Origin of the sequence: Paraburkholderia sp. Ac-20342, from assembly GCF_017104985.1 — a bacterium.
Lineage (GTDB): Bacteria > Pseudomonadota > Gammaproteobacteria > Burkholderiales > Burkholderiaceae > Paraburkholderia.
The window spans coordinates 1-46085 of record NZ_JAAGPQ010000070.1; the positions used below are offsets into that span (position 1 = coordinate 1).

General features: G+C 62.3%; 41 protein-coding genes and 2 pseudogenes. 30 read left to right on the forward strand and 13 right to left on the reverse strand.

Translation table 11 applies throughout. The features are described from left to right. Together G3N58_RS24380 and G3N58_RS24385 are read right to left on the reverse strand one after the other, a co-directional pair. Positions 1-396 (reverse strand): annotated as a pseudogene (locus tag G3N58_RS24380) (beta-ribofuranosylaminobenzene 5'-phosphate synthase); the annotation flags it as partial. A gap of 414 nt (positions 397-810) precedes the next feature. Then, entirely contained in the window at positions 811-1200 is a 390-nt protein-coding gene (locus tag G3N58_RS24385) for a 4a-hydroxytetrahydrobiopterin dehydratase (RefSeq protein WP_167039460.1), read from the reverse strand. Positions 1201-1626: 426 nt separating this feature from the next. Between G3N58_RS24385 and G3N58_RS24390 the strand changes: the two genes are divergently transcribed. From G3N58_RS24390 to G3N58_RS24445, 12 genes are all read left to right on the forward strand, one after another. After that, positions 1627-3444, forward strand: a complete 1818-nt coding sequence (locus G3N58_RS24390) for a methanol/ethanol family PQQ-dependent dehydrogenase (RefSeq protein ID WP_206000414.1) — start codon at positions 1627-1629, stop codon at positions 3442-3444. 174 nt (positions 3445-3618) lie between these two features. After that, on the forward strand, positions 3619-4041 hold the full coding sequence (locus G3N58_RS24395) for a c-type cytochrome (protein WP_167039464.1): 423 nt from the start codon (positions 3619-3621) through the stop codon (positions 4039-4041). 33 nt (positions 4042-4074) lie between these two features. After that, complete coding sequence (locus tag G3N58_RS24400) at positions 4075-4986, forward strand: substrate-binding domain-containing protein (RefSeq protein ID WP_206000415.1); 912 nt, start codon at positions 4075-4077, stop codon at positions 4984-4986. 50 nt (positions 4987-5036) lie between these two features. Further along, complete coding sequence (locus G3N58_RS24405) at positions 5037-5732, forward strand: hypothetical protein (RefSeq protein WP_205192682.1); 696 nt, start codon at positions 5037-5039, stop codon at positions 5730-5732. A 221-nt stretch (positions 5733-5953) separates the two neighbouring features. Beyond that, complete coding sequence (locus tag G3N58_RS24410) at positions 5954-6259, forward strand: carboxymuconolactone decarboxylase family protein (RefSeq protein WP_240158832.1); 306 nt, start codon at positions 5954-5956, stop codon at positions 6257-6259. Positions 6260-6300: 41 nt separating this feature from the next. Beyond that, positions 6301-7272, forward strand: a complete 972-nt coding sequence (locus tag G3N58_RS24415; protein ID WP_205192684.1) for a LysR family transcriptional regulator — start codon at positions 6301-6303, stop codon at positions 7270-7272. A gap of 300 nt (positions 7273-7572) precedes the next feature. Next, positions 7573-8595 (forward strand): MoxR family ATPase, encoded by a 1023-nt coding sequence (locus G3N58_RS24420; RefSeq protein ID WP_206000416.1) that lies wholly within the window; start codon positions 7573-7575, stop codon positions 8593-8595. Between the two features lie 29 nt (positions 8596-8624). Continuing rightward, entirely contained in the window at positions 8625-9488 is an 864-nt protein-coding gene (locus tag G3N58_RS24425) for a VWA domain-containing protein (protein WP_167284360.1), read from the forward strand. Positions 9489-9703: 215 nt separating this feature from the next. Then, a complete protein-coding gene (locus G3N58_RS24430) occupies positions 9704-10507 on the forward strand; it encodes a calcium incorporation protein MxaA (protein WP_346778293.1) in 804 nt (267 codons plus the stop codon). After that, a complete protein-coding gene (locus tag G3N58_RS24435) occupies positions 10504-11490 on the forward strand; it encodes a vWA domain-containing protein (RefSeq protein ID WP_206000418.1) in 987 nt (328 codons plus the stop codon). Before G3N58_RS24430 ends, G3N58_RS24435 begins: the two co-directional genes overlap by 4 nt. After that, positions 11487-12065, forward strand: a complete 579-nt coding sequence (locus G3N58_RS24440; RefSeq protein ID WP_206000419.1) for a tetratricopeptide repeat protein — start codon at positions 11487-11489, stop codon at positions 12063-12065. The genes G3N58_RS24435 and G3N58_RS24440 overlap by 4 nt, the downstream gene beginning before the upstream one ends. After that, positions 12062-13057 (forward strand): MxaL protein, encoded by a 996-nt coding sequence (locus tag G3N58_RS24445; RefSeq protein WP_167039481.1) that lies wholly within the window; start codon positions 12062-12064, stop codon positions 13055-13057. Before G3N58_RS24440 ends, G3N58_RS24445 begins: the two co-directional genes overlap by 4 nt. An 86-nt stretch (positions 13058-13143) precedes the next feature. On the opposite strand, the gene sfnG is transcribed toward G3N58_RS24445, so the two are convergent. Continuing rightward, positions 13144-14250: a dimethylsulfone monooxygenase SfnG gene (sfnG, locus tag G3N58_RS24450; protein WP_206000420.1), complete on the reverse strand. Its 1107-nt coding sequence runs from the start codon at positions 14248-14250 to the stop codon at positions 13144-13146. Positions 14251-14803: 553 nt separating this feature from the next. Here sfnG and G3N58_RS24455 point away from each other — a divergent pair. The 4 genes from G3N58_RS24455 to G3N58_RS24470 all read left to right on the forward strand — a co-directional run bounded on the left by G3N58_RS24455 (position 14804) and on the right by G3N58_RS24470 (position 18573). Next, on the forward strand, positions 14804-15649 hold the full coding sequence (locus G3N58_RS24455; RefSeq protein ID WP_206000434.1) for a TauD/TfdA family dioxygenase: 846 nt from the start codon (positions 14804-14806) through the stop codon (positions 15647-15649). A 57-nt stretch (positions 15650-15706) separates the two neighbouring features. Continuing rightward, complete coding sequence (locus G3N58_RS24460) at positions 15707-16771, forward strand: ABC transporter substrate-binding protein (RefSeq protein ID WP_206000421.1); 1065 nt, start codon at positions 15707-15709, stop codon at positions 16769-16771. A 69-nt stretch (positions 16772-16840) separates the two neighbouring features. Beyond that, entirely contained in the window at positions 16841-17689 is an 849-nt protein-coding gene (locus G3N58_RS24465) for an ABC transporter ATP-binding protein (RefSeq protein ID WP_167039487.1), read from the forward strand. Beyond that, complete coding sequence (locus tag G3N58_RS24470; protein ID WP_167039489.1) at positions 17686-18573, forward strand: ABC transporter permease; 888 nt, start codon at positions 17686-17688, stop codon at positions 18571-18573. Before G3N58_RS24465 ends, G3N58_RS24470 begins: the two co-directional genes overlap by 4 nt. Positions 18574-18681: 108 nt before the next feature. Here G3N58_RS24470 and G3N58_RS24475 read toward each other — a convergent pair whose 3' ends face one another. Further along, entirely contained in the window at positions 18682-19479 is a 798-nt protein-coding gene (locus G3N58_RS24475; protein ID WP_206000422.1) for a sulfotransferase, read from the reverse strand. A gap of 244 nt (positions 19480-19723) precedes the next feature. Between G3N58_RS24475 and G3N58_RS24480 the strand changes: the two genes are divergently transcribed. Continuing rightward, the gene (locus G3N58_RS24480) at positions 19724-21130 is read left to right on the forward strand and encodes a selenium-binding protein SBP56-related protein (protein ID WP_206000423.1); all 1407 of its coding nucleotides are present in this window, start codon (positions 19724-19726) and stop codon (positions 21128-21130) included. Beyond that, positions 21127-21837 (forward strand): hypothetical protein, encoded by a 711-nt coding sequence (locus tag G3N58_RS24485; RefSeq protein ID WP_206000424.1) that lies wholly within the window; start codon positions 21127-21129, stop codon positions 21835-21837. The genes G3N58_RS24480 and G3N58_RS24485 overlap by 4 nt, the downstream gene beginning before the upstream one ends. An 11-nt stretch (positions 21838-21848) precedes the next feature. Here G3N58_RS24485 and G3N58_RS24490 read toward each other — a convergent pair whose 3' ends face one another. Further along, complete coding sequence (locus tag G3N58_RS24490) at positions 21849-23093, reverse strand: DUF1479 domain-containing protein (RefSeq protein WP_167284349.1); 1245 nt, start codon at positions 23091-23093, stop codon at positions 21849-21851. A gap of 102 nt (positions 23094-23195) precedes the next feature. Between G3N58_RS24490 and G3N58_RS24495 the strand changes: the two genes are divergently transcribed. Beyond that, a complete protein-coding gene (locus tag G3N58_RS24495; RefSeq protein ID WP_206000425.1) occupies positions 23196-24152 on the forward strand; it encodes an AraC family transcriptional regulator in 957 nt (318 codons plus the stop codon). 125 nt (positions 24153-24277) lie between these two features. Continuing rightward, positions 24278-25033: a 4'-phosphopantetheinyl transferase superfamily protein gene (locus tag G3N58_RS24500; RefSeq protein WP_206000426.1), complete on the forward strand. Its 756-nt coding sequence runs from the start codon at positions 24278-24280 to the stop codon at positions 25031-25033. A 68-nt stretch (positions 25034-25101) separates the two neighbouring features. Here the strand turns inward: G3N58_RS24500 and G3N58_RS24505 are convergent, their stop codons facing one another. Then, positions 25102-25506: a Fis family transcriptional regulator gene (locus tag G3N58_RS24505; protein ID WP_167039503.1), complete on the reverse strand. Its 405-nt coding sequence runs from the start codon at positions 25504-25506 to the stop codon at positions 25102-25104. Between the two features lie 178 nt (positions 25507-25684). Next, positions 25685-26425, reverse strand: coding sequence for a 3-ketoacyl-ACP reductase (locus G3N58_RS24510; RefSeq protein ID WP_167039505.1), 741 nt, complete (start codon positions 26423-26425; stop codon positions 25685-25687). 352 nt (positions 26426-26777) lie between these two features. Here G3N58_RS24510 and G3N58_RS24515 point away from each other — a divergent pair, with 352 nt between their 5' ends. Both G3N58_RS24515 and G3N58_RS24520 read left to right on the forward strand, forming a co-directional pair. Beyond that, positions 26778-28469, forward strand: coding sequence for a Na/Pi cotransporter family protein (locus tag G3N58_RS24515; protein WP_206000427.1), 1692 nt, complete (start codon positions 26778-26780; stop codon positions 28467-28469). Positions 28470-28879: 410 nt separating this feature from the next. Then, positions 28880-29152 (forward strand): hypothetical protein, encoded by a 273-nt coding sequence (locus G3N58_RS24520; RefSeq protein ID WP_205988698.1) that lies wholly within the window; start codon positions 28880-28882, stop codon positions 29150-29152. A 202-nt stretch (positions 29153-29354) separates the two neighbouring features. On the opposite strand, the gene G3N58_RS24525 is transcribed toward G3N58_RS24520, so the two are convergent. The 4 genes from G3N58_RS24525 to G3N58_RS24540 all read right to left on the reverse strand — a co-directional run bounded on the left by G3N58_RS24525 (position 29355) and on the right by G3N58_RS24540 (position 33013). Continuing rightward, on the reverse strand, positions 29355-29747 hold the full coding sequence (locus tag G3N58_RS24525; protein WP_167039510.1) for a DUF3597 domain-containing protein: 393 nt from the start codon (positions 29745-29747) through the stop codon (positions 29355-29357). Positions 29748-29922: 175 nt separating this feature from the next. Next, positions 29923-30795: an isocitrate lyase/PEP mutase family protein gene (locus tag G3N58_RS24530; protein ID WP_205988697.1), complete on the reverse strand. Its 873-nt coding sequence runs from the start codon at positions 30793-30795 to the stop codon at positions 29923-29925. A gap of 55 nt (positions 30796-30850) precedes the next feature. Further along, complete coding sequence (locus G3N58_RS24535; RefSeq protein ID WP_167284345.1) at positions 30851-32257, reverse strand: MFS transporter; 1407 nt, start codon at positions 32255-32257, stop codon at positions 30851-30853. 51 nt (positions 32258-32308) lie between these two features. Next, positions 32309-33013: a GntR family transcriptional regulator gene (locus tag G3N58_RS24540; protein ID WP_206000435.1), complete on the reverse strand. Its 705-nt coding sequence runs from the start codon at positions 33011-33013 to the stop codon at positions 32309-32311. 539 nt (positions 33014-33552) lie between these two features. On the opposite strand from G3N58_RS24540, the gene G3N58_RS24545 reads away from it, so the two are divergent. Together G3N58_RS24545 and G3N58_RS34265 are read left to right on the forward strand one after the other, a co-directional pair. After that, positions 33553-34620 carry a hypothetical protein gene (locus G3N58_RS24545; RefSeq protein ID WP_206000428.1) on the forward strand — a complete coding sequence of 356 codons (1068 nt, stop codon included), beginning with the start codon at positions 33553-33555 and terminating at the stop codon, positions 34618-34620. 111 nt (positions 34621-34731) lie between these two features. Further along, positions 34732-34907: pseudogene (locus G3N58_RS34265) on the forward strand (transposase); the annotation flags it as partial. A gap of 71 nt (positions 34908-34978) precedes the next feature. Here the strand turns inward: G3N58_RS34265 and G3N58_RS24555 are convergent. Next, positions 34979-35548 carry a hypothetical protein gene (locus G3N58_RS24555; protein ID WP_167039520.1) on the reverse strand — a complete coding sequence of 190 codons (570 nt, stop codon included), beginning with the start codon at positions 35546-35548 and terminating at the stop codon, positions 34979-34981. A 519-nt stretch (positions 35549-36067) separates the two neighbouring features. Here G3N58_RS24555 and G3N58_RS24560 point away from each other — a divergent pair. The 3 genes from G3N58_RS24560 (at position 36068) to G3N58_RS24570 (ending at position 39618) form a co-directional block, all read left to right on the forward strand. Next, on the forward strand, positions 36068-36559 hold the full coding sequence (locus tag G3N58_RS24560) for a hypothetical protein (RefSeq protein WP_167039522.1): 492 nt from the start codon (positions 36068-36070) through the stop codon (positions 36557-36559). Positions 36560-37050: 491 nt separating this feature from the next. Next, the gene (locus G3N58_RS24565) at positions 37051-38382 is read left to right on the forward strand and encodes a hypothetical protein (RefSeq protein WP_206000429.1); all 1332 of its coding nucleotides are present in this window, start codon (positions 37051-37053) and stop codon (positions 38380-38382) included. A 60-nt stretch (positions 38383-38442) separates the two neighbouring features. After that, positions 38443-39618: a trypsin-like serine protease gene (locus G3N58_RS24570; RefSeq protein WP_167039526.1), complete on the forward strand. Its 1176-nt coding sequence runs from the start codon at positions 38443-38445 to the stop codon at positions 39616-39618. 127 nt (positions 39619-39745) lie between these two features. Here the strand turns inward: G3N58_RS24570 and G3N58_RS24575 are convergent, their stop codons facing one another. Then, on the reverse strand, positions 39746-40840 hold the full coding sequence (locus tag G3N58_RS24575; protein ID WP_206000430.1) for a porin: 1095 nt from the start codon (positions 40838-40840) through the stop codon (positions 39746-39748). Positions 40841-41749: 909 nt separating this feature from the next. On the opposite strand from G3N58_RS24575, the gene G3N58_RS24580 reads away from it, so the two are divergent. The 3 genes from G3N58_RS24580 to G3N58_RS24590 all read left to right on the forward strand — a co-directional run. Continuing rightward, positions 41750-43522 (forward strand): tannase/feruloyl esterase family alpha/beta hydrolase, encoded by a 1773-nt coding sequence (locus G3N58_RS24580; RefSeq protein WP_206000431.1) that lies wholly within the window; start codon positions 41750-41752, stop codon positions 43520-43522. Between the two features lie 539 nt (positions 43523-44061). Further along, entirely contained in the window at positions 44062-45420 is a 1359-nt protein-coding gene (locus G3N58_RS24585) for an aromatic acid/H+ symport family MFS transporter (protein ID WP_206000432.1), read from the forward strand. A 70-nt stretch (positions 45421-45490) separates the two neighbouring features. Continuing rightward, positions 45491-46085, forward strand: a 595-nt coding sequence (locus G3N58_RS24590; RefSeq protein ID WP_206000433.1) for an amidohydrolase family protein, incomplete at its 3' end; no start/stop codon positions are given.

Genomic DNA, 46085 nt, shown 5'->3' on the forward strand with positions numbered 1-46085 from the left:
TTTTGTGTTTTTCTGCAGCAGATGGCGGCATACGAGTTACACGAGTGTGACTGGCGTGCAGACGTGTGCGATTGCGGTCACGCGCGCGCTTCGCACTGTGTCTGGCGGCGCCCGCACGCCGTCGATCGCGAGCGTCGCCGGGCCGTAGGCCGCTTGCAGCCGCGCGAGACCCCGCGCGGTGCGCTCGCGCTCGGCCGCGCCGATCGCGCCGTCGATGCGCTCGCGCTCCGCGAGCCGTGCTTCGAGCCGCGTGCCCTCGGCGTCGATGACGAGGCCGAGGCTGCCGAACGCGCGTCCGAGCGACGCGTTCGGATCGAGAAAACCCAGATGCAGGCGCGCGGGCGCGTCGATCGTGATGGCCGTGCAGGGCTGGAGTCGGCGAAGCTGGAGCGGCATCTCGAGTGTCCTTAGGTATCCCTGGCAGGTAGGCGTGGTGTGCGCCTCGGCAGATGCTTGAGCAGATGCCGGCGCAAGGGCGTCCGTGAATGCGGCGTGGGCCGTCGCGGCGGCGCGCCGAGGACTTCAAGCAGAAGCCGTACCAGGCGCGCGCGAAGCGCGGCCTGGCTGGATGTGCCGAGAATTTGCCGCGGATGTGCGGGGACCGTGCCGGGAAAACCGGCGGCCGGGGGACCCGGCGTGCGGCGCGTTGCGCGCCGCGCTGTCCCGCGCGGGAATGGACGCTATGTGACGCCGAAGGTGCACTGTGTCACCCGCTGTTTCATCGGACGATGCAGCGCAGTGCGATGCGGTGCGGGGTTGCGTGAGGTGTCAAGCGTGAGGCATGAGGCGGGCCCCGCCGCCTCAACCGCCTTACCCCGCCTTCGGCGCGTCGTACTTGATATAGCGGAAGCGCTGGTCGTCGGCCGGCGTGCCTTCGAGCGCTCCGCCTTCGAGGCCCGGCTGCCAGTGGATCACCGACTCGATTTTCGTGGCGAGCGCGAAGTCCTTGTCGGTGATGCCCTTCGCGCTGTGCGTCATCAGCTTCACGATCACGAATGCATAGGAGACCGTCAGATCGGGGTGATGCCACGCGGCTTCCGCGAGATGGCCGACCGTATTGACCACCATCAGCGTGCCTTTCCAGCCTTCGGTCCGGTACTTGCGCCGCAGCCAGCCGTCCTCGTAATACCAGTGTTCGAGCGGGCCGGCGAGGCGTTGTTTGATCTCGTCGTCGGAATAGACCTTCTCTGTGTGTGCCATGACTGTTTGCTCCTCGGTCGCCCGTTGCCGGGCAAAGGACACGTTGCGCATCCCGGAAGTGACACAGTATGTGCCGCTTTCCGTGACGCAACCACCCCAGGGTTGCTCCGCGGCGCGCGCAAACGGGTGGCGCGCGAGCGGCGCAAGTGCCATGACACACGCCGTGACAAGCGCCACGACACCTGCCGTGAGACCCGCCGTGACGCGACCCGCACGCCGCGCATTCGTGCTCGCGGCCGGCATGCCGCGCCACCCCGGCGCATTCCCGGCATGGAATATGCGTTGGCCGTTCATGCGCCGCGAAGCCCGACATCGAATCGGGATAGGGCGTTCCGATCGTTACCTGTACTCGAGAAGGCGCGCACGATGCGACGAGGTAGCGTGGGTCATTCGTGAGTTGAACAGCAGGACAATTCTGGAGGAGACATGAACTTACGCACTGTGGTTCTTGGGCTCGCGATCCTCGCATCGGCAGCCTTTAGCTCGCTGGCTGCACAGGCCGATTCGCAGCTCGACGGACTGATGAAAAACCCCGCCAACTGGGCGGCCCAGGCGGGCGACTATGCGAATCACCGCTATAGTCCGCTCAAGCAGATCAACGAGAGCAACGTCGGTAAGCTGCAGGTCGCATGGACCATGTCGACCGGCGTGCTGCGCGGCCACGAAGGCGCGCCGCTCGTGATCGGCGACACGATGTACATCCACTCGCCGTTCCCCAACAAGGTGATCGCGATCAACCTGAAGGATCAGACCTTCCTCTGGCAGTATCAACCGAAACAGGACGACCAGGTCATCTCCGTGATGTGCTGCGATACCGTGAATCGCGGCCTCGCCTACGGTGACGGCAAGATCTTCCTGCAACAGGCCGACACCAAGCTCGTCGCGCTCAACGCGAAGACCGGCGAGGTGGTGTGGACCGCGCAGAACGGCAACCCGAAAGCGGGCGAAACCAACACCAACGCGCCGCACGTATTCGGCGACAAGGTGCTGACCGGCATCTCGGGCGGCGAGTTCGGCGTGCGCGGGCGTCTGATCGCTTACGACATCAAGACCGGCAAGCCGGTCTGGACCGCGTACAGCGCCGGCCCCGACAACGAAATGCTGCTCGACCCGCAAAAGACGATGACGTATGCCGAGGGCAAGATGGTGCCGGTGGGCGCGGATTCGTCGCTGAAGTCGTGGAAGGGCGACCAGTGGAAGCTCGGCGGCGGCACCACGTGGGGCTGGTATGCGTGGGACCCGAAGCTGAACCTTGTCTACTACGGCACCGGCAATCCGGGCACGTGGAACCCGACGCAACGCCCGGGCGACAACAAGTGGTCGATGTCGATCTTCGCGCGCGACCTGAATACCGGCATGGCCCGCTGGGTCTACCAGATGACCCCGCACGACGAATGGGACTATGACGGCGTCAACGAGATGATCCTGTCGGACCTCACCATCGACGGCAAGAAGGTGCCCGCGATCGTTCACTTCGACCGCAACGGCTTCAGCTATACGCTCAATCGCGAAACCGGACAGCTGCTGGTCGCGCAGAAGTACGACCCGGCGGTGAACTGGGCCGATCGCGTCGATCTGCATAGCGGCCTGCCGATTCGCAACGCGGCCTACTCGACCCAGGCGGCCGGTTCCGACCACAACGTGAAGGGCATCTGTCCGGCCGCGCTCGGCTCGAAAGACCAGCAGCCGGCCGCGTTCGATCCGAACACGAACATGTTCCTCGTGCCGACCAACCATGTCTGCATGGACTACGAACCGTTCGATGTCGATTACGTGTCGGGCCAGCCGTATGTCGGCGCGACGCTGTCGATGTATCCGGGCCCGAACGAGAACAATGCGATGGGCAACTTCATCGCGTGGGACGCGAGCAAGGGCAAGATCCTCTACTCGAAGCCGGAGAAGTTCTCGGTATGGTCGGGCGTGCTCGCCACCGGCGGCGGCATCGCCTTCTACGGCACGCTCGAAGGCTACCTGAAGGCGGTCCGCATCAAGGACGGCAAGGAACTGTGGCGCTTCAAGACGCCGTCGGGAATCATCGGCAACGTCTTCACCTACGAGTACCAGGGCAAGCAGTATGTCGGCGTGTACTCGGGCATCGGCGGCTGGGCCGGCATCGGCATGGCAGCCGGTCTGGAAAAGTCGAACGAAGGTCTCGGCGCGGTCGGCGGCTATCGTGAGCTGGCGAAGTACACGGCGCTCGGCGGCACGCTGTTCGTGTTCGCGATTCCTAACGAAAAGAGCTGAATGAGGCGTTGAACGAGCGGGGCCATCTGCACGGGCACGGCCGGCGCATGGGTTGTATTCGATACAGTGCACCGGCCGTTTCGTCAGCCTTGCTGGACCCACGCATTACCCCGCGCGCCCCGTTTGCGGATGAGTCGATGAAACCGGGGGCGCGCCCAACCAGGAGACAGATGCATGAAAGGCCGATCAATCCTGTTGCTCGCGGCGTTGCCCGCCGCGTTCGTTCTGCTGCCCGCCGGATACGCCCAGAACAATGCCCCGAGTGCGCAGCAGGTTGCGTACAAGGTGGTCGACGGCAACAAGGTCGACAGCGCGACGCTGCTGGGATGGAAAACCTGGCGCGCGCTCGCTTGCGAACGCTGCCACGGCGCGCAGCAACAGGGCATGGTCGGGCCGTCGCTGATCGACGCGTTCAAGACGCTCGACAAGGACGAGTTTCACCGCACGGTGTTCGGCGGACGGGTGGCCAAGGGCATGCCCGATTTCAGTTCGAGCCAGATGATGCAGAAGAACTGGGAAAACCTGTATGCGTATCTGAAGGGTCGCTCCGATGGGCAGATCAAGCCGGGCGATCTGCAGGCCATCGACGCCAAATAACGCGTGGCGCTGTCATTCCTCCGGAGGCTCACGATGCGTGATAAGAGAAGCATGTCCGTGCATGTCGCCGTTATCGCCGGCGCGCTCTGTTGCGCGGCGCTCGCCAGCACCGCGGTCCGGGCGGACGGCCCGGCGCTGCCGAACAACGACGGCGCGGACGGCGTGCTCAGAGTGTGCGCGGACCCGAACAACATGCCGTTGTCGAACAACAAGGGCGAGGGCTACGAGAACCGCATCGCAAGCCAGATGGCGAGCGATTTCGGCTACAAGCTCGAATACACGTATTTTCCGCAGCGCATGGGCTTCGTGCGCCATACGCTGCGCGAGAAGGAGGAGGGCAGCGAGCGCTTCAAGTGCGACCTGATCATCGGCGTGCCGAAGGGCTACGACATGACCTCGACGACGCAGCCGTATCTGCGCTCGACCTATGCGATGGTGCTGCCGAACCGTCCCGAGTTCGCGAACATCAAGACACCTGACGATCTGCTCAAGCTGCCGCCCGACGTGCTGCACAAGCTGCGCTTCGGCATCTTTACGCAGACGCCGGCCGTGGACTGGCTGCTCGGCCATAACCTGATCGACCAGGCCGTGTCGTACCGCGTGCAAAGCGGCGATCCGGCCGAATACCCGGGGCAGATGATCGAGCAGGACCTGCGCGCGGGCAACGTCGACGTAGTGTTCCTGTGGGGGCCGATTGCCGGCTACTTTGCGAAGCGCGCCGGCGATTCGGTCCGGCTCGTGCCGTTCCCGGCGGGGCCCGGCATCCGCTTCGACTATACGATCTCGATGGGCGTGCGTTACGGCGAGAAGGCATGGAAGGACAAGGTGGATCAATGGATCGGCGCGAATCACGAGAAGATCGACGGCATCCTCGCCACCTACGAGGTGCCGATGCTCAAACCGGTCGACGTGCCGGCGCCGAAGCCGGGCGACGCGACCCAGTGAGGCCGCCGCGGCGCGCGTGGCTGCGCGCGCTCGGCGCCGTGGCGCTGGGGATGGCGGGGGTGCTGGCGGTCATGCCGTCCGCGGCATGGGCGGCGGCCGGCGACGACATCACGCCGGCCGAGCGTCTGATCTTCCTGACCGATCATCTGCATGGCGTCGCCGCGCAGACCGAACTCGATTACGCGCTGATCGATTCCAGGCAGCCGTCGCATAGCGCCGACACCATCAAGGTGCTCGTGGTGAGCGAGGACAACGCGAAGGGCGACGCGCAGGTCTCGGACCATAGCGGCAGCGTCGCGTTGCCGATTGGCGGGCTGCAGTGCAATCCGGCGATCATCTATTTTCTGGAGCACGACATCGCGGAGATGCAGGGCCTGACAGGCGGCCAGCGCCGCTATTTCCAGCAGCGCCTGCGCCTTGCACTCGCGGCGGGGCCGCGCATCGAGACCGTGCCGGGCGAGGTCGGCGGCAAGCAGGTCCGAGCGCGGCGCATCGTCGTGCAGCCTTATCTGAACGATCCGAACGCCGAGCGTTTCGCGCAATACACCGGAAAGCGCTACACATTCCTGCTCGCCGACGACGTGCCCGGCCAGGTCATGCAGATTCGCACCGACGTGCCGGGGCCGAACAACGACTTCGCGCATCCGGCGCACACGGAGACGCTGAGCTTCCAGTCGGTGCTGCGCAAGTTGCCGCCGGGGCAGGCGCCGGTCAAGCCGTCGAACGCGCCGAGGGCGAGCCGTTGAACGGGTGCGGCACGCGCCGCTGCGTTGCCGCGTGATCGTGCTGTACGCGTGCCGGGCGGGTTCGCATGCGCATGTGTGTTCGCACGTGCTCACGCGTTTGCCTGTGCTTACGCATGCATGCGCGGTTCGCGGCGTTTTTCCGCCACCACCCTCACCCCGTTTGATCCTCGCATTGGAGCCTACGCATGCTGATCGACACCAAGGACTACACACCGAAGCTGATGGCGGCCATTGGCCAACTCGGCACCGCCACGCCGGCCACCCTGGCGGGCTACCAGGCGCTCGACGGCGCCGCCGCCAAGGGCGGCAAGCTCGATGCGAAAACGCGCGAGCTGATCTCGCTCGCGGTCGCCGTGACGACCCGTTGCGACGGCTGCATCGCCGTGCATAGCGCGGCGGCCGCGCGCGCCGGGGCGAGCCGCGAAGAGGTGGCCGAAGCGCTCTCGGTGGCGATCGCCATGAATGCGGGCGCGGCGCTCGTCTATTCGGCGCGCGCGCTCGACGCGTTCGGCCAGCAGAGCGGCTAGTTCCGATGCCGGGCGGGCGCTTCGCGACGAACCGGGTCAAGCTGAATTTCATTCGCACGCTGACCCTGCGGCAGTTGCAGATTTTCGTCGTGGCGAGCCGCTACACGAGTTTCGCGCGCGCGGCCGAGGAGCTGCATCTGACGCAGCCGGCCGTGTCGATGCAGATCCGCCAACTTGAGGACGCGGTCGGGCTGCGTCTGTTTGAACGCGTCGCGCGCAAGCTCACGCTCACCGAGGCGGGCGAGGTGCTCACGCATCGAGCGAGCCGCATCCTCGGCGAAATCAAGGACGCCGAAGACGCGATGATGTCGCTCAAGCAGGCCGACAGCGGCTCGATCAACGTCGGCATCGTCAGTTCCGCGACCTACTTCGCGCCGAAACTGCTCGCGCTCTATTCGCATCTGTACCCGAAGGTCGACGTGCACTTTTCGGTCGGCAATCGCGATGCGCTGCTGCGGCTTCTACAGGACAACGCGATCGACCTCGCGATCATGGGCCGCCCGCCGCCCGAACTCGACACGACCACGGAGCCACTCGCGAGCCATCCGCAGGTCGTGATCGCGCCGCTCGATCATCCCTTGTGCGGCGCGCGCCGTTTCGATCTGCAGGAACTGCGCGGCGATACGTTCCTGCTGCGCGAACCGGGCTCGGGCACGCGCATGGCCGCCGAGACGATGTTTCGCCAGCACCTCTTCACGCCCGCGAAGGTCGTTACGCTCGGCAGCAACGAAACGATCAAGCAGGCGGTGATGGCGGGCATGGGCGTGAGCCTGATCTCGCTGCATACGCTGCTGCTCGAACTGCGCACCGGCGAGATCGCGCTGCTCGACGTGAACGGCACACCCATCGAGCGCACCTGGCAGATCGTGCATCTGCGCACGAAGCCGCTTTCGCCGACCACGACGATGTTCCGCCAGTTTCTGCTCGACCATGCGGCGACGCATCTGGAGCGCGAGTACGCGGAATTCGCGAACCGGTTGGCGAAGCCTGCGGCCGGCACGGGGCGGGGATAGGTGCCGGCTTCGTTCAGCGCGTATGAGCTTCACGTGCGCCGCTATCGCCGATGGCACAGTGTGTACCCGCATGCCGTGACAGGCTGACAAGTATTCCTGACAGATATTCGCAAGCGACATACCTCGTGCCGCGCATGGGCGCGATCGGCACAAACCGTGCTTGACCCGATGCCGGCGAGCTGCGAGCGTGGCACGCGGCGAGGCCGGCAGGATCGCGAACGGTTACACGCACAGGCACGCGAGCAAGGCCTGCGCGCAGGCACAGGCAAGCCCACCATCCACCCGGAGGAGATCGCAGCGATGAGTTCCGGCGAGCAGCTTCAGGACTGGCGCTCTCACGCCCAGCAGATCGAAAACGAAGTCGCCAAGGTCGTCATCGGCCAGCAGCAGACCCTGAGGCTCATCAACGTTGCGCTGTTCGCCCGGGGTCACGTGCTGCTCGAAGGCGGGGTCGGGGTCGGCAAGACCACAGTGTTGCGGGCGTTCGCGCACGTGGTCGGCGGCGAATTCGAGCGCGTCGAAGGCACGATCGACCTGATGCCGGGCGACCTCGTCTATCACACCTATGTCGACGCCGACGGCAAGCCGCGCATCGAACCGGGCCCGCTCTTGCGGCACGGCGAGCAGTTGACCACCTTCTTCTTCAACGAGATCAACCGCGCGCGTCCGCAGGTGCAGTCGCTCCTGCTGCGCGCGATGGCCGAGCGTTCGGTGCTCGCGTTCGGCCGCGAGCACCGTTTTCCGCACATGACCGTGTTCGCGGACCGCAACAAGGTCGAGAAGGAAGAAACCTTCGAACTGGCTTCGGCCGCGCGCGACCGCTTCCTGTTCGAGCTGAACATGCCGACGCCCGCCGACGAGGACGCGCGGCGCGCGCTCGTATTCGACACGGCGTTTCATGACGTCGACCGCCTGCTCTCGCAACTGACGGCGTCGGTCGTGCCGTGGCCGCAGTTGAACGCGATCGGCGCGGCGATCCAGCAGGGCGTGCAGGCGAGCGAGGCGATCGAGCGCTACGTGCTCGACATCTGGCAGGCGACGGAAACGCCGCTGCGCTTCGGCATCACGCTCGACGGCGTCGACATGCAGCAACTGATTCTCGCGGGCGCGAGCCCGCGCGGCATGAGCGCGCTATTGCGCGCCGCGCGCGTGGTCGCATGGCTCGCGGGCCGCTCGCATCTGATACCGGAGGACATTCACGAAGTGCTGTTGCCGGCGCTCGGGCATCGCGTGTTCTTCACGCCGATCTACGAGTTGCGCCGCCAGGAACTCGCCGAGGCGCTGATCTTGCAGATCATGGCCAAGGTCGCGGTGCCGCGCTGAACGCACGGGCCCTGGAACCGATCCGGATCATGAACGGCACCGCGGAATTTCACTATCGTTTGCCGATACGCGCGGGCGGCGCGCGACCCGGTTCGCACCAGGGCGCGAGCTTCGGCTCGGGGCAGCAGTTCGCGATGCACGGGCGGCTGTTCGACTATCCCGACCCGCGCCGTCTCGATCTGCGTGCGAGCCTGCGCGCGGCGCGCTCGGAATGGCTCGTGCGGGTCCATCTGCAACGCGTGGCGGTGCAGGTGATCGTGATCGTCGACGTCTCGGCGTCGATGCAGTTCGGCTCGCGTCAGACCAAGCTGCACGTGGCCGCCGATTTCGTCGAGGCGCTCGGCTACAGCGCGTTTCGCGTCGGCGACCGGCTCGGCATGCTCGCGTTCGATGCGAGCGAGCGCGACGATCTCTTCGTGCCCGCGCGCAATGGCCGCGGCATGGGCCATCTGCTCGCGACGATGCTGCGCGGGTGTACGAGCCATGCGGCCGGGCGCGGCGCGCTCGAAGGATTGCACCGCTGCGTGACGCGTCTTGCCGGACGCCAGGCGCTCGTGTTCGTGGTGTCCGACTTTCATTGGCCGCTCGCGCAACTGTCGCCGGTGCTCGACATGCTCGTGCATGCCTGCGTGGTGCCGATGGTCGTGTGGGACGAGGCGGAGATCGCGCCGCCGCGTCATGCGTCGCTGCTGGCCGTCAACGATGCCGAGTCGGGCGAGGAGCGCATGGTGTGGCTGCGCGGCGATATGCGCGAGCGCTGGCGCGATGGGGTCGCGCGCCGCCGAGAGGAACTGGCCGGCGTGTTCGGCGCGCGCGGCATCCGGCCGTTCTATGTCGAAGGCGGGTTCGATCCCGAAGCGATGTCGCGCTACTTTCTGGAGATGACGGCATGAGATCGTGCGGGCTTCGGCGTGCGCTTCGATGCGGCTTCATCCGTGCGTTGAAGGAGCCGGCGCGGCGCGCGTCGCGGCTGGTGGCAGCTGGTGTTGCAAGTGTTGCATGTGCTGTGTTTGCTGCGTTTGCCGTGTATGCCGCGTTTGCGCTGAGCGGCAACGCGGCGACGGCCGCCACAGCCACGACCGCCACAGCCGCCACGACCGCGACCGTCATCGCCACCGTGCAGGAACCCCGCGCATTCGGCTACGTACTCGGCGACGTGCTGACGCAACGCGTGCTATTGCAGGCCAACGGCCAGGACCTCGGCGTGGTCACGCCGCCTTCGGTCGGCCGCACCGGTCTCTGGCTCGAACGCCGGCCCGTGTCGCTCGAAACCGATGCGGACGGCCGCCAGTGGATGGTGATCGCGTATCAGGTCGTCAACGCGCCGCAGACGCTCACGCAAATCGCGCTGCCCGCGTTGACGCTGAGTTCGGCCGCCGGCCCGCAACTGCAGGTGGCCGAATGGTCCGCGAGCATCGGCCCGCTGACGCCCGCGAATCCGTTTGCCGGCGGCGATCTGCTGCCGTTGCGGCCCGATCGCGCGGCACCCTTGCCGACGACGGCCGGCCTGCGCCGCCAGATCGCGTGGGCGCTCGGCCTGTTGCTGGCGACGCTGCTCGCGTGGGCCGGCTGGTGGGGCTGGCGCAATCGGCGCGAGTCGGCGCGGTTGCCGTTCGCGCGCGCATGGCGGCGCATGCAGGGACTCGCGGACCCGCAGGCGGCGGCTTCGAGCGATGCCTGGTTCTGTCTGCATCAGGCGCTCAACGAAACGGCCGGGCAGGTCGTGCATGCGGGCTCGCTACCTGGCCTCTTCGCGCGCGCGCCGCATCTGCAACCGCTGCGCGCACAGCTCGAACGCTTCTATCAGGTGTCGGCGGAGCGCTTTTTCGCGCCCGCGCCGCCTGCCTCCGAGTTTCCGTTGCAGGCGCTGTGCCGCGCGCTGTATCGGGCCGAACGGCGCCATCAGCGATGACCATGGCGCTCGATTTCGACTGGCCGTGGCTGCTGGTTCTGCTGCCGCTCGCCGTGCTGCCGTTGCTGCCGCGGCGCAGCGATACGCTCGTGTTTTCGAGCGTCGCATGGTTGCCGGTCGATCGCGTCGGACGCTGGGCCGGCTGGCTCGCGCGCGCTTGCGGCGTGCTTGCGATCGCGGCGATCGTGGTCGGGCTCGCCGGGCCGGGACGTTCGCAACTGCAGGTGCAGCGCACCGGCAGCGGCGCGCAGATCCTGATCCTGATGGATCGCAGCGCGAGCATGGACGAGCCGATGGGCAGCAAGGGCGTCGAGTCGCCGCGCGGCGAGTCGAAGAACAAGGTGGCGCGCGCCTCGCTGACGAGCTTTATCGGGCAGCGTCCCAACGACCGGCTCGCGTTCATGATGTTCGGCACCAGCCCGATTCTCGCGATGCCGTTCACGTACAACCATCGTGTGATCGAGCAGGCGGTTGCCGCGACCGCGATCGGCCGCGGCATGCCGGATACGCAGCTCGATCGCGGCATGCTCGCGGCGATCGCCCAGTTCGAGGGCCGGCCCACCTCGGGGCGCCGCGCGATCGTGCTCGTTTCCGATGGCGGCGCACGGCTCGACGAAACCGTGCAGCGGCGCATTCGCGAGGGCCTGCAACGCAACCAGCTTGCGCTGTACTTCATCTATCTGCGCAGCAGCGTGTTCAGCCCCGATCTGAATGCGCGGCTGCCCGCCGGCGAGTCGTCGGCGGAAGCGGAGTTGCATCGCTATTTCCTTTCGCTCAAGACGCCTTACCGGCTGTTTCAGGCCGAGGACGCGAAGGGCATGATGGCGGCCATCGCCGAGATCAACCGGCAGCAGAACGCGCCGACGACGTTTATCGAACATTTGCCGAGGCAGGACTGGAGTCCGTATTGCTTCGCGGTCGCGCTGGTGTGCGTGGCGGTTCTGGTCGGGCTGCGTCTCTTTCAGGTCAGGAGCTGGGCATGAAACGCAGATGGATTCACGCCGCGTTCGGCACTGTCGCGATCTGCTGTGCCGCGTGGGCCGCGTATGGCGGCATGCGGCTTCGGCATGCCGGGCAGGTCGAGCGGGCGATCGCGGCCGTGGCGCAGGCGCCGGGCGTCGCGCAGGCCGCGAATGCGGGCGCGGATGGCGGCCGAGGCGGTGATGAGCCGCCGCAGGTGCAGCTCGCGCGTGCGATGGCGCTCTCGAAAGCGGGCGCCTACGACGCGGCGGGACGGCTCTACAACGGCCTGATCCACGAGGGGCGGCTCGACGGGATCGGTCTTGCGGCGCTGTTCGATCTCGGCAATATGTATCTGCGCGAAGGCAGCGGTGGCGACGGCGAGGCGCGCGTGGTCAGATCGCTGGCGATGATCGGCGAGGCGAAGGCGCGCTACCGGATGGCGCTGCGCGCCGCGCCCGACGACTGGGATGTGCGCTACAACCTCGAACGCGCGCTCTGGCTCGCACCGGAGACGCAGTCCGCGCCCACGCTGCCCGATGTGAAAGAGCAGCACAACATCAAGCTGCGCGACCCGCAGAGCCAGGATTTGCCATGAGCGGCGCCATGCGCGAGCGCGGTTTCGCGAGACTGCGCCACGGCCTGACGCCGCTCGCGCTCGTCGCGCTGATCGCGGCGGTGGCGATGCCGGACGTGACGCTGCCGCGCGCCGCGTTCAGCTATATCGTGACGTTCGACATCACGCAGAGCATGAATGTCGAGGACGTCAGCCTGAACGGCGAACCGGTGAGCCGACTGAGGTTCGCGCAGGCCGCGATGCGCGACGCGCTCGGCCGCCTGCCGTGCGGCTCGAAGATCGGCTGGAGCGTGTTCACGGGGCAGCGCAGTTTGCTGTTGCTGCCGCCCGTCGAGGTGTGCGCGAACTATGACGCACTGCTTGTCTCGCTCGACGGTATCGACGGGCGCATGCGCTGGACCAACTGGAGCCGTATTGCCGAAGGCGGCGTTTACTCGGCCGTGCGCGTTGCGCAGGACGTCGGCGAAAACGCGGCGATCGTCTTCGTGACCGACGGGCAGGAAGCGCCGCCCGTGTCGGCATCGCGCGCGTTGATGCCGGGTATCAATCCCGCGCGCATCCGGGGCTGGCTGATCGGCGTGGGCGGCGATCAGCCAGCGGCGATTCCGAAGAGCGACGCCGACGGCAACCGCATCGGCTACTGGCAGGCCGACGACGTGATCCAGGTGCCGGACACGCCGGGGTCTGCCACGAACGCGCAGACGCACGAGGAGTTGTCTGAACTGCGCGGCCAGTACCTGGCGTCGGTGGCCGGGCAAACGGGCCTCGACTATCACCGGCTTTGGACTACGGCTTCGTTGGGCGATGCGCTGCTCGACCCGCGCTTCGCCCGCCGCGAACCGGTGCCGAGCGATTTGCGCTGGATTCCGGCGCTCCTCGCGTTGGTGCTGCTGGTCGTGCGGTTCGTGCCCGATGTGGCCTGGCAACGGCTGCGCGCGGGCCGTCAACGCATCGGGACGACCGTTTGGCGCTTTGGGGCGGCAGCGGGGGCGCGCAAGCCTCGGGTTGAATGAGCACTGTGCTGCGCTGAGCTGAGTGCCGCGCTGAACGTCGCGCGCGACGCCTGTCGTTCGGCATGGGTGGGACCACGCGGCCGTGCTTACGCAGCCTGCTTCACGCGCTGCTTCTCTTCGAGTTCGCGCACGAGCGGCAGCACGCGCTTGCCGAAGTACTCCACTTCCTCGATGAAGTGCAGAAAGCCGGCGAGCACGAGATCGACGCCGACCGACTTCAGTTCGACGATGCGCTCGGCAATCTGCTGCGGGGTACCGATCAGATTCGTGCGGAAGCCGTCGTTGTATTGCACGAGGTCTTCGAAAGTGGATTTGGCCCAGTTGCCTTCGCCTTCGGGCGACGCCTTGCCGGCCTGCCGGACCGCATCGCCGAACGCATCGACCGCCTCGACGTGAGCGTGGCGGATGATGTCGTCGAGCACGGCCCGCGCTTCTTCCTCGGTATCGCGTGCAATCACGAATGCGTTTACGCCGATGCGTACCGTGTGATGGTTTTTCGCCGCCTTCGCCTGAATGTCGTTGATCTGCGCCTTGAGGTTGTCCGGCGTGTTGCCGTTCGTGAAGTACCAGTCCGACACGCTCGCGGCGTTGTCGCGCGCGGCGCGCGAACTGCCGCCCTGGAAAATCTCGGGGTGCGGCTTCTGCACCGGCTTGGGACTCAGCGTGTACTGGTTGAAGCGATAGAAGTCGCCCTTGAACGTGAAGTTGTCCTGTGTCCAGATGCCTTTGAGCGCCTCGATGAATTCGTGCGAGCGGCGATAGCGTTCGTCGTGTTCGAGCCACGGCTCGCCGATCGCGGTGAACTCGCCCTTGAACCAGCCGCTCACGACGTTGATGCCGATGCGGCCGTTCGAGATGTGATCGATCGTGGCGATCTGCTTGGCGACCACGGCCGGATTCCACGGACCGGGCAGGATCGCCGCCAGCACCTTGAGCTTCGTGGTCGCGTGCAGCAAGGCCTGGCTGAACGATACCGACTCGTGCTGATACTCGGCGTTGTAGCCGGCCGTGAAGCGGATCTGGCTTAGCGCGTAGTCGAAGCCGGCCTGCTCGGCGGTTTGCGCGAGCTTCTGGTTGTATTCGAGGCGCCAGTCGGTGCGCTGCTCGATCGTGCTGACGACGAGGCCGCCGCTCACGTTGGGCACCCAGTAGGCGAACTTCACGGCGTCGTCATGCGAGAGGGAATGGCTCATGTGAATTACCTCATGAAGTGATGGAACGGTGCGGGCGGCGCGCGGTGCGTTGTGATGGATGGGATCGGACAGGGGCCTGTAAAGAGCTATATGACCCGCGCCGCCGATTGTTCAATGTAGCGGGCGGGCACGCCGAAGCGAACCAACAAAAGTTCAGAATCAAAGCAGGTTTGGCGCTATGGCGTGGAGTAGGTGCGAGTAACAGGTGTGGCTGGCGCGGCACGAGGCCGCCGCGTTGGGACGCGCGGCGCGGTTGCCGACGCTCCGGGCGGTAAAAAACGAACGCGCGCAAATGGCGCCGACGGCCCGCGACGCGTTGCAGCATCGGGTTTATCACTCCAGCAGATAACCGTATCGGATTTGCTTCGTTGGCTTTGCGTGCGCGGGCCGGTAAATTCGTCTGACTGAACGCGCCTTGGGGGCTTCGCTCCCCTGGTGTCCGCTGAACAGTTTCGACGACGAGCTTCCCGTGACGACTACCGCTTCCGCCGCGCGCGGCACCTTTGCTACCCCGACGGCCAGCGCCGCCGCCCGTTTCCATGCCGGCCAGCACATCGAGATTCGCGCGTTCGACGGCCCGCTCGGCGCCGAAGTGCTCGGTCTCGATCTCGCCCAGCCGCTTGCCGCCGACGACTTCGCGCGCATTCACCGCGCGCATCTCGAACACCACGTCCTCGTGTTTCGCGAGCAACGCATCACGCCCGAGCAGCAGATCGCCTTCAGCCGCCGCTTCGGTCCGCTGCAGATTCATGTGCTGCATCAGTTCGGGTTGCCGGGCCACCCCGAGGTGCTGGTGGTGTCGAACATCGTCGAGAACGGCAAGCCGATCGGCCTCGGCGACGCCGGTCACTACTGGCACTCCGATCTGTCGTACAAGGACAAGCCGAGCCTCGGCTCGCTGCTGCATGCGCAGGAGTTGCCCGCGGAAGGCGGCGACACGCTGTTCGCGAACATGCACCTCGCGTGGGACACGTTGCCGGCGCATCTGCGTGAGGCGGTGGAAGGACGCACGGCCGAACACACCTACCTCGCGAAATACGCGGAATTGCAGCAGCGCAGCCCGTGGCGGCCGAATCTGTCCGCCGAGCAGATCGCCCAGGTGAAGCCGGTCGTGCATCCGATCGTGCGCACGCATCCGGAGACGGGCCGCAAGGCGCTGTTCGTCAGCGAGCACTTCACGACGCGCGTCATCGGCATGCCCGAAGACGAGAGCACGGCTCTGCTCGCGGAACTGTTCGCGCACAGCGTGCGCCCCGAGCATCTGTATCGGCATCGCTGGGCCGAGCACGACATGGTGTTCTGGGACAACCGCTCGCTCATGCATCTCGCGGCCGGCACGCCCGATCATCTGCGCCGCAAGCTGTATCGCACGACGATCGAGGGCGATGCGCCGTTCTGAGCGTCACGTCTTTCATCACCCCAACACCGATCGCACCGCACGCCGACTGGAGTTTCAATGCCGTTCCGTTTTAGACCGACTGCCGCGCGGCCGTCGTTTGCCCGCCGTTGCACGGTGCTATTGCTGAGCCTGTCGATGGGCGCCGCGGGTTTTGCCGCGAGTTTCGCTGTGTCTGCGCCCGCGTATGCCGAAGGCCGGATTCGTGTCGCCGAGCAGTTCGGCATCGTTTATCTGCTGCTCAACGTGGCGCGCGACCAGCAGTTCGTCGAGAAGGAAGGGCGCAAGGAAGGGCTCGACATCAAGGTCGACTGGGTCCAGCTCTCGGGCGGCTCGGCGATCAACGACGCGCTGCTGTCGGGCGCGGTCGATATCGCCGGGGCCGGCGTCGGCCCGTTGCTGACGATCTGGGACCGCACGCGCGGCCGGCAGAACGTGAAGGGCGTCGCGTCGCTTGGCAATCTGCCGTACTACCTCGTGAGCAACAACCCCAACGTGAAGACGATTGCCGATTTCACGGAGAAGGACCGCATCGCATTGCCGGCCGTGAACGTCTCCGTGCAAGCGCGCGTGCTGCAATACGCGGCGGCCAAACGGTGGGGCGATAAGGACTACAACCGGCTCGACCCCTACACGCAGGCGTTGCCGCATCCCGACGCGGCCGCGGCGATCATCGCGGGCGGCACGGAAATCACCGGGCATTTCGGCAATCCGCCGTTTCAGGAGCAGGAACTGGCCGGCAATCCGAAGGCGCATATCGTGCTCAATTCGTACGACGTGCTCGGCGGGCCGAGTTCGGCGACGGTGCTCTACGCCACCGAGAAATTCCGCAACGGGAATCCGAAGACGTATCGCGCGTTTGTCGCCGCGTTGGCCGACGCCGCGCAATTTATCAACGCGAATCCGCAGGCCGCGGCCGATATCTATATCCGCACGAACCAGTCGAAGATCGATCGCAATCTGCTCGTGAAGATCATCACGAATCCGCAGGTGCAGTTCAAGGTCGCGCCGCAGAACACGTTCGGGCTCGCGCAGTTCATGCATCGCGTCGGTGTTATCAAGAACGAACCGGCTTCCTGGAAGGACTATTTCTTCGACGATCCGGCGACGGCCGCCGGAAGTTGAATCGAGGTTGAACATGAAATCAGGCACGACACCGCTTATCGATCCGACGCTCTCGCAGGGGGGGCTCTGATGGCGGCCAATCCTACCCTGCTGTTTCCCGAGCACGCCGCGCCGGCGACCAGCGGCAAGCTGCTCACGGTCGAAAACGTGAGCCTCGAATACCGCACGCGCGAGCGGCTCGTGCGCGCGACCCACGACGTGAGCTTCGACGTCTACGGCGGCGACCGCTTCGTGCTGCTGGGGCCGTCCGGCTGCGGCAAGTCCACGCTGCTCAAGGCGGTGGCCGGCTTTATCGAGCCGAGCGCGGGTGCGATCACGCTCGACGGTCAACGCGTGCGCGGCCCCGGCGCCGATCGCATCGTCGTGTTCCAGGAGTTCGATCAGTTACCGCCGTGGAAGACGGTCGCGCAGAACGTCGCGTTTCCGCTGCGCGTCGCGCGGAAGCTCTCGAAAGCCGAAGCCCACGAGCGCGCGCTGCACTATCTCGACAAGGTCGGGCTCGCCGCGTTTGCGCAGGCTTATCCGCATACGTTGTCGGGCGGCATGAAGCAGCGCGTCGCGATTGCCCGCGCGCTCGCGATGCAGCCGCGCGTGCTGCTGATGGACGAACCGTTCGCCGCGCTCGATGCGCTCACGCGCCGCAAGATGCAGGAAGAACTGCTGCGGCTGTGGGAAGAGGTGAATTTCACGCTGCTGTTCGTCACGCATTCGATCGAAGAGGCGCTCGTGGTCGGCAACCGGATTCTGTTGTTGTCGCCGCATCCGGGCCGCGTGCGTGCCGAGCTCAATAGCCATCAGTATTCGCAGGACAGCTTCGGGCGTGCCGATTTTCAGCGCAGCGTCGCGCGCATTCATCACCTGCTGTTCGAGCAAACCGAAGCGACAGAACAGAACGAGACGACGGAGATCGTGCAATGAGTACGCCCGCTACGCTATGGCCGCCGGTTCGCGACGAATATGAGCGGCCGCTCGAATCGCTTGCACTGCCTGACTCGCTCGCGCCCGAAGCGCCGTTGTCGCCGGCAACGCGTCTGTTCGCGCAGGGCTGGTTGCGCAAGACGCTGATTGCGCTGGTGCTGATCGGCGCATGGGAAGTTGCCGCGCGCATCATCGACAACGATCTGCTGCTGCCGACCTTCGGCGCGACGTTCAGCGCATTCGTGCAGGGCGTGTGGTCGGGCGAACTGCTCGTGAAGACCGCGGTGTCGCTATCCGTGCTGCTGCGCGGCTATCTGCTCGGGGCCGCGCTCGCTTTCGTGCTTACGTCGCTCGCGGTGTCGACCCGCGTGGGGCGCGATCTGCTGTCGATGCTGACCGCGATGTTCAACCCGTTGCCGTCGATCGCCTTGCTGCCGCTCGCGTTGCTCTGGTTCGGCCTCGGCACCGGCAGCCTGCTGTTCGTGCTCGTGCATTCGGTGCTGTGGCCGCTCGCGCTCAATACGTACTCGGGCTTTCAGGCGGTGCCGGCCACGCTGCGCATGACCGGGCGCAACTATGGTTTGACGGGCATGCGCCACGTGCTGCTGATTCTGGTGCCGGCCGCCTTGCCGTCGATTCTGGCCGGCCTGCGCGTGGGCTGGGCGTTTGCATGGCGCACGCTGATCGCGGCCGAACTCGTGTTCGGCGCCAGCTCCGGCAGCGGCGGGCTCGGCTGGTACATCTTCCAGAATCGCAACGAGTTGTACACGGATCGTGTTTTCGCGGGGCTGGCCGCTGTGATCGTGATTGGTTTGCTGGTCGAGCATCTCGTGTTCGATACGCTCGAACGCGTGACAGTGCGGCGCTGGGGTGTGCAGCAGTAAGGGGCGCGCAGGGGGGCGGTGTGTCGTGAGTGGGCCGCGCGTCGGCGGCTTATTCTGCCGTCTTATGTCGCTGTCTTAGGCCACTGCCTACTGCCTCACGCCGCTATCTCACGCCGCCGCATAGCCCAGATGCGTCGCCGCCGTGCCCGCCAGTGCGAGCAGTTTGTCGTCGTCGGCGGGTTCGTCGGGGACCACGTACAGATCGGCGATATCGGTCACCGGATCGCTGAATGGCGTCGGACAACGGTGCTGCGAGACGAGAAAGTCGCTGATCGGCGACGCATCGGCCACGTCGAGAAACGTGCCGATGCTTGCCGCCGTCGTGCGCGGGTCTTCGATCACCCGGCGATACGACACGTTGAGCGCGCGGTCCGCGGGAATCTCGGCGAAGAAGCCGATGATCTCGTTCACGTATTGCTCCCAGACGCGGATGCCGTCTTCGATCGAGCCGATCCAGTGCTTGCGCAGCAGCGAATTGGCGACGTGGCGCGGATCGCGGTGAATATGAATGAAGCGCGCCTGCGGCAGCAATTCGCGTATCAAGCGCAGACACGACCCCGAACGCGGCAGACGTTCGATCGAACCGGCGCGTCCCGACAGCACGGTCGGATCGGCATAGGACGGATGCTTGTCGCCCCAGATCGGTGCAGTCATGCCGAGTTCTTCGCGATAGAAACGCTCGACCCACGGCCCCAGCGTGCGACGGCAGAAATGGCGAAAGTGCTCGCGCTGGGCCACGCCGAGCAGATCGGGCCGAGTGCCGACTGCTTCGAGCGTGTTCTTGAGCAACGCGAAAATCCGGCATTCGTTGGTCAATTGAATGAGCGGATGAACGTTGAGGACGGAGCAGAGAAAGGTCGTGCCGGATCGCGGCGAACCGACGATGAAAAGCGGGGCAGAGTCCATATGTCCTCCTGAGCATTCATCGTTCACAGCATACGCACGACAGATGGCGAGAACCTGACGCGGGCGTGACCGTTCTGAGCGGCTGCGCGTGCCGTTGTATGTATCTGCTGCGAGCAAGCGGCATACCATCGCGCCGTTCGCCGCGCACAAGGCGGCACGGGCAAATTTCCGGTTGCCGCCGGCTGCGCCTTGGACTACAAATTTAAGGTTATGCCCCCGCTTAACGGAGAAGGAGAGTGCCGCCATGGGAATGCGCCCCGATCCCACTTTTCATGCCTCGCCGAAACTCGCGATGGACGCGCCAGCGGAGGAATACGCCTACACGGCGTTGCTGAGCCCCGATTTTTCGCAGCCCGATGCGCTTGCCGTGATCGACGTGAAGCCCGGTTCGCCGACGTATAGCCAGGTCGTTCATACGGTACAGGTGCCGTACAAGGGCGACGAGTTTCATCATTTCGGCTGGAACGCGTGTTCGTCCGCGCTTTCGCCGTTGACCGGCCATGCGTTTCTCGAACGGCGCTATCTGATCGTGCCGGGCATGCGTTCTTCGCGCATCTATATCGTCGATACGAAGCCGCATCCGACCCAGGCGAAGATCCACAAGATCATCGAGCCCGAGGAAATCTTCCGCAAGACCGGCTATTCGCGTCCGCACACCGTGCATTGCGGACCGGAAGGCATTTACGTCAGCACGCTCGGCGGCGCGGGCAAGGACGGCACCGAAGGGCCGCCGGGGATTTTTATCATCGACTGTCAGACGTTCGAGGTGCTCGGCCGCTGGGAGATCGAACGCGGCGCGCAGGAAAAGCACTACGATTTCTGGTGGAATCTGCCGCGCGACTATATGGTGTCGAGCGAATGGGCACTGCCGCCGCAATTCGAAAACGGCATCGTGCCGGAAGATCTGCTCGCGAATAAGTACGGACACCGCGTGCACTTCTGGGATCTGCGCGCGCGGCGCAACGTGCAGACGCTCGATCTCGGCGCGCATCATCAGATGGCGCTCGAAGTGCGGCCCGCGCACGATCCTAGCCGCGAGTACGGCTTTGTCGGCGTCGTGGTCGATACGACCAATCTCGAAGGTTCGATCTGGACGTGGTGGCGCGAAGGCGGGACATTCCACATCGAGAAGACCGCGACGATTCCGCCCGAACCCGCGCCCGCCGACGAATTGCCGCCGCTGCTGCTAGGCTTCGGCGCGGTGCCGCCGCTCGTCACCGACATCGATCTGTCCATCGACGACAAATTCCTCTACGTTGCCTGCTGGGGAACCGGCGAGATGCGCCAATACGACGTGAGCGAACCGCGCAAGCCGAAGCTGACGGGCTCGGTGCGTATCGGCGGAATCGAGCGGCGCACACCGCATCCGAACGGCAAAACTTTCTCGGGCGGACCGCAAATGGTCGAGATCAGTCGCGACGGCCAACGCGTCTATTGGACCAATTCGCTCTATTCGACGTGGGACGACCAGTTCTATCCCGACGGCGTGCCCGGCGTACAGGTGATGGCGCACGCGGCGCCGAACGGCGGCCTCACGCTGTCCGACGACTACTGGGTCACGTTTCCCGACGGCTACCGCGCGCATCAGATCCGGCTCGAAGGCGGCGACTGTTCGACCGATTCGTTCTGCTACCCGTCGGTGGGCGTTTGAGCGGCGTCGTTTCGCCGCAAACCGGCCTGTGGCTGGCCGTCCTCGCGAGTGGTGTGTATCACGGGCTCAATCCCGCGATGGGGTGGCCGCTCGCCGTGTCGAATGCGTTAATGGAGCGGCGCATCCAGGCACTGTGGAGCGCGCTCGTCTATCTCGCCGTGGGGCACGTCCTCGCGATTCTGCTGATGATGCTGCCATTCGCGATGCTGCTCGGCGTGCTCGCGTGGCAGCATGAAATACAGGTTGGCGCGAGTGTGCTCGTGATCGGCTTCGGCATCGTTTTGCTGATTCGGCGCCGTCATCCGCGCGTGCTCGCGAGAATTCCGCCGTCGCGTCTTGCGCTCTGGTCGTTCGCGGTGGCGCTCGCGCATGGCGCCGGGCTCATGCTCGTGCCGATCTACCTCGGTCTGTGCCGTGCCGACGATCCCGACGCTGCGCATCGGGCCGCGCGAACGCTGATTGCAACGAGTCTACGCATGGCGGTATCGGTCTCCGTCATTCACGCGGCCGCGATGATGATGGCCGGCGGATCGCTCGCATGGCTCGTCTATCGTTACCTCGGGCTCAGATTCGTTTCGCGCAGCTGGTTCAATCTCGATGCGCTGTGGGCGTCGAGCCTGATTCTGGTTGGCGCGTTGTCGCTGCTCCTGAATATGGGCATGGACGGCATGCCCGGCGTGTCCGGTGTGTCGGGCATCGGCGGCTGAATCGATTCGGGCTACAGATCGAAGCCCATCTGTTCGCGGCCCAGCAACGTCAGGTCCGCAGCCGTTGCACGTCCGACGAAATCGGCTTCGAAATGGTCTGCCGGAAAATCGGGCGGGCTCGTGCCGTCACAAAAGCTCGCCAGTTGCCGCTTCAGATAGGCATCGTTCTTCGCGCACGACGGCGCCGACGCGATGTACATCACGTTGCTATAGCCCTTGCCGCGATGCGCGTCCTCGACCGCGTGAATCACGTCGCTGTGCCAGAAGACCGTGTCGCCGGCCTGCATCAGCGGAATCGACGAAAGGGCCTGAAATAGCGGCGCGTGGTATTCGGGTTTGATCGACAGCGCGCGGCCCGGCATCGCGCCGCAGAGGTCGTCGTCGGCGACGTCGTCCTGCAACGCGCGCAGCAGGATATAAGCCATCGCGTTCGCGATCGGTACGAGCTGAAGCGTGCCGTCGCCGGGACCTTGCGGCGTGAGCGCGGTCCAACCCTGGAAGGTACGGAACATCGAGCACACCGCGGGCGACGGAATTTCCTCGACCTCGGTTCGCCAGGCGGCATCGAACGGATCGTAGGCGCGCCAGTTGCCCGAGAACACATGCCGGTACACCTTGCGGAAATTCGCCTCGATCCAGCGCTCGACCGAACCGCCGTCGCAATGCGCGGACAGTCCCAGCGATGCCGAGCCGGGCGGCCGGCGGCGCAGACGGTCCGCGTAAACGGGCACGCGCTCAGGGTCGAAATGCACGCGGCCTTCGCTTTCGCTGCGCCATAGGCGGTTCAGAAACACGCGCGCCTGCGTGAGCGCGGGAGACTGCCGCGCGAGTACCTGCGGCTTCGACCAGTACACGCCGTAAATCTGCGGCTTGCTCGAAGCGAGTTGGCCGAAGTACTTGTCTTCCGCGCGGTTGAGCAGCTTCGCATCGAGGTTGTTGCTCTCGACGTAGTGAGCGATATCTCGATCCCATTGCTCGACGAGTTCGCGCTTGAACACCTGGCGAATCACGCACGCGCCGCGCGCTTTGACGAGTGAGATCTGGTCGGCGCTCACGCGATTCGCCGCGATGTCCGCGAAGCGGATCTCGGGAATCACGGCTTCGCCGCGTTCGCGCAGCGCCGCGATCTGTTGCGCTTCGCGGGTCATCGCCGCTTCGACTTCGGCGAATACCTCGCGGTAATTGGGCAGCCTGTCGCGCAGTTCCCGTTTGGCTTTTCCGATGGCTGCCGGCAGGTCGTCAATCTGTAATGCCATGGCGTCGTCTCCTTTATCGATGGTGATGGCGATGTCGAAAGCGTACTGCGGCGCCGCTCATGCCAGTGATATGATCGGGCCAATCTTTTTGCGAATCCGGTCATGAAGGCAGCCTACGAGCACGTCGATTTCGGTGCGAGCTGTTCGGTGCGGGTGTACCACCGGCGTCTGCCGCGAATCCCGTTCGAATGGCACCATCACCCGGAGTACGAACTGACACTAACGATGAACAGTCGCGGCAAACGGTTCATCGGCGATTCGGTGGCCGTGTACGGCGACGACGATCTCGTGCTCGTGCCGCCGAATCTGCCGCATACGTGGGCGTCGAATCGTTCGATCGATGCAGCGGCGCCGCAGGTCGCAATCGTGATCTGGTTCGACGGCGCCTGGGTACGCCGTCTCGCCGACGTCTGTCCCGAGTACAACGGTTTGTGCAATCTGCTGCGGCGCGCGGCCTGCGGGCTCGCTTTTGAAAACGGCGCGGGAACGCGTTTGCGCGGCGAACTCGAGCGGCTGCTGTCGGCCGATCCGCGCGAACGTCTGAAGGCCGTGCTCGACGTGCTGGACTGGCTCGCGCAAACGCCGGGGGCGCCGCTCGCGTCGCCGGGTGCATTCGATGCGCATACGGGTGCGCCGTCCGGTTATCAGCCCGATCAGCTCAATCGCGTGCTGGCGCTGATCGACACGCAGTTCGCGCATCCGTTGCGGCTGGCGACGCTGGCAAAAGCATCGGGTCTCTCGGAGCGTTCGCTGACGCGCCACTTCACACAGCATCTCGGCGAGAGCGTGGGGCGCTATATCACGCGCGTGCGGATCGGTCATGCATGTCGGCTGCTGACCGGCACGGGCTTGCCGGTCTCGGTGATCGCGACACGCTCGGGATTTGCGAACGTCGCCAATTTCAACCGACAGTTCAAGACAGCGAAGGCACTGACACCGGCCGCATACCGGCAGCAATTCACGGGAACACGGCAGGCGGAAGACGAAACCGTGCCGCCGCTGACGGAGCGTTCGCCGTCGTTGAGTACAGGGCGACGGGAGGCAAGGCGTGGCCGATAGCAGACGGTATGGGCCGGCAGCGTAACTGCTGGCCCTATGAAGCGAGCTTGCCGCCCGCGTTCGTTTCAGGTAAATGATGCAAACCCGCATTGGCCATTACTGGCATGCCTTACCATCCCGTTCGAATGGATTCGACGACCGCCACTGCTGCACCGAATTTCGACGTTCACCTGCTCGACGTGCCACGTGCGCGCGCAGCCGGTATCGAAGTCTTCTGTCTTACGTTCGACTTTGACGCGACGCTCGATCACCCCTGTTTCGCCGTGCTTTCCGCCGACGAGCGCGCGAAAGCCGCGCGTTTCCAGCGCCACGAAGATACGCTGCGCCATGCGGCGACACGCGTCGTATTGCGCCGCCTGCTCGCCGAAAGAACCGGCGTGGCGGCTGCTGAATTGCGTTTCGAGCGGGATGCCGCGGGCCGGCCGCGACTCGTGCCGGCTCAGGAGCCGCAGCCCGACTTCAACGTATCGCATTCAGGCCGGCATGCCTTGATCGCGATTGCCGCGCGGGGCAGGGTTGGTGTCGACATCGAGGTCGCGCGCACGGACATGAACTGGCAGGCGCTGGTGCCCGCGGTATTCGCGCCCGGCGACGAGGCGTGCGTGGCGGCGTTGCCGGTGGAGCAGCGGGGCGATGCGTTCTTCAGCGTCTGGACCGCGAAGGAAGCGTTGTTGAAAGCGCTTGGCGTCGGCATCGGCGATGGCATGACGTGGTTTTCGGTGCTCGGCGACGCACGGCATGAGCCGCGTGTCGAGGTCAGCGATGCGAGCGCGCGTAGTGCAAGCCTGATTACCGGGCTCGATGCGGTTTGGCTTGCCGTGTCGCCAGGTTATTGCGGCTGTATCGCATGGTCGCGCGATGCCGCTGTACGTTCCGGGTGAACGCTCTGTGTGAGTACTCGGGGTAAGCGCGACGCGCATTGCATGAATAGCAACAGCACACTCGCGCGTTACGGCGCCAGCTCTTTACCGTCGCGCTGTGCATTGGCCGTGCTGAACAACTGCTTCAGCCTCGCGTTGACGGCAATCAGTTCCTGCACGGGCGCGGCCGCGAGTTGCTGATCGAAGAGCGTGAGCACCTGGCCGAGCAGGGCATAGGCATCGCTATCGACGGCACAGACGCCTGTTTCGAGTCCCGCCTGACGGCAACGCAAAATGACGCTTTCGGCGTCGCGAAACAGATCGGGCATCGCGGCGCCATAGCCGCGTTGATTGAGCAGCATCGTCATATAGATGGCTTGCGCCATGCTGCCGACGTGATACTGATTGCCGACGCCGCTGCGCAATGCTTCGAGCGTCATGTGATAGTCGAGCGAGATTTCGCCCGCTTTGGCCGGCACGATCGGCTGCAGCATCGCCTTCGAGCGCGACGGGGCCGATTTCGCGTGTGCTTCGTGAGGAGGGCTCGCTTTTCTGGCCATAAGCTCACTGACGCGGCCGGCTCGCGCCGGGCCGCGACATCATCTGGAACCTGATGAAGTGTCCATTGAAGCGGGACACGCTCACGCCGCGTGAAATGCGCTGCCGTTTCCGTTAGCTCATATGCAGACCGCCGTTCAGCGAGAAGTCGGCACCCGTCGCGAAGCCCGCGCTTTCCGAGGCGATCCACGCGACGATCGAGGCGATTTCTTCCGGTTCGCCGAGGCGCTTGACCGGAATGCTCTCGACGATCTTTGCGAGTACTTCGGGCTTGACCGCGCGCACCATGTCCGTGCCGATATAGCCGGGCGATACGGTGTTGACCGTCACGCCCTTGGTTGCGACTTCCTGCGCCAATGCCATCGAGAAGCCGTGAATGCCGGCTTTCGCGGTGGAATAGTTGGTTTGCCCGAACTGGCCTTTCTGGCCGTTGACCGACGAGATGTTGATGATGCGGCCCCAGCCTCGCTCGACCATGCTGTCGATGACCTGCTTGGTCACGTTGAACAGGCTCGTGAGATTGGTGTCGATCACCGTGTTCCAGTCTTCATGCGTCATCTTGCGGAATACGCCGTCGCGCGTAATACCCGCGTTATTGACGAGCACGTCGACTTCGCCGACTTCCTTCTTGACCTTTTCGAACGCTTTCGCGGTGGATTCCCAATCGGCGACGTTACCTTCCGATGCGACGAAGTTATAACCTAGCGCTTTCTGTTCTTCGAGCCATCGGGTCTTGCGTGCCGAATTCGGGCCGCAGCCCGCGATGACCGTGTAATTTTCCTTGTGCAGGCGCTGGCAGATTGCGGTACCGATACCGCCCATGCCGCCGGTTACGTAGGCAATACGATTTGCCATAAGTCCTCCTTCTTTCTGGGGTGGTGTGCAGCGAGTCGATTCGGAGGATGGGGATATTATTGGCAGCCGCCCGCAGGCCGGACGATGGGCATTTTTACCTACGGGTTAACTGCCAATCGCACGGCCGGAGCGCGGCTCGATCCTGTCATTAATGTGACATTGGCGGTGACACCGGCGGTGCCCTCAGCAGCCTCATCGGCATGGCTTTCAACTGTAATGAAACGGTGTCCGGACCGGGCGCAGGGGGATGCGCATTGCGGCACAAGGAAATCAGGCGTTGCTTAACTCGCTTTACATGCCAGCGCGCGCGCTGTAATTTCGTGCATCTGCTTCCTCACAAGGGCCTCGCAGGATGACTGACTACCTGACGGACATCGACCCGGTCGGGCTGAACTGGGTCGGGATATTCGGGCTGTTGATCGGTGGCCTCGCTCTTTTTCTTCTCGGTCTCGAGTTCATGACCGGCGGCCTGAAGGCGATCGCGGGATCGAGATTGCAGGCGTTGCTCGGCGTGCTGACCGCGAGCCGCTTTCGCGGTGTCGTGGCCGGCGCGGTCGTGACCGCCTTGCTCAATTCGTCGACGATCACGACCGTGCTGATGGTCGGCTTCGTCTCCGCCGGATTGATGACCCTGACGCAGTCTGTGCCGATGATTATGGGCGCGAACATCGGCTCGACCATCACCGCGCAGATCATCGCATTCGACGTATCGCGGCTCACGCCGTTCATGCTCGCGGCCGGCTTCGTGCTGCATGCGTTCGGCAAGCGCGAACTGCTGCGCGAGATCGGCCGCGTGGTACTCGGGCTCGGCCTGCTCTTCATGGGCATCCAGTTGATGGGCGAGGCGACGCATCCGCTGCGCACGTTTCAGCCGTTTATCGACGCGATGCAGGATATGCGCAACCCGATCGTCGGCATCGTGGTCGGCGCGGTCTTCACGGCGATCGTGCAAAGCTCGGCGGCGACGCTCGCGATCGTCATCGCGCTGAGCGGGCAAGGGTTGATGCCGCTCGAGGCGGCGATCACGCTGATTCTCGGCGCGAAGGTCGGTACTTGCGGCACCGCGCTGCTCGCGTCGATCGGCAAAACGCCCGAAGCGGTGCAGGTAGGCGTCGTGCATCTGGTGTTCAATCTGCTCGGCGTGGCGGTGGGGATTTTCGTGATTCCACAGATGGCGGAGCTGGTGCGCTACGTTTCGCCGTCGCATCCGGAGTTGCAGGGCGTCGCCCGGCTCGCGGCCGAAGCGCCGCGTCAGGTCGCGAACGCTCATACGATCTTTAGCGTGGCGAGCACGCTGGTGCTGATCTGGTTTACCGGACCGATCGCGCGGCTTGCTCAACTGATCGTGCCGATACGCGCGCAGGCGGCCAAACCGGCCGGCGACCCGCTCTATCTCGACGCGTCTTCGCTGACGGTGCCTTCGCTCGGATTGCAGCGCGTGCGCATCGAACTGACGCGGCTCGGCGGACAGGTGCTCGATATCGTGCGACGAGGCTCGCAGACGATTTCAACCGGAACGATCGAGGAGATCAATCTGCTGCTGGATCAGGACAAGGAAGCCGACCGGCTTGCCGCGGAGATTCTTCACTATATCGGCCAGCTCTCGCAGGTTCAGCATTCGGAAGACGAAGGTCAGCAGATGGTCGGCTTCACGCAGGTGGCGAGCAATCTCGAGAGCATTAGCGGCGTGGTCAGCACGACACTCATCACGATCGGCCAGCAAAGACTCACGCAGCAGATCGATCTCGTGCGCCTGCGCGACGAGGCGACCGCGCGCTTTAGCGACGCCGTGATTCGCAATCTCGAACAGGCGATTCGCACGATCGAGGAACCCGATGCCGAAGAAGGCGCGAAGGTGATCGGCGCGAAAAGCGAAATCGAACAATTGGCCACGACCGCGCGCCAGGTCGTACTCGCCAGGCTTCAACTCGCGGATAAGGCCGACGTGGTGACGTTCCGGCTCGCGATGGACCTGATCGAACAGGGCCGGCAGGTCGCACAGTTTGCGCGTGCCATTGTGAAGAACGTGGAAATGCTTCGTTGAGGTTGGCGTTGACGTTTGCGCTTGGAATAACAGTCAGGGTCCGCAGTTACCGTTAGCGATTGTCCGATGTGCGATGAATTGCCGGTAACCCCACAGAGATTCGCACCGCAGCAGCAGTAGACTGCCTGCGTGTCATCGTCATGACACGCTTTAATGGAGCGTTGTTTTCGCCCGCCTCCCCTGTGCGGGCTTTTTTCTTTTCATCGCTATTGCGGCATGCAAAGCGCGGCGCATCGGGTTCGATAGCCGCTCATGGCGCATAGCGGGCATGAAATGAACGGGCGTTCATGGTGCGCCCACGCGCCGTGGCTTGCACAATACGCAACGCTTGAGAGGATTTAACACACGTTGTGCCCGGAATTTGATAGCCTGTGTTGTAGCAGAGCATTGAACTCAAGGAGGGCTTCACCATGATGCGGTGGCTTGCTAACTGGGCTTCACAACATGCTCCTACTCCCGAGAAACAGGCCGAGCGTGCGTTGAACAACTTGCGTATGGAGCTGTTTCAGGCCGAGCAGCTCGTGCTCGATGCACAATTGCGCGCCGATTATTACCGGGCTCGCCTGACCTTTCTCGAAGAAGTGACGAGAAAAGGTATTGAACAGGTGTCGGACGAACGCAAAGGTCCGCAGGAAATGACCCAGCCACTGAAGCCCGGGCTCAAGCTGACCGCGGCGCAATAGCCGGATGAGATATCGGGCCGTTCTCAGTCGCGGCAGGTTGGGATACCCTCGTTCAGTACGCAGGGTAGGGGAGTGGCGCGACCGCTCAGAGGTTCTTGCGCGAGGCTTGATGCATGGCTTCGTGCAGGCTTCATGAGCGGCCGCGTTTCATCTTGCCCGAGCCATGGTTTGCGCCGGGCAATCGCGCCCGAATGACGGGCGTTTAACTTGCCAGATCGGCCGGCAGCTTGCCGCCGTTGGCCGCGAGCGCCTGCATGACCTGCTTGTGCAGCCAGATGTTCATGCTGGCCGAGTCGTTCATATCACCGCTGTACTTCAGTTCCTGAGCCAGCTGCTTGCGGTGGTCGAGGCTGCTGTCGATGCCGAGCGCTTTCATCGTGTCGACAATCGAGGTGCGCCAGTTCAGCGTCTGTCCGCTTTCGCTGACGAGCTGATCCATCACGGCGGCCACGTCGACGTCGGCGAGCGGTGCGGGGGTGTCAGGCGCGGCGGCTTGCGCGGCAGCCGGGTCCGGTGTCGGTTCCGCGGCGGGGGCAGGTTGGTCCGGCTTGGCCTTGCCGAACAGCTTATGCACGATGTCGCCAAAAATACTCATTTCCAGAATCTCCACAGTTGAATGACAAATGCGAGCGCGTGGCGCTCGCAGGACATGCCTTCGCTATGCTACGCGATCCGCGGAAATGAGGAGCGTGAATTTTTGTCAGCGATTGTTAGTGCCGGCTATCGGCAACGGCAATGAGCCGTGGTTGCTAGCACATCTCTGTGTATATTTATTCGGCATGCTCACGATCGAATTGCCAGATCGCGGGAAAGCCCATCAGCTCGCACATCTGCGAGAACGGATACATGCTGTTCTGTGCCTGCACGGTGCCCTTGAGTGCCTTGATCTGGCCGTAGACGTCCCGCAGTGCCTGCGCGGCGGCAAGAAATCCCGATGCCGGATAGATCGCAATCGAAAAGCCGAGCTTCTGCAATTCGGCGGGTGTCAGTTGCGGCGTGCGTCCGCCTTCGACGATATTGACGAGCAGCGGCGTATCGAACGTGCGCGCGATCGTCTCCAGTTCCTCGACGGTTTCCGGCGATTCGATGAACAGCACGTCGGCGCCGGCTTTCGCGAACGCTTCGCCGCGCCTCAATGCTTCGTCGAGTCCGAGCGAGGTGCGTGCGTCGGTGCGCGCGACGATCTGGAAGTTCGCGTCCTCGCGTGTTTCGGCTGCAACCTTGATCTTCTTCACCATGTCGTCGAGCGCAATCACCTTGCGGCCCGGCGTGTGTCCGCATTTCTTCGGAAACTCCTGGTCTTCGAGTTGAATGCCTGCGGCGCCGGCGCGTTCGTAGCCGCGTACCGTGTGTGCGACGTTGAGCAGACCGCCGTAACCGGTGTCGCCGTCGCAGATCAGCGGCGTGCCGGTTGCGCCGCAAAACGCGGTGACGCGATCGACCATGTCCGTGTAAGTGGCGAGACCCGCGTCGGGCACGCCGAGATAGGACGCGACGGTGCCGAAGCCCGTCATGTACAGGCAGTCGAAGTCCATCGAGTCCGCCATTTTCGCGGAGATCAGATCGAAGATGCCGGGCGCGGTGACGATTTCCGGTTGTGCAAGACGGCTCTTCAGTTGTTGACGTTTGCTCTGTGCGTTCATGCTGGTTCCGTTGATGACGATGAGTGTCCGTGATGTGTCGATTCAATGATCCGAGTCAATGACGTGACTCGGGGGCGACCGCTGCGCCGGCGAGCTCGGCATCGGTATCGAGGGTGGGCGGTGGCGCGATGTCTTCGAGCGAGCGCCGGTTCGTTTCGATACCGAAGAGCGCGAGCACCGCAGCCATGACGACGAGCACGCCGACGATGACCGAGAGCACGTCCTTGACGCCGCCCGTCGCATACAGGACGACCACGAGCTGCGGCGCGAGAATACCGGCGATGCGCCCCGCGCAACCGGCGATACCGTTCGCGCGCATGCGGTTCTCCGTGGCGAAAAGCTCGGGAATATACGTGGCAATACCGAGCGCGACCAGCAGATACGTGAGCGTGAAAAGCAGAAAGCCGAGCACGGTGGCCGTCGCGACGCTCGTCGAATGTCCATAGAGCCAGCCCACCAGCGCGGCGATCAGCGCCACGGCAATGAGCCCGTTTTTACGGCCGATTCTGTCGGCAACCAGCACGCCGAGGAAGGCGCCGGTGGGACCGCCGAGCGACATCAGCGTGGTATAGCCGAGCGACGAAGCCATGCCGAGCCCCTGTTTGATCAGGAATGTCGGCACCCAGACGATAAAGCCATAGATCACCACATTCACGCCGATCTGCACGCAGATCGCGAGTAGCGTGCGGCGAATCTGCGCGGCTTTGAACAGGTCGAAAAGTGTTGTGGAACGTGGCGGCGCGCCGAGCGCTTCGAGCGATGGCGCGATGGGAGGCAGTGCCTCGCCTCGCGACGATTCCGCCTCCGCCGCGCGAAGAATCGCCTCGGCTTCCGCGTCGCGGCCTTGGGATTCGAGCCAGCGCGGCGACTCGGGCATCTTCTTGCGGATCACCCACACAACGAGCGCGCCCGCGCCGACGAGAGCAAACATCGCGCGCCAGCCGATCGTCGGAATGATCAGATAGCCGATGAACGTCGAGAAGAACAGCGCCGAGTTCGTAATCAGCGAGAGATACGCGGACCACTTGCCGCGCACGGCGGGGGGAATGAACTCGCCGACCGAACCATAACCGACGACGATCTCCGCACCGAGCCCGAGGCCCATGAAAAAGCGGCAGACGATCAGCCACATCATGTTCGGTGCGAGCGCGCCGGCGATCGAGGCAAGACCGAAGATCGCGAGATTGAATTGATAGGTGAACTTGCGGCCTTTTGCGTCGCCGAGCAAACCGGCGGTGAACGCACCCAGTAGCATGCCGACGAAGGTCGACGAGAGAAATGCCGCATTCAGTTGCATCGTCGACCAGCCGCTTTTTGCCAGCGCACCGAGCACGCCGCCGGCCAGGTAGATATCGAACGAATCGAGAAACATGCCGCCGCCGATCAGCCAGAGAATGCGCCGATGAAAACCGGAGATGGGCAATCGGTCCAGTCTCGGACCCGCATTCACTGTGCTCGGCATTTCACGTCTCCTGCGTCGTTATTCGACGGCTATTCGTGTTGCGGCAACGGACTACGGCAAAGGGTGTTCCCGTTGATAACGGTCGAGCACCGCTTTTTCGGCGGCCAGAATATGACAGCGGGTGATCGCTTCGGCCCAGGCGGCATGGCGGTTCTCGAGTGCCTGAACGATTTCGACATGCTGGCGTGCGCTATTCGCTCGGTGTTCGTCGTCGTAAGAGTCGAACGTCCACTTGATGAGCGGCGTTTCCTTCATCGACGTCAACGAGCGGTCGAGCCGCGAGTTGCCGGCGGCCGAGGTGATGATCGAATGGAATTCGCCGTTGGCGGCGAACCATGCATCGGTCGTTTCGGGTGTGGACGTGCGCCGCGTGATGGCGGACATCTGTTCGGCGAGCGTGCCGAGCCGCTCGATTTCGGCGGTGCCGATTTTCAATGCGGCACGCCCGGCGAGGAACGGTTCGATCAGAATACGCGCTTCGAATATTTCGCGCGCGTCCTGCAAGGACCACGCTTTGACCCGCACGCCATAGTTCGGGCGAATCTCGACCCAACCTTCGGCGCCGAGGCGGCGCAGTGCTTCGCGCACCGGCGTGCGGCTCACGCCGAGGCTTTTTGCCAGTTGTTCTTCGCGCAGGTATTGACCCGCGCCGTAGCGGTTTTCGGCGAGAGACTGTTTGATCGTGAGGTAGACGTCGTCCGGTGAGCGGGCCGGTGCGGCGTACGTTGTATGCAAAACACCGTCTTTCATGACCATGATGAGGGAATTCACGAATCAGGCGGATACATTGTATGCAAAGTTGAGTGGTGGGCGCTTGGTGGTTTCCCTGGGCGCGTGGTGTGGCGTGTCGGCGGGGTTCGCGGCAGCCACGCTGATACTTCCGAAAAGCCGGTTGCAGTCGTTCGCCCTCGCTGTCACACGTTCATTCGCGCGACTGCTCCGCATCAAACATGCATGCTCCTCATGCACGGACCATGTTGGGCCCTGCTGCTGAGGATGTATTTGTCTGCGCGATATCCCACACAACACACGTCATTTAGCTCACTGAAAACCCCACCGCCGTCGACCTTGCTTTTTCGTCTTTGCAAATTAACCTTCGGAAGGCTGGCCGTTCGGGATTGAATGAACTTATCAGGAGTGCGTTCCGGGCATCACCGAAGAGCCGCATCTCGTTACGTAAAGCAGGTCAGTCTCCTTGTTGAGCCGTTGTGGAAGAAACCACATGAAATCGAATTTCATGTACCTGCAGATCCCACTGACTTTCGTGAAAGGCCCTCTCCTCAGGAACTCCGACCATGCCCGACCGTGAAACAATCATCTCGGAGCTCACGACCCTCGGCCGTGGCAAGCTCGAGAACTTCAATATGGCCGATCCGGAACGGCTCGCGCACGCCAGTGCATTGCCGGTCGAAGGCTACTCGCCCGACACCGGCTACTGCCACGGCGTCTGCCTGGACTGGATCCGGCGTGTGCTGCAGAACGGGCGGCCGTGCTTCGGCGCCAACCCGCAGCGTAATGCCGAGGAAGGCTACGACTACTACACGCGGATGCAGGAGCAGGCCAAGCGGCAGGGGTATGCCTGGGCCAGCTTCAACGCGATCAGCGACCGCAATCTTGAAGCCAACAATGCGCTGATTGATCGCAACCAGGCCGACTACGATCAGGCTTACGACAAGTACCTCAGAGCGAAGAGGTTCCTGCAGGAAGTGAACTCGCAACTGGTTGACGACTACAACCGCAACCTGCAGCTCGGTGAGGCGCATGTCGTGGGGATCGACTACGGCGACAAGCTGAAGCGGATCTTTCCGCAACTGCAAAACACGCCCACGGAGCTCTCCGTGCGTCAGATCGGCGGACTTTATCCGAAGGTCGAGGATAAATACAGGTCACTGCAGGCGCCGGTAAGAGCAACTGCGCCGCGTCGCCAGGACATCGACCAGAACAGCTTCGCACTCTTCACGGGACATATGGACGCGAAATTCCCGAAGAAGAGGACGTTCGGCGGCATCGCGCTGCTGCAGTCGAGCCCGAAAACGCAGTACGCTTCGCTGTCAGCGGCGATCGACGCGGTGACGGCCCCGGCACCGACGGACTTCTCGAGCGGCCGTGCGATGATAGTCGGGTTCGGCATGCGGAAAGCCAGAGACAACTCCGGGCACGCCGCCGCTATCCATTGGCACCCGAGAGACGTGTTCGTCGTGCTGGAGCCGAACTATGGCATGTTTGTCTACGAGCGGCTCGCTGGCAATAAGTCGGTCAGCTCGGCGCTGGACTACCTGTTTGGCACGGTGTATCCGGCGGAGCCCGGTACGGAGGTAACGAATGGCGTCGAGTATGAGATCTATGAGAAGCGCGTCGATTGATCGGTCTATCTGTCATGCTCCGCTCGTGCCATGAAGTATAGATGGCAACTCGCTTGCCGTCGTCTGTAAAGGCATCTATTCAGTGCTGCGAGCCGGCGAGTGGGGCGGGGCGTCCATGCCAAGCGCTGCTTTGCCGGACCTGAGGCTGCGCTCGTATACCTCTCGCGCTACAGCACCGTGTCGCTATCTCCAGCCAGTGTCTTATCGTGTTCGATGAGCACGACGTGAGGCTTTGCTGGCGCGACGACAGTGCCAAAGGGCGCATGCGCTACAAGGCCATGACACTCGAAGCTGGCGTATTCATGCGCGGCTTCAGAGCGGGTGACTTCCATGGCCGAGTAGATCCTGCACCCCTTATTCAAGTCTTCGGATTGTACTCAAGATTTATAACATTACCTTTGGGCCCATATGTCAGAACGGTTCCTTCCCAGGCGCCGAAGTCCATTCCTTTGGGGTCGTAATGCTGAGCCGCAGTTGATGCTCGAACAGGTGAGCCGAGTGTCTGGGCTAGCCTCGAGCAAAATGTATTGCCGTCGCCGTAGCGGCCTTCGTGGCCAGGCGTGATGAAGGCCGTCCCGCAGGAGTAAAGATCAGTCCAGTCGAGCCATTCAAAAAGCACTCTGAACTTGTGGATGGTATGCAGATTCAATCCCTCATTGCAGAACTGGATACCATAGCCTCCCTGACTGTTGCCTTGCATTGATTCCGTTCGCGTAGAGAATCCTGTCGCCAGAGGCAGCCCGGGCGTCTCATAGCCATGAGCCAGGATCTTCAACCATACATACTGCGAGTTATAAAATTTTGCCCTGCTGAGTATCCAGGCGATTGGCCAGCTGATAGGCGTGCTAGCGTCGACCTCGAGAACCTCATTACCCTTGGGCTTCGAGCCCTCTAACCGCACATCTCTGACTATGAGCATTTGCATCATGACAATCTCCTCAAAGTTAGATAAGCAGCTCCACGCTGGTGGAGTCGGGCTATTGCAGGTAATCCGGCGGTAGCTTGAGTGGAGGATAGACAGTCTGCACGATGGAAACGTGACATGTGCGGCCATTTGCCGTTCATGGCAAAGGTGGGTTCGGGAGGCTCGGTGGTGGGTGGGATTCGGCCTGAGCGGACGTTCGCTGTTCTGGTTGCCTGCGGCTGCAGCAGGTTGTTTTGCTGAGTTTTGTAACCCGGTGCCGATGAGTGTCGGCTATGTCGTGGATGAATGGGTTTTCCGACCCGTTGCCGCCGTTCAGTCCCATCGAGTCGCCATATCTGCTTCTGAGGTGTAGCGACCATTCGATTGTACGATCTATTTAAACCTCAGCGGCAACTTGGGGCGGGGACCATGCGCAACTGCAACGGCGTGGACGTTTGACGGACCCGCACGCTCCAGGTGGTCGGCTTCGGACAAATTCCGCAGTGTGGCTGCCTTTGCTTCGACATATTTGAGGAGTTTGCTTTGATCACTTTCATCAAGCACCAAGGGCTCTCTGATACCGAGTATGCGCGAGGCAAAAAAACAAAAGGTCCTTTGCTCTTTTGTCTTCACCTTTTGATTGCCGCGCCATTGATTCTGGCCAGCGCGAGCTGCACGGAGAATATCGATACGCCGCCGATCGTGTCGGCAACCGGCTATCTCCACGGGCAGTCTGTATCCCTGGAGCGAGAGCAAATTCTCGCTTTGTCACACTGGATAGACGCGCACCGTACTGGTTGGAAGGGGCTAATGGAAACGCCGCCTCCACCGTCGATCTCTCTCGACGTGAAATATGCGGGCGGCCGGGAAGGCTCATTCGAAATTTGGCAAGACCCTCACGGCAATGGCGGGGTTGTCTATCATTACATTTATGAGCACGTCCCAGAGGTAAAGAGAGTAGCCCCCTTAAAGCAAAGCTTGTCCGAGCAGGACATGCAAGCATTTCGTGCGATTGCCAACAGCATCGGGAAATGATCGCCCAACGTATTGCTCAAAAAGTCTTTAGCCTCCGGCAGAGTGTCCGCGCTGGCCGAAAGGCGACGCTCGAACTGGCGTATCGGCGCTAGTAAGCGTGGATCGCCAGCCGCGGCTTTAGAAATTGTTGAACAACTGAGCTCCCGATCGAACGATGGAAACGAGGAAGGCGCCACTCGAATGGCCGCGACACGTCTGCCGTATACGGTCGGTTGTGGCCGACAGCACCAGACCGTAGAGCATTCCCCGGAGTGGACGTTGGAATACCTCCAGCAGCTTTCGGACAATCTGCGTAAACGCATACTACCGGCCACGAAGAGACATTTGCCCAACAAGCGGCCAACCCATTGGCGATTGGTAGAGGCTACAGGCAGTGGCATCAAACAGCTTGACCAACCAGGACACACTTCCTATTTTCTAGAAAGCACCTGGCTGGTCGACGGCATTCGCCGCAGTTGTAAGTTCATGCTCCAAACAGAAAAAGGTAAATCATGGATAACGCGACTGCGGATAGAGTCAATCTATGGCGCCGTATGGGGGCGAGGCTCGCGGTCGTCATCTGCCTGCCCACAATGGGATGCTCGTTGCTGCCTCATGCCGCATCAGTCTCTGACCCGCCGACGCTTTACGTTTGGCCGGAATCGCGCTGCCCGTCTCTCAATGTGAACGCAGGTGCGCTCGCCGTAGCGGGAGAAAATCTGCTGGGGGGCGACTTGATCGGCGCGGCGGTCGGCGCCATTGCTTCCTCGCTAACTGCCGCAGCCGCTGCAGATAAGGCGGGGTATCAGGTGAGTTCGAATAGCGCGACCTTCTATCAAAGTGCGCTTTGGGATCCGGCCAAAAAAACCTATCAGCCCCAAGCGCCATTTTGTTACGTAATCGCACTGGCGAAGCCGAGTGCTACTCAAGGAACAGACTGGTGCACGGACCCGGATTTCAAAAGCTCTCTCGGCGCCTCCTGTACCAATAGCCCTGGTCTAATCACTTCGCTGTCGAAGAACCAGGGATTATTTAATCCGCCGGATGGCACGCTGCCTCTCACCGTGCCGTCGTTTTATGCCGAAATAGAATTGCAAAGCAGCGCAGCAGACGCAACGGCAAATTATTTTGTGGTGAAACCGCAGATTGCAGCAATTTACTACCCTCACTCTTTGCTAGGGGGAGTTTTCGAAGAGGGGAGGAGTAAGCAGATCAGTATAACGATAAATTTTATCAACCCGACGCCATCGACGGCAACGGATTACTATAAAGCATCGACCGTGGGGATGCTGATTTATAATATAAAGCCAGGAAAAAAAATTTCCATTTCCGATGTATCCAATAATACGCAAACGGCCTGGACTCTGGTCCCGATCGAGAAAGTGCCGGCGGGAGTCCAATATAAGAATAATGACGGCGTTTCAATAGGCGGACCATTCAGGCCGATCAATATAACCGCAACGGTTCACGAATTAGGTGATCCCAATGTTTTCCTGCAAGCGCTTGCACTCTCTTTTGCGTCGACGTCATCGACTAGCGGCATTACTACGGCGCTAGGCAACGCGGTTCTTCCGCAGGGCCAGCTGGCTCAAAAGCAAAACGATTCAACCCTTCAAAGCAACATCGGCAAATATTATGCGGCAGTCAGCTCTTACCAGACTGCCTGTGCCACCCTTCAGTCCGACAAAAACAACCCTACAAACGCGAGCAAAATTCCTGCAGACAAATCCAGTCTCGAATCGGCACAATATAATGTACAAAGTGCCTATACAGCAGCTTCGGCTTCCGCTCTGCAGAGTACCGTAGAGACATTGCCGGCTCAGCAAACCCTCACATGCCCTTGACGCAATATTAGTGCAGACATCAGAGGCATCGCCAGGCATCATTTGAATCGATTGAATATAATGATTCAGGGGTATATTGAAATGGATAAAGTTTCATGTCGAATAATATATCCTGGATTGCTATTGTTTTCACTCCTGTCTTTCACCGCCTCAGCACAAGCGCCCGGCGAAACAGGCAACACCGGGTCCAACAGCGCTATTGCCACGCATGCCCTCGCAATATCCGGGAATTTATTCGACGAAAATACGCCGGAATATAGCGCGATGCTTCGTGCCAGCATTGGGGCGCTAAATGCAAAGCAAAAGAGCGACGCCAAGCCTCAAAATATACTGAACAAAATAAAAACACTGACGGTGACAAATCTCGACACTGACTCACGATACCGCAATGCTTTGTCATTGATCGTCCACCAGGCCGCACTAGGCGATCCCGAAAAAATCCTTTCCGGCACATCGGACGGCCCGGATACGCCTCGTGGAACAGCGGGATCGGGTTTGCCGCCACGCATACCAGGTGGACCACCCGCATCAAACACACCAGGCCGGTCCTACAATGCCACAACTCATTATCCCAACGTCGTTTTTATCCAGGATGCTCAGAACGGATTTTGTTCTGGCGTGGCAATCGGAAAGAAAAAGATACTGACTGCACGCCACTGCGTATGTCTGCACAATATGAAAAAGGTCGGTGTTGGCGTTGCGTTGGGGAGGGACATGAGTTTTACCAACATAGTGAGCGTCAACAAAATGTCAGAATGCGGTGATAGCAATGGGCCGGATATTGCCGTGGTGGAAACGGCACAGGACATCTACGATTCGAATTCGCCAACCATATTTTCAACAACCGCCGAACTCGACAAGGCAAAGGCTGGCATCGCAGTTGGATACGGAAATCGCGATCTTGGCAACGGCGGTGCAGCAATGGACGGTCAACGCGGTTACGCAAGTGTCGCCATCATAAGTACGAGTTGTTCCGCGCAGGATTCCAGGAAGTATGGATGCAACAGTGGCTTTGAATTTGTCGCGGGCCCAGTTTCGGCCGCTCTTCCGGGAGATCAGTGTCCAGGGGACAGTGGTGGTCCGCTCTACATCATGAGTGGCAATGGCATCTTTTTGGCCGGCATCGCAGATCGACCAGATACCGATTCGAATTTGCAATGCGGCTACGGCGGAATATACGAGCGAATTGATGGGAATGTCGGGAATTGGATTAAAAAAATCCTGGCATCCAATTAGTCGATTCAAGTTCGCAGCCAAGGAAGACGGCGATACATCTCCATTCGCCGTTCCCGTTCACCGTCCGCATACCGACTAGATGCTCCACAAACGAACACGCCCAGCCTAAGCGCGGTTTTACGCGGCTTTAGAACCGCGTATGCAAGCCTACTCGCGCGACAGCCTGAGTTTGCCCGCTCGACGCGCCATCCGCACTGTTCATGCCGTTGATCTGCGCGAAACCCCCGGAGCTGGCGCGCTGATAGAGGCCGAGCACGTAAACGCTCGTGCGCTTCGACAGCGAATAATCGACGATTGCCGCGACCTGGTGAGCGTGGTTATTGTCGACGACCGAATTGCCTTTCATATACATATACGAAGCACCGGTCGCGAGTGCCGGCGTGATCTGGTACTGCGCGCCCACGGAACCTTCATAGACCGAGCCGCCGTTCGCGGAATTGCGTACGGTCGTGAAAAGCGCATTGGTGAACCACGAGCCGAACCGGTAGTGCGCGCCGATCCCCCAGTTGCGCACGCTCACTTGCGGTGAACCCGCGGTGTAGTACTTGATATTCGTGTATGCGGCATTCGCGCCGAATGAGTTCGCCGCGTAGTTAAGCGCGAAACTCGTCGAATTTCCCGCGCCGACCGAGCCCGCTACATTGCCGAAGCCATACATTACGCCTGCGCTGAATCCGTCGAATACCGGCGTCACGTACTTGACCGAGTTGGCAATACGCTCGCCGGCCATGCGGTCCCAGTCGAATGCGCCAGTCGGGTTTTGCGGCAGGGCGAGCTTCTGGAACGGGCCGGCGCGGAATGCGTAGAAGTGCCCGGAAATTTCGGCGGGATCGTTGCCGCCGAAATAGAGCGCGTCCGTCATGAAGTCGTACTGGTTGCCGAGCGTGAGCTTGCCGGTGCGCTCGTTGACGAGCCCCACCAGCGACGTGCGGCTGAACAGGCTCGCATTGGGCATGAATTGGCCATTGTTCACCTGGAACTGGTTGACAAGTTCGAAGATGGCCTTGGTGCCGCCACCGAGATCTTCCACGCCTCTCATACCCCACAGGTTAGGGCCGTTGACGCCGTCGTCCATCTTGATATTGTGGCTGCCCGACTGGTTGCTCACATACGTAACACCGGTATCGATAAGACCGAAGAGCGTGACGCTGCTCTGGGCATGTGCTGTCGCCGACATCAAGATGCTCGCAAGAATGGCGAGCGCGATTTTTGTCCTGTTCATCGAAATGATCTCCTGTTTTATTTAGTCATGCAGATGTAGGTGGTGTCGTATCTGGTGAGCGTCGATGGATGAGAAGCCAATCCGAAGTCCACCGAACGGGGCTCAATATAGTCGGCACGATGTTTCTGAGGAAGTGGTGCGAAAGGGCTGAAGAACGCATTCGATCGAGCGCGTTGCCGTCGAAAATTCCGGGGTTTACGCGAACTGACGGGATTGCAGGTGTGTGGCGAGATTTCTTCGTCTACGCCGTAGTTCTTTGAAAAATAAAAGTTTTGTACCCGTGTGCGATACAAGCGATGCTTGTTTTGCGTAAGTGCCGAAGCGGGAATTTGTAAAACGATGAAAGATCTCGAGGGCGGCGCGATAAATAAAAGAGAAAGCTCTTCACGCTATTTCGCAACGCGATTTCAAATAGCGTTGGTGCCACGCTACAGCGTGGCGACGGTTGTCGATCGCGGCCCCGCTTGAGCGCATTTCAATTTCTTTCTTTTGGCATCTAAAAAAATTATGGCGAGTTGTCGCGCGCTGCACCGGATGCCATCTGATCCGGCGCCTGCCACCCTGAACGAGTCCTTATGCAGCGGGCTTGTGCACGATATCGAGCGCCATCGCGACGTGTTTGCCCGCATGCGAATCGTTCACGCACATCGCCAATCCCTGTGGTTAACCCGTGATTTCCGGTGATTCCCGCTCTGGCTAACGTCGCGTCCAAATCCGGCCGGCGTGTCTCTACCGCAACTTCGCCGCGGCAGAAGGATTGAGACGTTTCTGAGAACCGAAGTACTCAAAGAGGAGAGATGAATCCATGAACGTGAAGCAATGCGTAACCCAGCGTGGACGCGTAATGCGCTCTGCGCCTGCACATCCGGTTCCAATACTCGCCAGAACAAACAACGCGGGAGAACACGTATGAGAACACTGCACTCTCTCAATCCATTCGCGAGCATCAAGGCGCGTGCGGTTTCACTGCTGACTTTATTGAGCGTTTGCGCGACGGCCGCGATTGTCGCCGCATGCGGAGGCGGTAGTGGCAGCGGTGGCAGTATCAGCACATACACGCCGCTGTCGGTCGTGACGCCGAGCGTCGATTGTTCGAAGCTCGCTTCGGTCGATATCACCGACATCGGCGGCGCGGGCAGCTCGATTACCTCGGCGAGCGTAACCAATGCCACGATCAATGGCGCGACGGTCGCGTTCTGCACGGTGAAGGGCACACTCGCCCCGTCGAACACGTTCGAGGTCGCGCTGCCGGTCAGCACCTGGACGCAGCGTTTCGCGGAACTCGGCTGCGGTGGTTTGTGCGGCAATCTCAGCGACCCGACGCAGCAAAGTTCGTTCAGCTTCAGCTATACGTGCCCGCTCGTGCAGCAGGGCGGTTTCGTAACGGCGGCGACCGACATGGGCCACACGGGCCAGGATCAGACCTGGACGACGGACCCGCAAAAGCAGGCCGATTTCGCCTATCGCGGCCAGCACATCACGACGCTTACGGCGAAGAAGCTGATCAAGGCTTATTACGGACAGGCGCAGAAGTACTCGTACTTCATCGGCTGCTCCGACGGCGGCCGCGAGGCACTGATGGCCGCGCAACGTTATCCGGCCGACTACAACGGCATCGTGGCGGGCGCGCCGGCCGCTCATTTTCAGATCCAGAACTCGCTGTATCACGGCTGGAGCGTGAAGTCGCAGAGCACGACGGGCACGAGCACGGGCAACGCGGTGCTCTATGCCGATAAGGCGCAAGTACTGCACAAGGCCGTTATCGCCGCGTGCGGAGGCGGCAGCGGCGCGGCCGACGGTCTGATTGCCGATCCGCGTACCTGTCATTTCGATCCGGCGACGATCCAATGCGCCAACGGCGCGACCAGCACGAGCAACTGCCTGACCGCGGCGGAAGTCACGACGGCGAAGAACATCCTCAACGGTCCGACCGATGCGACGACCGGCGAGTACATGCTGGCTGGTTCGCCGCAGTATGGTTCGGAAGCGAACTGGATCGGCGTCGAAGTGCCGAACTCGAATTCGACCGATCCGGCCGTGTCCGTCAAGCAGTTGTTCAGCTATTCGATCGTGACGGGCGCGTACAACCTGATCTTCACCGGTTCGCCGACAATGCCGACCATCGACACCTTCGGCTATCAGGATGCGAGCTTCTACCCGACCTATCTGCAGGCGAACCATCCGTTCATCGACGCGACGAACCCGGACCTCTCCGCATTCCAGGCCGCCGGCGGCAAGCTGATTCTGTGGCACGGCTGGGCGGATCAGCACATCTCGCCGCTCTTCACGATCCAGTACTACGAAGCCATGCAGAAGACGATGGGCGATTCGAACGTGAGCCAGTTCGCGCGACTCTATCTGGTGCCGGGCGTGGCGCATTGCGGCGGTGGCGAAGGCTTCCCGAACATCGACCTCGTATCGAAGATCACGGATTGGGCCGAGCAGGCGAAGGCGCCGGATGCCGTGATGACGTATCAGACCGATGCGTCGAACAACGTCACGGCTTCGCGTCCGGTCTATCCGTATCCGGCGGTTGCGAAATACACCGGTTCGGGCGATTGGCACGACGGCGCGAACTATGCGCAAGGCGCGCCGCTCTATACGGCGGCCTCGCGTGCGTGGGCCGGCTCAAGCTTCTACACGCCTTATACGGCGAAAACGCAGGGCGTTGCCGCACCTTAAGCCGTACCTGTAGGCGTCGATTAGATGGCCGGCCTGACGAGGCCGGCTCGCTTGCGAAGCGGAATGACCGTTGTCACGGTCGTTCCGCTTTTTGTTTTGGATGCCTGATTCAAGGCGCAACCCAGACGCAATCGTGAAGAACGGGAAAAGCGGCGCCGTTAGCGGCTTAAGTGACCGTTCTATGCGACTTCGTTCCCGTGTCATCTGTTCTGTTTATGCGTGTGCTCTGAAGCCGGTGCGGAAAAGGCTCACTTTCAGGGGCTGTGTATTTGCGTTTAGCGCTTATCCAGCGGGGCTTCGTGTGAATTCACCCGGTTTTGCGCAGGCCATGCGGAATAGAAAAAACGCGGATATTCACCACAGCCATATGGTTAACCCGCGCTTTGGAACCCGAGCGGCCAAACGCTACCTTCACGCCAATGACCCGGGCAAGACATTCAGGAACACATCGACATGACGCTTGCGGGATCGGCGAACAGCACGAAGCCATGTGCTTCGTGCCGTGCGACAAGACCCATGAAGGAGACAGGAGAATTCAAATGACGAGTACCACGAGCGGTAAAAGAATCGATATCAAGGCGTTCATCGACGAACGGCCGATTTCCGCCTACCAGTGGCTGCTGGTAGTGCTGTGCTTTCTGGTCGTGACGGCCGACGGCATGGACGTCGCGATCATGGGTTTCGTCGCGCCGTCGATCATTCACGACTGGGCGATTTCGCGTCCCGCCTTCGGGCTCGTGATGAGCGCGGCGCCGATCGGTCTCGTGATCGGTGCATTGGCCGCGGGTCCGGCTTCGGATCGCATCGGCCGCAAGTGGGTGCTGATTACCTCGGTGTTTCTGTTCGGCGTATTCACGATTGCCACGGCATTCACGCAAACGCCGATGGCGATGGCGACGCTGCGCGTGCTGACCGGTATCGGTCTTGGCGCCGCGATGCCGAACTCGACCACGCTGCTGTCCGAATATGCACCGCAGCGCAAGCGCGCCTTGCTGATTACGGTGATGTTCACGGGCTTCAATCTCGGCTCGGCTTTGATCGGCTTCGCGGCCGGCTGGCTGATTCCGGTTCACGGCTGGCGCTCGGTACTGATCTTCGGCGGCGCGTTGCCGCTCGTGCTGATTCCGCTCCAGGTCTGGCTGTTGCCCGAGTCGGCCCGTCTGCTCGCAGTGCGTGGCGCGCCGTCGCAACGCATCGGTGCAGTGCTCGGCCGTGTGTGCGGCGCGCGCTTTGCCGGTGACGAAGTTTTCGTTTCCAACGAACCGCCGCTGCCGACGCGCAAGCCGATCGGCGTACTGTTCTCGCAAGGCTATGGTTCGATGACCATCGCGCTGTGGGTCACGTATTTCATGGGCCTGCTCGTGATCTATCTGCTGACCGGCTGGCTGCCGACGCTGATGAAAGATGCAGGCCTGTCCGTCACGACCGCGGCGAACATCACGGCGATGTTCCAGATCGGCGGCACGATCGGCGCGATTCTGGTCGGCTGGATCATGGACCGCGCACGTCCCGCTCCGGTGATCAGCGCGGCGTATGTCGGTGGTGCGCTGTGCGTGCTCGCACTCGGCTATATCGGTGCGTTGTCTTCGTCGCTGGCGGTACTCGTGTTTGCCGCGGGTTTTTGTATGAGCGGCGCGCAAACCGGCCTCAATGCATTCGCACCGGGCCGCTACCCGACCGTGGCACGCGCGACCGGCGTGAGCTGGATGCTCGGCATGGGCCGCTTCGGCAGCATCTTCGGTTCGGCGATCGGCGGCGCGTTGCTCGGTCTCGGTTGGCAATTCGGCGCGATTCTGGCGATGCTCGCTGTTCCCGCTACACTGGCTGCCATCGCTATTCTCGTGAGCCAGCGCGTGAGCGGCAGCGAAGCGGCGGTTCAGCCGAATACCGCGCACTAGCCAGCACGAAACATGCGGCGCGCGAGTTTCGCGCGCGTCGCCGGTTAAATTTATTTTCCGGGGAATTACGGTGATCATCGACATTCACGGCCACTACACGACCGCGCCGAAAGCATTGGAGGCGTGGCGTAACCGCCAGATCGCAGGCATTGCGAATCCGTCTGCGATGCCCAAGGTATCGGAGTTGCAGATCAGCGACGACGAACTGCGCGAGTCGATCGAGAACAATCAGTTGAGGCTCATGCTCGCGCGCGGCCTCGATCTGACGATCTTCAGTCCGCGCGCGAGCTTTATGGCGCATCACATTGGCGATGCCGCCATCTCGGCAACATGGGCCGCGATCTGCAACGAGCTGTGCTATCGCGTAAGCCAGTTGTTCCCCGGGCATTTCGTGCCAGCTGCGATGCTGCCGCAAAGTCCGGGCGTGGATACGGCCACCTGCATTCCTGAACTCGTTAAATGCGTGGAGCAGTACGGCAATGTCGCGATCAATCTGAATCCCGATCCGTCGGGCGGTCACTGGACCAGTCCGCCGCTATCGGATCGCTACTGGTACCCGATCTACGAGAAGATGGTGGAGTACGACATTCCCGCCATGGTTCACGTGAGCACGAGCTGCAATGCGTGCTTCCACACGACCGGCGCGCATTATCTGAATGCGGATA

What these genes read in the sequence shown, in the direction of transcription:
- G3N58_RS24510 (WP_167039505.1), bottom strand. Translation starts at nt 26,425, where the DNA reads ATGGCAAATCGTATTGCCTACGTAACCGGCGGCATGGGCGGTATCGGT.
- sfnG (WP_206000420.1), bottom strand. Translation starts at nt 14,250, where the DNA reads ATGAGCCATTCCCTCTCGCATGACGACGCCGTGAAGTTCGCCTACTGG.
- G3N58_RS24405 (WP_205192682.1), top strand. Translation starts at nt 5,037, where the DNA reads ATGGCGGGGGTGCTGGCGGTCATGCCGTCCGCGGCATGGGCGGCGGCC.
- G3N58_RS24530 (WP_205988697.1), bottom strand. Translation starts at nt 30,795, where the DNA reads ATGAACGCACAGAGCAAACGTCAACAACTGAAGAGCCGTCTTGCACAA.
- G3N58_RS24545 (WP_206000428.1), top strand. Translation starts at nt 33,553, where the DNA reads ATGCCCGACCGTGAAACAATCATCTCGGAGCTCACGACCCTCGGCCGT.
- G3N58_RS24420 (WP_206000416.1), top strand. Translation starts at nt 7,573, where the DNA reads ATGAGTTCCGGCGAGCAGCTTCAGGACTGGCGCTCTCACGCCCAGCAG.
- G3N58_RS24575 (WP_206000430.1), bottom strand. Translation starts at nt 40,840, where the DNA reads ATGAACAGGACAAAAATCGCGCTCGCCATTCTTGCGAGCATCTTGATG.
- G3N58_RS24515 (WP_206000427.1), top strand. Translation starts at nt 26,778, where the DNA reads ATGACTGACTACCTGACGGACATCGACCCGGTCGGGCTGAACTGGGTC.
- G3N58_RS24470 (WP_167039489.1), top strand. Translation starts at nt 17,686, where the DNA reads ATGAGTACGCCCGCTACGCTATGGCCGCCGGTTCGCGACGAATATGAG.
- G3N58_RS24555 (WP_167039520.1), bottom strand. Translation starts at nt 35,548, where the DNA reads ATGATGCAAATGCTCATAGTCAGAGATGTGCGGTTAGAGGGCTCGAAG.
- G3N58_RS24570 (WP_167039526.1), top strand. Translation starts at nt 38,443, where the DNA reads ATGATTCAGGGGTATATTGAAATGGATAAAGTTTCATGTCGAATAATA.
- G3N58_RS24565 (WP_206000429.1), top strand. Translation starts at nt 37,051, where the DNA reads ATGGATAACGCGACTGCGGATAGAGTCAATCTATGGCGCCGTATGGGG.
- G3N58_RS24465 (WP_167039487.1), top strand. Translation starts at nt 16,841, where the DNA reads ATGGCGGCCAATCCTACCCTGCTGTTTCCCGAGCACGCCGCGCCGGCG.
- G3N58_RS24460 (WP_206000421.1), top strand. Translation starts at nt 15,707, where the DNA reads ATGCCGTTCCGTTTTAGACCGACTGCCGCGCGGCCGTCGTTTGCCCGC.
- G3N58_RS24525 (WP_167039510.1), bottom strand. Translation starts at nt 29,747, where the DNA reads ATGAGTATTTTTGGCGACATCGTGCATAAGCTGTTCGGCAAGGCCAAG.
- G3N58_RS24390 (WP_206000414.1), top strand. Translation starts at nt 1,627, where the DNA reads ATGAACTTACGCACTGTGGTTCTTGGGCTCGCGATCCTCGCATCGGCA.
- G3N58_RS24400 (WP_206000415.1), top strand. Translation starts at nt 4,075, where the DNA reads ATGCGTGATAAGAGAAGCATGTCCGTGCATGTCGCCGTTATCGCCGGC.
- G3N58_RS24385 (WP_167039460.1), bottom strand. Translation starts at nt 1,200, where the DNA reads ATGGCACACACAGAGAAGGTCTATTCCGACGACGAGATCAAACAACGC.
- G3N58_RS24445 (WP_167039481.1), top strand. Translation starts at nt 12,062, where the DNA reads ATGAGCGGCGCCATGCGCGAGCGCGGTTTCGCGAGACTGCGCCACGGC.
- G3N58_RS24520 (WP_205988698.1), top strand. Translation starts at nt 28,880, where the DNA reads ATGATGCGGTGGCTTGCTAACTGGGCTTCACAACATGCTCCTACTCCC.
- G3N58_RS24540 (WP_206000435.1), bottom strand. Translation starts at nt 33,013, where the DNA reads ATGGTCATGAAAGACGGTGTTTTGCATACAACGTACGCCGCACCGGCC.
- G3N58_RS24435 (WP_206000418.1), top strand. Translation starts at nt 10,504, where the DNA reads ATGACCATGGCGCTCGATTTCGACTGGCCGTGGCTGCTGGTTCTGCTG.
- G3N58_RS24500 (WP_206000426.1), top strand. Translation starts at nt 24,278, where the DNA reads ATGGATTCGACGACCGCCACTGCTGCACCGAATTTCGACGTTCACCTG.
- G3N58_RS24395 (WP_167039464.1), top strand. Translation starts at nt 3,619, where the DNA reads ATGAAAGGCCGATCAATCCTGTTGCTCGCGGCGTTGCCCGCCGCGTTC.
- G3N58_RS24505 (WP_167039503.1), bottom strand. Translation starts at nt 25,506, where the DNA reads ATGCTGCAGCCGATCGTGCCGGCCAAAGCGGGCGAAATCTCGCTCGAC.
- G3N58_RS24480 (WP_206000423.1), top strand. Translation starts at nt 19,724, where the DNA reads ATGGGAATGCGCCCCGATCCCACTTTTCATGCCTCGCCGAAACTCGCG.
- G3N58_RS24440 (WP_206000419.1), top strand. Translation starts at nt 11,487, where the DNA reads ATGAAACGCAGATGGATTCACGCCGCGTTCGGCACTGTCGCGATCTGC.
- G3N58_RS24580 (WP_206000431.1), top strand. Translation starts at nt 41,750, where the DNA reads ATGAGAACACTGCACTCTCTCAATCCATTCGCGAGCATCAAGGCGCGT.
- G3N58_RS24535 (WP_167284345.1), bottom strand. Translation starts at nt 32,257, where the DNA reads ATGCCGAGCACAGTGAATGCGGGTCCGAGACTGGACCGATTGCCCATC.
- G3N58_RS24410 (WP_240158832.1), top strand. Translation starts at nt 5,954, where the DNA reads ATGGCGGCCATTGGCCAACTCGGCACCGCCACGCCGGCCACCCTGGCG.
- G3N58_RS24425 (WP_167284360.1), top strand. Translation starts at nt 8,625, where the DNA reads ATGAACGGCACCGCGGAATTTCACTATCGTTTGCCGATACGCGCGGGC.
- G3N58_RS24490 (WP_167284349.1), bottom strand. Translation starts at nt 23,093, where the DNA reads ATGGCATTACAGATTGACGACCTGCCGGCAGCCATCGGAAAAGCCAAA.
- G3N58_RS24475 (WP_206000422.1), bottom strand. Translation starts at nt 19,479, where the DNA reads ATGGACTCTGCCCCGCTTTTCATCGTCGGTTCGCCGCGATCCGGCACG.
- G3N58_RS24495 (WP_206000425.1), top strand. Translation starts at nt 23,196, where the DNA reads ATGAAGGCAGCCTACGAGCACGTCGATTTCGGTGCGAGCTGTTCGGTG.
- G3N58_RS24585 (WP_206000432.1), top strand. Translation starts at nt 44,062, where the DNA reads ATGACGAGTACCACGAGCGGTAAAAGAATCGATATCAAGGCGTTCATC.